Origin of the sequence: Chryseobacterium sp. Bi04 (genome assembly GCF_918698085.1) — a bacterium.
Lineage (GTDB): Bacteria > Bacteroidota > Bacteroidia > Flavobacteriales > Weeksellaceae > Chryseobacterium.
Genome location: NZ_CAKKLP010000002.1, coordinates 288,358 through 346,028 on the forward strand (window position 1 = coordinate 288,358; position 57,671 = coordinate 346,028).

50 protein-coding genes (2 of these 50 only partly in view) are annotated in these 57,671 nt (G+C 36.9%); 33 read left to right on the forward strand and 17 right to left on the reverse strand.

Annotated features, from left to right (window positions below):
- From LQV47_RS05560 to hemN, 3 genes are all read left to right on the forward strand, one after another.
- On the forward strand, positions 1 to 1,246 hold the 3' portion of the coding sequence (locus LQV47_RS05560) for an amino acid permease (protein WP_230034707.1). 272 nt of this gene lie to the left of the window's left edge; only the last 1,246 of its 1,518 coding nucleotides appear in the window; its start codon lies off the left edge, out of view; it ends in the stop codon at positions 1,244 to 1,246.
- Positions 1,247 to 1,290: 44 nt separating this feature from the next.
- Positions 1,291 to 2,301 carry a glycosyl hydrolase gene (locus tag LQV47_RS05565; RefSeq protein ID WP_230034709.1) on the forward strand — a complete coding sequence of 337 codons (1,011 nt, stop codon included), beginning with the start codon at positions 1,291 to 1,293 and terminating at the stop codon, positions 2,299 to 2,301.
- Between the two features lie 255 nt (positions 2,302 to 2,556).
- The gene (hemN, locus tag LQV47_RS05570) at positions 2,557 to 3,915 is read left to right on the forward strand and encodes an oxygen-independent coproporphyrinogen III oxidase (protein WP_230034711.1); all 1,359 of its coding nucleotides are present in this window, start codon (positions 2,557 to 2,559) and stop codon (positions 3,913 to 3,915) included.
- 153 nt (positions 3,916 to 4,068) lie between these two features.
- On the opposite strand, the gene LQV47_RS05575 is transcribed toward hemN, so the two are convergent.
- On the reverse strand, positions 4,069 to 5,433 hold the full coding sequence (locus LQV47_RS05575; protein WP_230034713.1) for a PQQ-dependent sugar dehydrogenase: 1,365 nt from the start codon (positions 5,431 to 5,433) through the stop codon (positions 4,069 to 4,071).
- Between the two features lie 216 nt (positions 5,434 to 5,649).
- Here LQV47_RS05575 and secD point away from each other — a divergent pair, with 216 nt between their 5' ends.
- From secD to LQV47_RS05615, 8 genes are all read left to right on the forward strand, one after another.
- Entirely contained in the window at positions 5,650 to 8,544 is a 2,895-nt protein-coding gene (gene secD / locus LQV47_RS05580) for a protein translocase subunit SecD (protein WP_230034715.1), read from the forward strand.
- Positions 8,545 to 9,169: 625 nt separating this feature from the next.
- Entirely contained in the window at positions 9,170 to 9,742 is a 573-nt protein-coding gene (locus LQV47_RS05585; RefSeq protein WP_230034717.1) for a hypothetical protein, read from the forward strand.
- A gap of 150 nt (positions 9,743 to 9,892) precedes the next feature.
- The gene (locus tag LQV47_RS05590; RefSeq protein ID WP_230034719.1) at positions 9,893 to 11,095 is read left to right on the forward strand and encodes a hypothetical protein; all 1,203 of its coding nucleotides are present in this window, start codon (positions 9,893 to 9,895) and stop codon (positions 11,093 to 11,095) included.
- A 211-nt stretch (positions 11,096 to 11,306) separates the two neighbouring features.
- Positions 11,307 to 12,527 (forward strand): TCR/Tet family MFS transporter, encoded by a 1,221-nt coding sequence (locus LQV47_RS05595; RefSeq protein WP_230034721.1) that lies wholly within the window; start codon positions 11,307 to 11,309, stop codon positions 12,525 to 12,527.
- Positions 12,528 to 12,580: 53 nt separating this feature from the next.
- Positions 12,581 to 13,483, forward strand: a complete 903-nt coding sequence (locus LQV47_RS05600; protein WP_230034723.1) for a helix-turn-helix transcriptional regulator — start codon at positions 12,581 to 12,583, stop codon at positions 13,481 to 13,483.
- 72 nt (positions 13,484 to 13,555) lie between these two features.
- The gene (locus tag LQV47_RS05605; protein ID WP_230034725.1) at positions 13,556 to 14,212 is read left to right on the forward strand and encodes a hypothetical protein; all 657 of its coding nucleotides are present in this window, start codon (positions 13,556 to 13,558) and stop codon (positions 14,210 to 14,212) included.
- Positions 14,213 to 14,253: 41 nt separating this feature from the next.
- Positions 14,254 to 14,718, forward strand: a complete 465-nt coding sequence (locus tag LQV47_RS05610; protein WP_230034727.1) for a DoxX family protein — start codon at positions 14,254 to 14,256, stop codon at positions 14,716 to 14,718.
- Positions 14,719 to 14,727: 9 nt separating this feature from the next.
- A complete protein-coding gene (locus LQV47_RS05615; protein WP_230034729.1) occupies positions 14,728 to 15,531 on the forward strand; it encodes an arylamine N-acetyltransferase in 804 nt (267 codons plus the stop codon).
- Between the two features lie 65 nt (positions 15,532 to 15,596).
- On the opposite strand, the gene LQV47_RS05620 is transcribed toward LQV47_RS05615, so the two are convergent.
- A complete protein-coding gene (locus LQV47_RS05620; RefSeq protein WP_230034731.1) occupies positions 15,597 to 16,541 on the reverse strand; it encodes a hypothetical protein in 945 nt (314 codons plus the stop codon).
- Between the two features lie 317 nt (positions 16,542 to 16,858).
- On the opposite strand from LQV47_RS05620, the gene LQV47_RS05625 reads away from it, so the two are divergent.
- The 4 genes from LQV47_RS05625 to LQV47_RS05640 all read left to right on the forward strand — a co-directional run bounded on the left by LQV47_RS05625 (position 16,859) and on the right by LQV47_RS05640 (position 19,381).
- The gene (locus LQV47_RS05625; RefSeq protein ID WP_047485241.1) at positions 16,859 to 17,194 is read left to right on the forward strand and encodes a twin-arginine translocase TatA/TatE family subunit; all 336 of its coding nucleotides are present in this window, start codon (positions 16,859 to 16,861) and stop codon (positions 17,192 to 17,194) included.
- Between the two features lie 2 nt (positions 17,195 to 17,196).
- Positions 17,197 to 17,763 (forward strand): phosphatase PAP2 family protein, encoded by a 567-nt coding sequence (locus LQV47_RS05630; RefSeq protein WP_230034733.1) that lies wholly within the window; start codon positions 17,197 to 17,199, stop codon positions 17,761 to 17,763.
- Positions 17,760 to 18,575 carry a tetratricopeptide repeat protein gene (locus tag LQV47_RS05635; protein ID WP_230034735.1) on the forward strand — a complete coding sequence of 272 codons (816 nt, stop codon included), beginning with the start codon at positions 17,760 to 17,762 and terminating at the stop codon, positions 18,573 to 18,575. The genes LQV47_RS05630 and LQV47_RS05635 overlap by 4 nt, the downstream gene beginning before the upstream one ends.
- A gap of 347 nt (positions 18,576 to 18,922) precedes the next feature.
- The gene (locus tag LQV47_RS05640; RefSeq protein ID WP_230034737.1) at positions 18,923 to 19,381 is read left to right on the forward strand and encodes a tRNA (cytidine(34)-2'-O)-methyltransferase; all 459 of its coding nucleotides are present in this window, start codon (positions 18,923 to 18,925) and stop codon (positions 19,379 to 19,381) included.
- A gap of 79 nt (positions 19,382 to 19,460) precedes the next feature.
- Here LQV47_RS05640 and LQV47_RS05645 read toward each other — a convergent pair whose 3' ends face one another.
- Together LQV47_RS05645 and LQV47_RS05650 are read right to left on the reverse strand one after the other, a co-directional pair.
- Complete coding sequence (locus tag LQV47_RS05645) at positions 19,461 to 19,934, reverse strand: 23S rRNA (pseudouridine(1915)-N(3))-methyltransferase RlmH (protein WP_047485233.1); 474 nt, start codon at positions 19,932 to 19,934, stop codon at positions 19,461 to 19,463.
- Between the two features lie 166 nt (positions 19,935 to 20,100).
- Entirely contained in the window at positions 20,101 to 21,087 is a 987-nt protein-coding gene (locus LQV47_RS05650) for a helix-turn-helix domain-containing protein (protein WP_230034739.1), read from the reverse strand.
- Positions 21,088 to 21,206: 119 nt separating this feature from the next.
- On the opposite strand from LQV47_RS05650, the gene LQV47_RS05655 reads away from it, so the two are divergent.
- Positions 21,207 to 21,656, forward strand: a complete 450-nt coding sequence (locus tag LQV47_RS05655) for a DUF1569 domain-containing protein (protein ID WP_230034741.1) — start codon at positions 21,207 to 21,209, stop codon at positions 21,654 to 21,656.
- A gap of 253 nt (positions 21,657 to 21,909) precedes the next feature.
- Positions 21,910 to 22,923 (forward strand): YihY/virulence factor BrkB family protein, encoded by a 1,014-nt coding sequence (locus tag LQV47_RS05660; RefSeq protein WP_230034744.1) that lies wholly within the window; start codon positions 21,910 to 21,912, stop codon positions 22,921 to 22,923.
- Here the strand turns inward: LQV47_RS05660 and nhaA are convergent.
- The 12 genes from nhaA to LQV47_RS05720 form a co-directional block, all read right to left on the reverse strand.
- The gene (gene nhaA / locus LQV47_RS05665; RefSeq protein ID WP_230034746.1) at positions 22,920 to 24,098 is read right to left on the reverse strand and encodes a Na+/H+ antiporter NhaA; all 1,179 of its coding nucleotides are present in this window, start codon (positions 24,096 to 24,098) and stop codon (positions 22,920 to 22,922) included. The two genes, LQV47_RS05660 and nhaA, sit on opposite strands and share 4 nt — an antisense overlap.
- Positions 24,099 to 24,100: 2 nt before the next feature.
- Entirely contained in the window at positions 24,101 to 26,311 is a 2,211-nt protein-coding gene (locus LQV47_RS05670) for a RelA/SpoT family protein (RefSeq protein ID WP_230034749.1), read from the reverse strand.
- A 110-nt stretch (positions 26,312 to 26,421) separates the two neighbouring features.
- On the reverse strand, positions 26,422 to 26,787 hold the full coding sequence (locus LQV47_RS05675) for a hypothetical protein (protein ID WP_230034751.1): 366 nt from the start codon (positions 26,785 to 26,787) through the stop codon (positions 26,422 to 26,424).
- Positions 26,788 to 27,234: 447 nt separating this feature from the next.
- Positions 27,235 to 29,142, reverse strand: a complete 1,908-nt coding sequence (gene acs, locus LQV47_RS05680; protein WP_230034753.1) for an acetate--CoA ligase — start codon at positions 29,140 to 29,142, stop codon at positions 27,235 to 27,237.
- A gap of 57 nt (positions 29,143 to 29,199) precedes the next feature.
- Complete coding sequence (locus tag LQV47_RS05685) at positions 29,200 to 31,083, reverse strand: AMP-binding protein (RefSeq protein WP_230034755.1); 1,884 nt, start codon at positions 31,081 to 31,083, stop codon at positions 29,200 to 29,202.
- 165 nt (positions 31,084 to 31,248) lie between these two features.
- Positions 31,249 to 31,611, reverse strand: a complete 363-nt coding sequence (locus LQV47_RS05690; RefSeq protein WP_230034757.1) for a response regulator — start codon at positions 31,609 to 31,611, stop codon at positions 31,249 to 31,251.
- A 9-nt stretch (positions 31,612 to 31,620) separates the two neighbouring features.
- Positions 31,621 to 34,323 carry an ATP-binding protein gene (locus LQV47_RS05695; protein WP_230034945.1) on the reverse strand — a complete coding sequence of 901 codons (2,703 nt, stop codon included), beginning with the start codon at positions 34,321 to 34,323 and terminating at the stop codon, positions 31,621 to 31,623.
- A complete protein-coding gene (locus LQV47_RS05700) occupies positions 34,316 to 34,510 on the reverse strand; it encodes a hypothetical protein (protein ID WP_230034759.1) in 195 nt (64 codons plus the stop codon). The genes LQV47_RS05695 and LQV47_RS05700 overlap by 8 nt, the downstream gene beginning before the upstream one ends.
- A 62-nt stretch (positions 34,511 to 34,572) precedes the next feature.
- Positions 34,573 to 34,800: a DUF6814 family protein gene (locus LQV47_RS05705; protein ID WP_047485203.1), complete on the reverse strand. Its 228-nt coding sequence runs from the start codon at positions 34,798 to 34,800 to the stop codon at positions 34,573 to 34,575.
- A 43-nt stretch (positions 34,801 to 34,843) separates the two neighbouring features.
- Positions 34,844 to 36,424, reverse strand: coding sequence for an MFS transporter (locus LQV47_RS05710; protein ID WP_230034761.1), 1,581 nt, complete (start codon positions 36,422 to 36,424; stop codon positions 34,844 to 34,846).
- Between the two features lie 106 nt (positions 36,425 to 36,530).
- Positions 36,531 to 37,910 carry a porin gene (locus LQV47_RS05715; RefSeq protein WP_230034763.1) on the reverse strand — a complete coding sequence of 460 codons (1,380 nt, stop codon included), beginning with the start codon at positions 37,908 to 37,910 and terminating at the stop codon, positions 36,531 to 36,533.
- A 310-nt stretch (positions 37,911 to 38,220) separates the two neighbouring features.
- Positions 38,221 to 38,637 carry a helix-turn-helix domain-containing protein gene (locus LQV47_RS05720; protein WP_047485199.1) on the reverse strand — a complete coding sequence of 139 codons (417 nt, stop codon included), beginning with the start codon at positions 38,635 to 38,637 and terminating at the stop codon, positions 38,221 to 38,223.
- A gap of 160 nt (positions 38,638 to 38,797) precedes the next feature.
- Between LQV47_RS05720 and LQV47_RS05725 the strand changes: the two genes are divergently transcribed.
- The 8 genes from LQV47_RS05725 to argH all read left to right on the forward strand — a co-directional run bounded on the left by LQV47_RS05725 (position 38,798) and on the right by argH (position 47,731).
- Positions 38,798 to 39,484 carry a GNAT family N-acetyltransferase gene (locus LQV47_RS05725; RefSeq protein ID WP_230034765.1) on the forward strand — a complete coding sequence of 229 codons (687 nt, stop codon included), beginning with the start codon at positions 38,798 to 38,800 and terminating at the stop codon, positions 39,482 to 39,484.
- Positions 39,456 to 40,652: an argininosuccinate synthase domain-containing protein gene (locus tag LQV47_RS05730; protein WP_230034767.1), complete on the forward strand. Its 1,197-nt coding sequence runs from the start codon at positions 39,456 to 39,458 to the stop codon at positions 40,650 to 40,652. The genes LQV47_RS05725 and LQV47_RS05730 overlap by 29 nt, the downstream gene beginning before the upstream one ends.
- Before the next feature lie 52 nt (positions 40,653 to 40,704).
- Positions 40,705 to 41,670: an N-acetyl-gamma-glutamyl-phosphate reductase gene (gene argC / locus LQV47_RS05735; protein ID WP_230034769.1), complete on the forward strand. Its 966-nt coding sequence runs from the start codon at positions 40,705 to 40,707 to the stop codon at positions 41,668 to 41,670.
- Positions 41,671 to 41,810: 140 nt separating this feature from the next.
- A complete protein-coding gene (locus LQV47_RS05740; RefSeq protein ID WP_230034771.1) occupies positions 41,811 to 42,950 on the forward strand; it encodes an aspartate aminotransferase family protein in 1,140 nt (379 codons plus the stop codon).
- Between the two features lie 353 nt (positions 42,951 to 43,303).
- The gene (locus LQV47_RS05745; protein WP_230034773.1) at positions 43,304 to 44,263 is read left to right on the forward strand and encodes an N-acetylornithine carbamoyltransferase; all 960 of its coding nucleotides are present in this window, start codon (positions 43,304 to 43,306) and stop codon (positions 44,261 to 44,263) included.
- Positions 44,260 to 45,123 carry an acetylglutamate kinase gene (gene argB, locus LQV47_RS05750; RefSeq protein ID WP_230034775.1) on the forward strand — a complete coding sequence of 288 codons (864 nt, stop codon included), beginning with the start codon at positions 44,260 to 44,262 and terminating at the stop codon, positions 45,121 to 45,123. Before LQV47_RS05745 ends, argB begins: the two co-directional genes overlap by 4 nt.
- Complete coding sequence (locus LQV47_RS05755) at positions 45,098 to 46,180, forward strand: M20 family metallo-hydrolase (RefSeq protein WP_230034777.1); 1,083 nt, start codon at positions 45,098 to 45,100, stop codon at positions 46,178 to 46,180. The genes argB and LQV47_RS05755 overlap by 26 nt, the downstream gene beginning before the upstream one ends.
- A 246-nt stretch (positions 46,181 to 46,426) precedes the next feature.
- Positions 46,427 to 47,731 carry an argininosuccinate lyase gene (gene argH / locus LQV47_RS05760; RefSeq protein WP_230034779.1) on the forward strand — a complete coding sequence of 435 codons (1,305 nt, stop codon included), beginning with the start codon at positions 46,427 to 46,429 and terminating at the stop codon, positions 47,729 to 47,731.
- 318 nt (positions 47,732 to 48,049) lie between these two features.
- Here the strand turns inward: argH and LQV47_RS05765 are convergent, their stop codons facing one another.
- Entirely contained in the window at positions 48,050 to 48,511 is a 462-nt protein-coding gene (locus tag LQV47_RS05765; protein WP_047485178.1) for an Lrp/AsnC family transcriptional regulator, read from the reverse strand.
- A gap of 240 nt (positions 48,512 to 48,751) precedes the next feature.
- Between LQV47_RS05765 and LQV47_RS05770 the strand changes: the two genes are divergently transcribed.
- The 8 genes from LQV47_RS05770 to LQV47_RS05805 all read left to right on the forward strand — a co-directional run.
- Entirely contained in the window at positions 48,752 to 49,642 is an 891-nt protein-coding gene (locus tag LQV47_RS05770) for an aspartate carbamoyltransferase catalytic subunit (protein ID WP_230034781.1), read from the forward strand.
- 156 nt (positions 49,643 to 49,798) lie between these two features.
- Positions 49,799 to 50,881 (forward strand): carbamoyl phosphate synthase small subunit, encoded by a 1,083-nt coding sequence (locus LQV47_RS05775; RefSeq protein ID WP_230034783.1) that lies wholly within the window; start codon positions 49,799 to 49,801, stop codon positions 50,879 to 50,881.
- 11 nt (positions 50,882 to 50,892) lie between these two features.
- The gene (locus tag LQV47_RS05780) at positions 50,893 to 51,255 is read left to right on the forward strand and encodes a four helix bundle protein (RefSeq protein WP_230034785.1); all 363 of its coding nucleotides are present in this window, start codon (positions 50,893 to 50,895) and stop codon (positions 51,253 to 51,255) included.
- A 47-nt stretch (positions 51,256 to 51,302) separates the two neighbouring features.
- The gene (gene carB / locus LQV47_RS05785) at positions 51,303 to 54,482 is read left to right on the forward strand and encodes a carbamoyl-phosphate synthase large subunit (protein WP_230034793.1); all 3,180 of its coding nucleotides are present in this window, start codon (positions 51,303 to 51,305) and stop codon (positions 54,480 to 54,482) included.
- A 514-nt stretch (positions 54,483 to 54,996) separates the two neighbouring features.
- Complete coding sequence (locus LQV47_RS05790) at positions 54,997 to 55,326, forward strand: hypothetical protein (protein ID WP_230034795.1); 330 nt, start codon at positions 54,997 to 54,999, stop codon at positions 55,324 to 55,326.
- A gap of 145 nt (positions 55,327 to 55,471) precedes the next feature.
- Positions 55,472 to 56,311, forward strand: coding sequence for a prolyl oligopeptidase family serine peptidase (locus LQV47_RS05795; protein ID WP_230034797.1), 840 nt, complete (start codon positions 55,472 to 55,474; stop codon positions 56,309 to 56,311).
- A gap of 276 nt (positions 56,312 to 56,587) precedes the next feature.
- Positions 56,588 to 57,085 (forward strand): hypothetical protein, encoded by a 498-nt coding sequence (locus LQV47_RS05800; RefSeq protein ID WP_230034799.1) that lies wholly within the window; start codon positions 56,588 to 56,590, stop codon positions 57,083 to 57,085.
- Positions 57,086 to 57,321: 236 nt separating this feature from the next.
- Positions 57,322 to 57,671: the start of a TonB-dependent receptor gene (locus tag LQV47_RS05805; protein ID WP_230034801.1), read on the forward strand. The gene runs 1,819 nt beyond the window's last position; the window shows 350 of its 2,169 coding nt (coding positions 1–350); it begins with the start codon at positions 57,322 to 57,324; the stop codon falls past the right edge of the window.

The following is a 57,671-nucleotide window of genomic DNA, read 5'->3' on the forward strand; positions in this document are numbered from 1 at the left end:
TTATGCATATGCGTATGGAACGGTAGGGGAAATTTTTGCCTGGGCAATGGGGTGGTGTCTCATTCTGGAGTATGCCATGGCGAGTATGGCGGTTTCCGTGAGTTGGTCCGGGTACTTTACCAAATTTTTAAAAATATTTGGCGTTCATTTGCCAACATATCTTACTTCAGATCCTGCCAGCTATACAGGAGATGGTTTTTCAATGAATCTTCCTGCTTTTATCCTTGTATTACTGATTACCGCATTGCTGGTAAAAGGGACTAAGGAAGCTGCCGGCGCAAATAACCTGATCGTATTAATGAAAACTTCTGCCGTTATTTTCGTAATCATTGCAGGTGTTTATATTATCTTCTCTAATACAAATCTTTACAATGCTGTAGATGGAGTGAAAAACTGGAATCCTTTTATCCCAGATCCGATAAAAATTAAAAATTCTGAAGGAGATCTGGTCTCTGCATATGGTATAAAAGGAATTATTTCCGGAGCAGCAGCTATCTTCTTTGCGTATATAGGTTTCGATGCTGTCTCTACACAGGCAGGGGAAGCTATTAACCCTAAAAAAGATGTGCCTTTCGCCATTATTGCTTCATTATTGGTTTGTACTGCATTATATATTTGTGTATCTCTTGTATTGACAGGGATGATGCACTATACAGACTTTAACCCTGAAGGAAAATATCCTGATGCAATTAAAGCACCGGTAGCGTATGCTTTTGAAATTGCCGGAAAACACTGGGCAAGTAATGTGGTAACGATTGCTGCTACAGTAGGTTTGATTTCTGTAGTAATGGTAATGATGATGGGACAGTCCAGAATCTTTATCGGAATGGCAAAAGACGGTTTGATTCCTAAATTTTTCGGAGAACTTCACCCAAAAACAAAAACTCCTTACAAAGGAATTATCCTGCTAGGAATAATAGTAGCGCTTATCGCTGCATTTACCCCAATTTCAACATTGGCAGATATGACCAGTTTCGGAACTCTGTTTGCGTTTACATTGGTTTGTATTGCGGTTTGGGTGATGAGAAAGAAAGAACCGAATTTAATCAGACCTTTCAAGGTTCCTGCGTATAAAATCGTTGTGGGATTAGGAGTATTTATCAATATATATTTAATATTTAACTTAAGTGCTCATGCATTGGAACTTTCTGCTGTATGGCTTTTCTTGGGAGGGTTAGTATATTTCCTTTATGGAAAATCAAACAGTAAACTTAATAATCCGGAAAAATATAAAGACGTAGATTAATTTAATATAAAACCGCTTCGGCGGTTTTTTTGTTTGTATAGCTTATGAAAAAGATTTTCTCTATTCTATTCCTTTGTGTAGGAATTTGTGCATTTTCCCAGCAGGTGGAAAGCATTGAAAACATTTTTAATGATAAAATAAGTATCAGAGCTCTTGAGCTGTATGATAACAAAGTCTGGTATAGTGGTACAGACTCCAAATTTGGGTTTGTGGATGTAAAAGATCCGAAGAATCAAAAACAGATCAGATTATCAGAAGACAAGCTTCAGTTTCGAACACTGGCACAGGATCAACATTCTTTTTATGCCATTAATATTGAAAGCCCTGCTCACTTCTTTAGAATTGATAAGAAAGATTTAAAAGCTCAGGTTGTTTTTACAGATACTACGAAAACTGCATTCTATGATGCGCTGCATTTTGTAAATGATAAACTGGCTTATACTTTCAGTGATGCAGATAAAGATCATGCCCTGAAGTTAGCGGTGTACAAAGAAGGGAAGTGGAGTATGCTTAAAAATACCATAATTTTGAATGAAGGAGAAGCGGCTTTTGCAGCCAGTAACACCAATATCTCTTCCACCAAAAACTTTGTATGGATGGCAACAGGAGGTAAGGCTTCAAGAATTATAAGACTAAATTTAAAGAATGAAAAATTTGAAGTGTTCAATACCCCATTTATACAGGGGGAATCTTCGCAGGGAATGTACTCCATAGATTTCAATGATGACCGTTTCGGAATTGCAGTGGGAGGAGATTATACAAAGCAGGATGCCAATATCAATACTATTGCTACTACAAATGATGGAGGTGAAACCTGGCAGATTCAGGCATCAGGACAGAATGCAGGATATACTACCTGTGTTAAAATTAAACCCGGCTCAAAAGGAAAAGACATCATTGCAGCAGGAGATCAGCACATCAGTTATTCCTCGGATTTTGGGAAAACATGGAAGAAGATTTCTGATGAAAAAGGCTTTTTTGTCTGCCAGTGGATAGATCGTAACACTGTTGTCTTTGCAGGAAAAGACAGAATTGCGGTGATGAAATTGAAATAGTAAAGGATTTAATAAAAATAATAAAATACTAAACGTAAGAAGGATCTTCTTGAGAAATGGATACATCTAAAAAATAAATAGTATATATAGAATTTATCATTATTAACGAAAGGCCTTACAGACGATATTTAGACTCATTATAAAATAAAACCTAATATATTTCATAGGTCAAAATTCATAACTTATAGTTAATTTTGTACAATGAAGTTATAAGATTCTTAAATTTCATGACCTTATAAAATTTTAATTTTCGAAATGAATTCTTTAATAGATAAGTATAATATTCCCGGACCACGCTACACCTCTTATCCTACAGTTCCATATTGGGATGAAAGTACATTCTCACCGGAAAAGTGGAAAGAAAGCGTAATCAGGTCCTTTCACGAAACCAATGCAGAGGAGGGGATTTCTATTTATATCCATTTGCCTTTTTGCGAGGCATTATGTACATTCTGTGCGTGCCATAAACGTATTACAAAACAGCATAGTGTTGAAGTTCCATACCTGGAAAGTGTTTTAAAAGAATGGAACCTTTACCTTGATCTTTTCAATGAAAGACCCAAACTGAAAGAATTACACCTGGGAGGAGGAACCCCTACGTTTTTTTCGCCTGAAAATCTGAAAACACTTCTGGAAGGGATCTTTGAAACCGTAGATATTGCTGAACATCCTGAATTTTCTTTTGAAGGACACCCGAATAATACAACGAAGGAACACCTTCAGACATTGTATAATCTGGGCTTTAGAAGAGTAAGTTTTGGTGTTCAGGATTACGATCCTAAGGTACAGAAAGCGATCAATAGAATTCAGCCTTTTGAAAACGTGAAAAATGTTACCGAATGGGCTAAAGAAATTGGTTATAGAGGAATCAGCCATGACTTGGTTTTCGGGCTTCCGCATCAGAACTGGGAAGCGATGGAAAATACCATCAGAAAGACTATGGAGCTAAAACCGGACAGGCTTGCCTTTTACTCATATGCACACGTTCCATGGGTGAAAGGAGTGGGACAGAGAGGATTTGATGAAAATGACCTGCCTAGTGGAGAAGAAAAACGAAGATTATACGAAGATGGTAAAAAACTGCTTCAGGATTTAGGCTATATTGAAGTGGGAATGGATCATTTTTCCCTTGAACATGATGATCTCTACCAGTCTTTGATTCATAAAAAGCTTCACAGGAACTTTATGGGCTATACTTCAAGCAATACTCAGCTAATGATAGGACTTGGAATGTCTGCTATTTCAGATTCTTGGTACGCTTTTGGGCAGAATGTAAAAACGGTGGAAGACTATCAAAGATCTGTAGAAGAAGGGGAAATTCCTGTGGTGAAAGGCCATGTCCTGGATGAAGAGGATTTGAAGGTAAGAAGACATATCCTTAACCTGATGTGTCAGCTTGAAACCACTTTCCATACTCATAACTCTTTCCCGGGACTTGAAAACGCGTTGGAAATGCTGAAGGAAATGGAAAAAGACGGATTGGTTGAAATTAATGGTCATGAAGTTAAAATTACGGAAGCCGGAAGAGCATTCACAAGAAATGTTGCCATGGTTTTTGACCTTAGGATGATGAGAAATAAACCCGAAACGAGAATTTTCTCGATGACGATATAAAATAAAAAAGCGGTTCAGTTTTGAACCGCTTTTTTATGTATTTAAAATTTTAGTTGAAATACTTTTTATGAAATTTTTATTCAGTTTGTATGAATCTTTTGCGGCATATTGCGTTAAAAGTATAGCTGATAGAGTATGTTAATATAATATTCCTTATTTAATAATTAATTTCTGACTGTACGATTTCAGGTTTCCTGATTTTATATTGATGAAATAAACTCCGGCAGGCAGGGTGGAAATATCAATACTTTTATCATTGATCACTTCATCAGTTTCCCAGATTTTTCGTCCTTCTGCACTCATAATTTCTGCACTTACTTTTTTATCCTTAACACCAGTAATGAAAATCTCTTTGGATGCGGGATTAGGGTAGATGTTTATTTTACCTAAAGAATTTTCTTCCTGTACACCTAAAGTTCCCGTTGAGATTTTAAAAATTTTTCCACTGCTTACTGCTGCTACATACAGTTCCTTTTGAGAATCCTGCCCGAAGGTAGAGAAATTATTTCCACTGTAAGCAGACGACCATGTGATAGCATTGTTGGTATCCAGCATACCGATTTGTGTAGAGCAGTAATCAGCAAAGAAATATTTGCCCTGAAGAGACGGATATTGGGATCCCCTGTAAACATATCCTCCTGTGATGGAACATTTCCCCCCGGAATGATCATACACCGCAATGGGGAATGTCATAGTTCCGGTACCTGGGCATCCTGCAGTATTATAAGCTGTATTTCCTTCATAGCAACGCCATCCGTAATTAAGCCCGGCCTGGGTGATGGGCATTCGATTGATCTCCTCGACTGCTCCCTGGCCTACATCAGCAATTAAAGCATTCCCATTGGTTAGGTCAAAAGAAAATTTCCACGCATTTCGGAGTCCATATGCCCATATCTCATCAGCACCGTCAATACCCACAAAAGGATTGTCTGCAGGAATATTGTAAGGACCGGTAGCGTCTACATCAATCCTCAGCATTTTTCCCAGCAGTGAATTTTTATTTTGTGCATTATTATTGGGGTCTCCGGCACTTCCTCCGTCTCCGGTAATGATCCAGAGCTTTCCGTCGGGTGCAAAATGAATGCTTCCTCCGTTATGGTTCGCAAAAGGTTTAGGAATATTCAATAGGATTTTTTCGGAGTTCGGATCGGCGATGTTCGGATCCGTTGCACTTACACTGTATCTTGCTACAATAATATTTCCTGCAGGGTTATTATAATAAACAAAAAAATACCCGTTGGTAGAGTATTGAGGATGAAATGCAAGTCCCAAAAGACCTCTTTCTCCGCCAAAAATAATTTTTGAAGTGATATTCAGAAAAGGAGTGGTATTAATAACTCCCGTTGGCTGGATAATTTTAATAATACCATTCTGCTGTACTACGAAAAGACGGCTGTCATTAGCGTTTGTAATCTCTACCGGGCTGGTAAGTCCGGTCACAAATTCTTCCAAATTAATACTTTGAGAATTAACGAATAAGGAAGAAAGGATACTCATAGTAAAAAGTAACTTTTTCATAATATTGTGATAGTTAGTGTGTTGGTGAATGAATGAAAATTTTATACCAATTAAAATTTGAAAACTTCACTAAGATACCATGAAATAATTGTTAAATCTTAAATAGAAGTCGAAATACCAATATATCTGAAAATAAACCATTTCTGTTGTTAAAAATTCATAAAATACCAGAAAATCATTATATTTGCCGACTTAATTTAACGTAGTTATAACAAAATGCAAGGAAAAGGACTTATTACAATTGTTGCTATTGTCCTGGGGTTGATTTGCTTAAACGAGCTATTACCAACCTGGTACGCCAGCAAAATTGAATCGCAGATAGAAGCTGCGAAAGGAAACGAGAAAGAGATCAAACGCATCAAGGAAGATACTCTTAATCTTGGGTATACAAAGCTTTATTATTCAAAAGCTAAAGACAAGGAGATGAAGCTTGGTCTTGACTTAAAAGGAGGGATCAACGTTCTTTTGGAAATTAACCAAAGAGATCTGGTAAATGATTTAACTAATTATTCTACCAATCCTATCCTTATTGAGGCTTTAAACAAGACTGATGAAGTTCAGAAAAGCTCAATAAAATCTTACATCGACAACTTTTTTGAGCAGTTCGATGCCATCAACAAAGCGAAAGGTACAAACCTGAAGCTTGCAGATCCGGATCTTTTCGGAAATACAAATTTATCTGAAATCAAGTATAACACTACTGATGAGCAGGTAAGAAGTATTGTAAAAAGAAGAATTGATCTTTCTGTAGGTACAGCTTTCGAAGTAATCAGAACAAGAATAGATAAGCTTGGAGCTATCCAGCCAAATGTTCAGAGAGTACCTGGTACTGCTAGAATTTCTGTAGAAATGCCTGGTATGAAGGATATTGACAAGGTTAAGAAAATGCTTCAGACTTCTGCAAAACTTCAGTTCTGGGAAGTACAGCAGGTTCCTGAAATTGCGCCTTATTTCCAGACTTTGACAACTATGATCGGTGCAAAAGGAGATTCTATGGGAGTGGCAAAAAATGTCAACTTCATGAAGCTTATTCAGCTTGACAAATTAAGAAGTAATGGTGTTGCTAATGTGAAGTTATCTGATACTGCGGTTGTTAATAAAATTTTAAACAGCAAAGTAGGTCAGGCTTTACGTCCTGCAAACATTAAATATACACAGTTCATGTGGGGTTACAAACCTGAAGCTACAAGTCCGGACGATTTGGTATTGTATGCAATCAGAAGTAACATCAATCAAAAAGCTCCGGTAGACGGTGCTGTAGAAACGGCAAGCATCAGCTATGACGAACTTGGAAGAGTAGTGGTAGACATGCAGATGGATTCTAAAGGAGCTAAAGAATGGAAAACTCTGACAGAGAAAAACGTTGGAAAGCCGGTTGCGGTAACTCTTGACGGCAGAGTATATACTGCTCCTAATGTGGTAAATGCTATTCCTAACGGTAGAACTCAAATCTCTGGTAACTTCTCTCAGGAAGAAGCTAAAGAACTAGTTGACGTTTTAGGAGCAGGTAAATTGCCTGCTGGTGCTAAAGTAGTTCAGGCTACGCAGGTAGGTCCGTCTTTAGGACAGGAATCTATCAACGCGGGTATGATTTCATTTGCTATTGCATTTTTAATTATCATTGTTTATATCATTTTCTATTATGGTGGTGCGGGAGTATACGCTGTAATTGCAATGGTTATTAACCTTTTCTATATTTTCGGAATTATGGATTCCGGAGACTTTACGCTTACCCTTCCTGGTATTGCCGGTATCGTATTGACGATGGCCATGGCAGTGGATACAAACGTAATTATTTATGAAAGAACAAAAGAAGAATTATTTGCCGGTAAGAATATCTTAGAAGCTTATAGAGACGGTTTCAAACACGCATTAAGTGCGATTATTGATGGTCACTCAACTACGTTACTGACCGCTGTTGTGTTATTCTTCTTCGGTACAGGACCTATCAAAGGATTTGCTTTGACATTGATGATCGGTATTATCATGACATTATTTACTTCGGTATTACTTTCAAGAGTAATGATCTTCAGTAGATTAAATAAAGGAAAACACCTTTCAGTATGGACGCCTCCAACGAAAAACCTATTCAGAAATACATGGATTGATTTTATCGGAAAGAGAAAATATGCTTACATTATCTCTGCAGTTTTAACAGTGATCTGTCTTGGTTCTATGTTTACCAACGGATTCAAATATGGTATTGATTTTACAGGAGGTAGAAACTATATCGTAAGATTTGATAAAGATGTTAATGCTAATGATGTTGAAGAAAAATTAGTAAAGATTTTCAAAACTGAAGATGGTAAAAACTCTTCTGTAGAGGCTAAAACTTTTGGAAATGCAAATCAGCTGAAAATTTCTACAGATTACCTTATTGAAGATGAGTCTTTAAAAGCTGACCAGACTATTGAGCAGAAATTATTTGAAGGGTTAAAAGGAGATCTTCCGGCTACTCTTACACTTCAGGATTTTAAATCTGCGGATAAAGACCATGCAGGGATTATTTCATCTGAAAAAGTAGGTCCTACAGTAGCTGATGATATTCAGACACATGGTATTCTTGCCGTTGTTGCTGCTCTTGCAGGTATCTTCATCTATATCTTGTTCAGATTTAGAAAATGGCAGTTCTCTTTAGGTGCTGTAGCAGCGTTATTCCATGATGCGGTTATCATTTTAGGAATGTATTCATTACTTCACAAATACATGCCGTTCAATATGGAAATCAACCAGGATTTCATTGCTGCAATCCTTACAGTATTAGGATACTCTATTAATGACACGGTAATTATCTTCGACAGAATCAGAGAATATCTGAGAGAGAAGAAAGCGTTAACATTGGCAGGATTATTCGATGATTCTATTTCAAGTACTTTAGGTAGAACATTTAACACTTCATTTACTACGATTTTGGTGATCCTTGCGATTTTCATTTTCGGTGGTGATAACTTGAGAGGATTTATGTTTGCGATGTTAATCGGTATTGGATTCGGTACTTATTCATCCATCTTTATTGCATCTGCAATTGCTTATGATTTCCTGAAAAAAGGAAAAGAAGAAGAGGTACACGGAAAAAGTACTTCTGAAAAAGAAGTGCTTGCTTCAAAGTAATACAAACTACAATAAATAAGTAAAAAGCCTTTCGGAAGAAAGGCTTTTTTGTTTTTTGGCAATGGCCCGGCAAACGAATTTTAAAGTTGGGGATAATATAACTTACACCAATACAGATTTTGATGAAGCTCACTCTTTATATCGCTTGTTCAGCGGCAAAGTGGCCATTCTTTGTTTTCTTAAAATAGAACATCCGAATGATTATTCCTTTTGCGTTAAAGTAAAAAGTTATTTTCATCCATTTCTCAAGTCAAATAAAATCACATATTTTATTTTAATGCATCAGATTTCTGAATGTCATCCAAACAAGAGGCTTTATATTTAATTCAATTTGCTTAGCCCGAATTTATAACCTGATCCATTTAATTAAATAACTCAGAAAGTCTTTTTATAAAATGGGTACCCAGCTTTTTGTTTATTATTAAACTTTTTGGATGGCTAGTTTCATATTTAAAGTATTTTTTTTAATAACTGGGATTGCAGTGTTAAAAATTTTCATATTATGAGGGGTAAAAATATATTTTTTATAGGTTTTTCACGTGTTTTTGTATTTTAATGAAAAAAAAGTAAAGTAATATGTAAATGTGCATTAAATTATTATATATTTGCAAAAAACAAAGCAAATATGAAATTTAAAAAATTATTCATTGCTGCGGCATTAATTGCCAGCAGCATTACCTTTGCGCAGGTAGGTATTGGTATTGCTAATCCTGATAAAAGCGCAATGTTAGATGTCACTGGTTCTAATAAAGGAGTATTAATCCCCCGCATTTCTGATCTTACCACAATACCCACTCCCGCGAATGGTTTATTGGTCTATGATCTTAAAAGACAGGCTTTAGCTCAGAATATTGGAACACCTGCCAGCCCAAACTGGGTTCCGATCAGCGGAAATATAGTGAAGTTCTTCTATATGCCATCCATCAGTATTGATACTGCAACTACTGGAACAGGCAGAACGCTGGATTTATACCAATTGTATAAAACACAGTTTTCAACCCCGAAAGTTGTAAGTGCGGGAGCCCCCGCTGCAATTCCTTTTTTCTTGAATGCTTCGGATCTGTATTATTATGTAACAGATTTTGATGCCACTGTTTTAAGGAATGTGAGTATTGATGCCAATGGAATATTACGCTATGATGTCATTGGGACAGCTACAGCATGTTCTTTTGTTAATATTGTATTTGTAATCAAATAATTTTAAGTGACATAACGTCACGCTATCATCCTTACACAAGGGTGAGTATTCTTCCGTGTATAATTTAATTGCTTAAAATTATTAATGATGAAAACAAATTCGATATTACGCTATATTTTTATAGCAATATGCTTTTTTGTGTCTGGCAAAATGGCATCTCAGGAGATGGTTTCCCTTCCGAATGGCGGTTGTGGCAGGCTGCTGGATACTAATACTTCCAGTGCCAACAATGGTGGACTGCTATGCTTCCGGCTGGGAAAAGAAGCAGCTAATCCTGCTAATATGACAGATATTGATGTAAACTCTTTTGCGTCTTTAAAACCGGGTACAGGAGCAGGTCTTTTTTGTAGTATGCATGTGGGCGTAGGAACAACAGGAGCCGATTTTCCGGCCAATAAACCTATTTATATAGATTTTGCTTCAGATGGATTCAACTTTAATCCCAGTTTTAACGGTGGTGAGTTTGTTTTTTACAGCAATGGTCAGGAGATCTATCGTACAGGTGTTAACGGACATTTTTTCTTTGATTTCGGAGACAACCAGGAGCGGCGGATCATCAAAGTAATTCCTCCTGTAGCATGGGATGAAGTGCGGTTAACGTTTGCAGAGGTGATAGGTATCGGGTTTTCATTTAGCCAAATGAGAGTTTATAATATACTTTCAGAGTATTATATAGATCCTATGACCTATTTGTCTCAGCCTTCTGATAAAACTGTGGCAGTGGGTGGATCTACCACCATGACTGCGGTTATTAACAATACTCCTACAGATGAGACCCCTGAAAATGTTACTTACCAATGGCAGGTCCTGAATGGTAGCACGTGGACAGATCTTGCAAATGGTCCTAACTATAGTAATGTGACGTCTTCAACGCTTACTATCAACAATGTTCCGATAGGTTTTAACAATAATCAGTACAGGGTGGTTGCAAAATCAAGTTTTTATACCTGTTCATTCCAGGCCATTTCTACTATAGGAAGGCTTTTTGTAAATTCGGTAAATAATCCCGGAACTATTGCTGCAGATCAGACATTATGTAGGGATATCAACAATGATCCGGCAGCATTTACGCAGGTTTCAGCTGCCCAGGTGACCGGAACTGCCGAATACCAATGGCAGAGTTCCACAGATAATATAACATTTGTAAATGTGGCCAATGCAACTTCTGCAACGTATGATGCTCCACCAGTTACGCAGACCACTTATTACCGTCGCGGTGTGAGGTCTGTTCTCAATGGAAATGTAACGGCCTATCAGTTTACCAATGTAGTTAAGATTACAGTTAAGCAGAGCTGTTTAATTAAATGTATTATAACCAACAGGATGATTTATACAAAGCTTAACAGCAACTAATACAGTATTCACAACTTTTATAATAACCTATTTCATACGGATGTTGAAATAGGTTTTTTTATCATCTGTTGCTGGAAATATTTATTCTTTTTCTGCTAATCATTAAGATAAAAGCTTTTTTAGGTACTCATCTATTGTTCAGGAGTATATTTATTTAATATAATGAAATTTAGAATCATTATTTTTAAGATTTGATTAATTTTGCAGAATCATGGAAAAATCAAAAAAAAATACAGCGATAAGCTTTATATTTATTACGTTACTTATTGATATTACAGGCTGGGGAATTATTATTCCCGTAGTTCCAAAGCTAATAGAGGAGCTTATTCATGCTGATATCAGTGAGGCTGCAAAATATGGAGGATGGCTGGGATTTGCCTATGCATTTACACAATTTATATTTTCTCCGATTGTAGGAAATCTGAGTGATAAATATGGACGCAGGCCTATTATTTTGATTTCTCTTTTTGGGTTTGCGGTGGATTATATCTTTCTGGCATTAGCCCCAAGTATTTGGTGGCTGTTTTTAGGAAGAATCATTGCAGGGGTTACAGGAGCCAGTATTACAACTGCCAGTGCCTATATTGCAGATATTTCAACAGATGAAAACAGAGCTAAAAACTTTGGAATGATAGGAGCTGCATTCGGGCTCGGATTTATTATTGGTCCTGTTCTGGGAGGTGTATTAGGACACTACGGAGCCAGAGTTCCTTTTTATGCGGCGGCGGGTTTATGTCTGCTTAATTTCCTTTATGGCTATTTTATTCTTCCTGAAAGTTTGAGCAAAGATAAAAGAAGGGAATTTGACTGGAAGCGTGCAAATCCTGTAGGCTCATTCAAGTTCCTGGGAAAGCATGCTGAAATTTCAGGATTGGTATTTGCACTGATTCTAATTTATATTGCAGGCCATGCTGTACAGAGCAACTGGAGTTTTTTCACCATGTATAAATTTGACTGGACAGAAAGAATGGTAGGGATTTCCCTGGGAGTAGTAGGTCTATTGGTAGGGTTGGTACAGGGAGGTTTAATCAGATGGACTACTCCAAGGCTGGGAGAGGAGAAAAGTATTTACTATGGATTGGCTTTTTATGCTGTGGGAATGCTTTTATTTGCTTTCGCATCTGAAGGGTGGATGATGTTTGTATTTTTGATTCCATATTGTTTGGGAGGAATCTGTGGACCCGCTCTGCAATCAGTTATCACAAAGAGTGTTCCAGCTAACGAACAGGGCGAGCTTCAGGGAGCATTAACGAGTCTGATGAGTGCCACTTCAATTATAGGACCTCCGATGATGACCAACCTGTTCTATTTTTTCACCCATGATGAAGCTCCGTTCAAATTTTCCGGAGCACCATTTTTCTTAGCATTTATCTTGATGGCTATCAGTGTAATTGTTACTTATTCTGTTTTTCATAAAAAAAAGAAAATCTAAAACTTTGCATTTTTAAGAGAAGGCCGGAAGGAATAAATCATTACTTTTAAGATATGAAGCGTATTCCTCAATATAAGCCGGATGAATTTAAACCGATCCTTAATCTGGACTGGGCAGGGAAGGCTATGTTGAAAAAAGGGCTGAACGAATTCTTTATAGAGCCACTTCAGGTTCTCAGCGAAGCAAAAACTCCTTCCCAGCCACATCGTAAAACGGTAAACGATTTTGTGTTTATAAAAAAAGGATTTCTTGAAAAAATGGTTTGTTCAGATACGTTTTCTGTACAGGAAAATATGATGATCCTTCTTCCTCCGTACAAGATCCGTACATTTCTTAAAAATACACCGGATATTGAAGGGTTCTACTGTCATTTTTCCGATGATTTTATTGCAGAAGGTCCCGGGTTGAAATATCTGCAGGATATTCTGAGTTATACAGAGGTTAAAAACAATCCTACACTGTATCTGGATGAACAACATCAGGAAAGGATTTACCTGATTTTGCAGCAGATGGAAAGCCTTTATTCGGCCAATGATACTGTGGAATTGCTTAGATTGTATCTTTTTACCTTACTGGGAGAGATCCGGCATTTTATAGAAAAGCTTCCGAAGCAGAATCTCTCGGTTAATGAAACCATTGCATTAAAATTCAGAAGGTTGATAACCAGTCAGATTCAGAATTTACACGCTGTAAAAGAATATGCAGATCTGCTTAATGTTTCCCCCAATCATTTGAATAAAACAATAAAGAAAGCAACCGGAAAAACGGCTTCTGAGATTATCACTGAAGCTCTTTTGATGGAAGCAAAGGCTTTACTCTCCTTACCGCAATATACTGTTTCTGAAGTCGCTATGGCCTTAGGAATAGAAGATATTTCTTATTTTTCCCGTCTATTTAAAAAGCATACCGGTATCAGTCCTTCAGAGTATAGAAAAGGGATTGATTTATCCTACTAATGGATGCATCTGTTCTAACCTTATCTTATTGTATTTAAGAATTTTGTAAGTACAATTATGATGGTTTAGAAAATGAAACAAATATTACTTTTCAGTATTGGAATAGTGCCCATATTATTTTTTTCTCAAAATAATAAACAAGCTCCCAATCCTCCTGTTGTCTTTGAAGCTTTAGCCGGCAATAAGGGAATTGCTAGCCAGATGACAATCAATAAAGGTTTTCAGGAGGTCAGAGGGTTGGGGTTTTTCAGTGCTGCCAATATTTCTTCAAAATGGAATGAAGACCGTTCCAATGATGCGATGATTCAGGTGAATATAACTTATGAGGTGATAAGAAATATCCGGGTGCTGGGTGGAATGCATTACACGCCTACTACCGGGCTTAGACCCACCGCAGGATTATTATACTCATTAAGCACTCCCGAATTTTTACTGATTGTCAATCCCCGATTCATTGGGTTTTCCGAAAAGAGTATTGCAGAAGGGATGATATTATTGGAATATAAGCCCGCAATCAACAAAAACTGGAAAGGATATTCGCGGGTTCAGGCCCTTTATTCGGAAACTATAAAAGATGGAGCACATGCCCGCAGCTATCTGATGCTTCGGCTTGGTGTAAGTTATAAACCCCTCACTTTTGGACTTGGCGCCAATTGGGATCGCTATGGACCCTTTAAGGAAAGTAAACAGAACTTTGGGGTATTTGCCGCCATCAGGCTATTTAACTAAAATATATACATTTTTACTCTAATTATTTTATTCTTATTACTATGAAACATTTAATTTTTCAAACGAATAATACCTGGACCGGGACTTTGCTGAGATGGACAATAGGTATTGTATTTATACCTCACGGGCTGCAAAAAACTTTGGGTTTATTTGGAGGAATGGGATGGAGCAAAACAATGGATTTTTTTACAGAAAGCTTACATCTTCCATATTTTGTAGCGTTTACGGTAATTTTGGTGGAATTTTTGGGCTCAGTATCACTGTTACTGGGTTGGGGAACCAGATTCTGGGCTTTATCATTTATAGGTTTATTGACCGGAATTATGTTTACTTCTCATTGGGATAACGGATTTTTTATGAACTGGTTTGGTACCCAAAAAGGTGAAGGATGTCAGTTTGATATTCTTGCGATTGGAATAGTTGTAGCTTTGCTTATTGAAGGAGGAGGAAAATTATCCGTAGACCGTTGGATTTCTTCTAAAAATATCCTGAAAAAAGAATCATAAATGAAAGTCATGAATCAGTTAAAATTAGAAAAATATCTGGAAAGAATCCATTTTTCCGGAATCCCGGAAATGAATATGGAAACACTGAAAAGAATCCATCAGCTTCACCCTCAGTACATTCCTTTTGAGAATATTGATCCTTATACCGGAAATGTTCCGTCTCTGAATCCGGACGATATTTTCAACAAATTGGTGAGTGAATCAAGAGGAGGCTACTGCTATGAGCAGAATTTACTTTTAAAGGAAGTTTTAACTTTTCTGGGATTTACGGTTGAGCTGCAGCTAGGAAGAGTGTTATGGAAGAGAGAGGAAAATGCTAAGTCTGCCAAAACACATGCATTGCTGACTGCTGAAATTGACAATCAAAAATATCTTGTAGACTGTGGTTTCGGAATAGTAACACTTACAGCTCCCTTGCTTCTAAATAATAAAGAACCCCAGGAAACCCCGAATGGTTTGTTTAAGGTTTCTCAGAAAGATGGATCTTATATGCTTTGGATATGGAAAGAAAAATGGCTTCCGATCTATCGTTTTGCTCTGGAAAACGTAGAACCTTTAGATTGGGAGATTGCCAACTGGTATCTCTCTACTTATCCCGAATCTATGTTTAAGAAAAACCTTGTACTCTCAAAAGTGGATGAAGAGGCAAGATATACTTTTAGCGATCACACATTGAATATACGGAGAGAAACAGAAGAAAAAGAATCAGTAGCCATAGAAAGTGATGAACAGTTATTTCAGATATTGAAAGACATTTTCGGATTACAAGAAAATGCAGTGAAGCTTTTAAAACAAAAAATAACTAGTGAATAATTTACAGAGCAAAAGGAAGTCCATGGACTTCCTTTTACCTTTTAAAAATTGAATTCTTATGAAAATTAAGGGTAGAGTGATTTTGTACCATTGCTTACAATATTGCTTCCCAATCCTGAAAAGGATACTGAGAAATTGCTTGTATTAAAACTTAAAGATCCGGTAGGAGTACAAAGACCTAAAGCATACCGACATTGCCCGTATGCCCCGGTTCTTTTAATAACTTTACTTTCGCTTTTTGCTTTTCCTAAACTGATATTCCCCCAGTCGCTTACATCAACATTTGAAACAGTGGAACCTGAATAATAGATGGTAATCTGATATCCGATTTCTCCTCTTTTAGAGCCCCAAAGCCAATTGGCAGTCCACCATTGTTTATACCATTTGGAAACCACTCTTGCCGTTGAGCTGTTTGATACCTCAGAATTTCCTCTTGTATCCATCAGGACCAATCCACCAAAGACATTATCCCAGACAATACCCGAGTCATTATAAAAACAGAGTGTAGTAAATTTTCCATTTTTACCATCCCATGACACTTCCATGACATTAATACCTGCTTTTATCTCATCGGTAGCCATTTCTTTTAATCCTTTCTGAGCAGTGATCAGGGGATCTCCTGAATATAAGTCTCCAATTTTACCAATTTTTACAGAAGAAGGATCCGCAATATTTCCCAACCCAATAAACTGATCCTTATCAGAAATCAGGTTTTGAGAGATTTCAATACCTTTTTGGGTGGAAATTTTTCCCAGAACACTAATTCCTGTGATCTGAAGGTCATTGTTTAAATGTTTTGCAAGATTTTTTTTGGATTCATCAAGCTGTATCTGCACCGTTTGGGGAACAGCCTGTACACCGGGAATAATTTCTTTCTTAAGATCAGTTACAGAGATTTTAGCCTGAGCTGTTTCCTGTTGTGAAACTTCATTGCTTTCATTCTGGCAGCTGCTTAGTGCCAAGACTGACAAAACAGCAAAAAATTTAAAGGGAGTTAGTAATTTTTTCATATAAAAAGTATTTAGATTGTGTAGGGTAAATATACTAAAACAGACATTAAATCTCGTTATTTTGAATTAATTATTTGTTAATATGTTGTTCTCAGGGCGAAATAATTCAGGAATCGGAAATTGAATATGGGGGAGGAAACAAGAGGTAAGAGACCAGGAGACGTAGAGAGTGGAGATGAGAGATGAGAGGGTGGGTGTAGCTGATACCTATAAATTTCAAACTTTAAATGGTGAACGTTAGGATATGAAATCTTAAAATTTGTTTAAAATTTTAAATTACATTAAAGAGATGTTATAATCTTTCGTAATTTTACAGCATGGAATTAAGCATTGGAGAAATGGCACTCATTGCCATTGCAATCGTTGTATTATTCGGACCGGATAAACTTCCTCAGATTGCACGTGATTTAGGATCAGGTGTAAGAAAAATGCGTGGAGCAGTGGAAGATATCAAAACTGAGATTATGAAAGAAACGGATAATCCTGTTTCCGAGATCAAACGTGAAATTGAAAAGGTAAAAGATGCTGCCAAAGATTTCAACCCGGTTAATGATATCAAAAAAGATATTTTAACAGAACCTCTTGCATCTAATGAGCCTCCAAAACTAAAACCTTCTGAAGATGAAACTTATGAAGGACCTGTAAGCAGATAAGTATGGAGGAAATTATTCAGGAAGATAAAACGGTATTTCTGTACCTTAATAATTTGGGAGACCCTTCTTTTGATCAGCTCTGGATGTTGATTTCCAGTACCTGGATCTGGGTACCTCTTTATATTATATTCCTTTATTTTTTATACAAAAACTATAAGCTTAGATCTTTAGTTTTTATTCTGATATTTTTGGCATTGGGAGCAACGGTTTCTGACCAGCTGGCCAATGTTTTCAAATTTGGGGTTGCCAGGCTGAGACCTTGTCATGATCCTACGCTGGAACATTCTATGAGGATTGTGAAATGTGGAGGGCAGTATGGATTTTATTCTGCACATGCTTCCAATACCTTCTTTCTAGCGGCTTATCTGGGAATTTTATTAAAAAAGAAAATTAAATGGTTCCCATATGCTATATTTGTATGGGCTATAGTGGTTTCCTACAGCCGAATTTATTTAGGAGTGCATTTTCCGATAGATATTTTGGTGGGGGCGTTTGCTGGTTCTTTATTGGGAGTGATATTTGGTGCACTCGCCAAAAAAGTGATCAACAAACAAAATATAACACCATGAAAAAACCTTTATTACTTTTAGCTTCTATTTGTTTCTCCCTCAATTTCTATGCCCAGGATAAAAAAATAGCTGAGGAATGCTTTAAAAAAGCGGATTATAAATGTGCTGAGGAACAGTATTCAAAATTAGCTGAAAAGGAACAGATCCAGAAATTTCAATCCGAATATTACAATAGCCTTGGAACAGCGCAAAGAAGGCTGGGAAAGGCTACAATGGCTTTTAAATCCTATGAATCTGCGCTGATTGCCAACCCCATGTCTGCTCCTGTCTATGTCAACCTGGCGTCATTACACAGCCAGAAAGGAAATAAAGCAAAAGCACTGGAATATGTGGAAAAAGGTCTTCAGGTAGATCCCGAAAATACGGATCTGTATCTGACACGTTCCAAAATCTACGACAGCCAGGGAAAAAAGGATCTGGCTATTAAAGATCTTAATCAAATTCTGACCTTTGCACCGGATAATATTTTTGCGAAAACGGGATTGGCAAATCTGAAGAAGAGCAGTGGCGATCTTGACGGGGCTTTAAAAGATTATAACCAGCTTATTGCTGAAAAGCCGGAATCACTTTTATACAATGGACGCGCAGATGTGTATCTTAAAATGAAAAAGTACAAAGAATCCCTTACAGATGCCAATAAAGCAATTTCCATTGATCCCAAATTTGCCCAATCTTATGTAACCAAAGCATTGGTCTTATTTGATACTGCCAAACCTAAAGAAGCTTGTGAGAATCTTGATAAAGCAGTAACCTTTGGGTATGAAAAAGCTGTACTGGCAGATTATTACGCTAAATGCATCAGGAAATCATAATCATTTCAATATATATTTCATTTCCCGATCATGCATTATGATCGGGTTTGATTAATAATTCATTTAGCCTGTTTAATTAATTAAAATTGAGTCACAAATGTTGAGTGAAATGCTATAAACACTTTAGCTTATTTTAAGTTTAAGCTGATTGAAAATAAAGAGTACACTTAAGCAAAAAATCTTTGATTTTTTTTAAACTTACGTGAGCTTTAGTAAGCTTATTTTCACAGCTTTATTAAACTTAAGTGTTCATGACTACGTCGAATCTTCGATTTGTGGTTAAAATAAAATTCATCAATAATAAAGTGTACTTCTGAAAAGTGAATGAAGTAGATAAAGAAAAATAAATGTTAAATATTGTTTTAGTAGAACCCGAAATACCCAATAATACGGGTAACATAGGAAGATTATGTGTAGGAACGCAAAGTAAATTACATTTGGTTCACCCTTTTGGATTTGTGATTAATGATAAAAACCTGAAACGTTCAGGATTGGATTATTGGGTGCATCTTGATGTTTCCGAATATGCAGATGTAGAAGAATGGATAAAAAATATCCCGGATCTTTCACGGGTCTTCCTGATGAGCTCGCATGCCGAAAAATCATATCTGGAAACTGATTTTCAGGATGGGGACTGGCTGGTTTTCGGAAAAGAAAGTAAAGGCCTAAGTAAAGAAGTTCTGGACCGTTTTGAAAATCATTTAACGATTCCCATGTCAAAATTAATCAGGAGTTTTAATATTGCCAATTCTGTTGCCTTTGTAGTAGGTGAGGCTAAAAGGCAGATTAATTCAAAAGCCCAATAAATTTATATCCGGTAAAGAATGTCAAATAAAACTGTTGGTTGCGGGAAAAACTAAAACAGATTTCTACAGTAGAAAACTCTTAGTCATTATGATAGGGCTTTCCCTGCAGGATCTGATCAGCCCTGTAAAGCTGTTCAACAATAAATAACCGGATCATCTGATGGGTAAATGTCATTTTAGATAATGACATTTTTTCATTGGCCCTGCTGTACATTTCTTCTGAAAAACCGTAAGCACCACCAATCAGGATATGTACTTTTTTCACAGAGGAATTCATCCAGTTATCAATTTTCTGAGAAAATTCACGGCTGGTAAACTGTTTTCCTTTTTCATCAAGGATGACAACAAGGTCGTTTTTGTCGATATGGTTGAAGAATAGCTTAGCCTCTTCTTTTTTTAGAAGATCTGCAGATAAGTTTTTTGCATTTTTAACATCCGGGATTTCTGTAATTTCAAAATTCCAATGCTTGGGCAGGCGATTGAGATAGTAATTGATCAGGGAAGTAATTTCTTTATCGTCCGTCTTGCCGATACAAAGTAAACTGATTCGCATTATAAGAAGTTTGAGGCCGCAAAGATAAGTCTTTTTAATTTATCCGGGATTCTGATGCTATCTCTTACGCTGTAAACTCCTGCTAACAACCCATTACTTTCACACCTCCAGTCCCATATCTTCAGTCTCCAATCTCAAGGTCTCCTGTCTTTACTCTCATTCCACATCAATCCATAACACGGCTTTTATATCTGTTCCTGTAATCTGCGGGGGTTAATCCTGTAACTTTTTTAAACAGGGTTCTGAATGTTTTCAAATCATTATAACCGATACTGTAGGTGACATCAGCAATATTACCTTCGCCGGACTCCAATGCCTTTTTTGCTGCCTCTACTTTTATCCGTTGAATGTATTCTATGGGATTCAATGTAGTAGCGGTTTTAAACCTTCGGATGAAGTTCCGTTTGCTCATATTCACCTGGCGGGCAACATGTTCAACAGAAATATCTGTTTTGAATTTTTTTTCGATATAGGTTTGCGCCTGATGAATTTCATGATCATTATGAAGACGCTGCCCCGAAAAAATAGTAAAAATGCTTTGAGAAGTCCGTCCGTAATCCAAAGCATAATACTTACTGAGTTCTATAGCAATTTCTTTGCTGCAATTTTTTTCGATGAAATATAACAGGGCATTTAATGAGGAAAAGCCTCCGCCCCCGGTAATAATTGCTTTGGAGTGAGTAACTACATGATCGGGTTTAAAATCTATCTGTGGATACCGCTTTTGTAAATCTTCCATAGCTCCCCAATGTGAAGTAGCCGGCATGCCGTTGAGCAAACCGCATTCAGCCAAAAAGTAAGCACCGGTACATAAGCTGATAATCTCGGCTTTTTCCTGATATTTTTTTTCTATCCAACCGATCAGTGAATGGTTTTGCGCAAGCAATACATCTATTTGCTGAAGGTCCATACTTGTTGGCGGAATAATAATGACATCAGTATCAAAATCATCTGATATTGTTTTTGAACACTGAAATTGTATGGGAAGATTGGATTGTACTGTTTTCTGATGAACTCCAATTAACTCTATAAGAAAAGGAGCAGGCATACCTCTTTCTACCGCAGCTTCGTTTGCACTGGACAATAATGCTGCTGTAGTGGATACGGCAGTAGACATGATATGATCATACACTATGATTGAAATATGTTTCATGATAGGATGAATAGATATCTTAAAAATAAGCAAATTTTGGCACAAAATACACTACAGAATGTCATTTTAACGTAGGGACAGTCTTTAAGAGGTGTTGTAATTTTACAAAAAGATATATTATGAAAACTATATTTAATAAACCGGAAAGGGAAGAGCTGATGGAAAGAATCAATACACTGAATTCCCAAAATACGGCCCAATGGGGTAAGATGAACCTGTATCAGATGATGAAACACTGTACCCGGTGGAATGACTGGGTATTGGGAAACGAAGCGTATTCTTACAAACAGGAGTTTTTGGGGAAGCTATTTGGAAAAGTGGTTTTAAAAGGGATGGTAAAAGATGATAAGCCAATGAAAAAGAATTCGCCTGCCGGTATCTTTACAATTAAAGAACAAAGTGGAGATATACAGCATCAGAAAAAGATATGGCTTGAGCAGATGGCTGCTTATGAAAACTTTTCAAATCCGGAATTTATCCATGATTTTTTTGGCAAAATGAAAACAGAGGATATCGGTATTTTTGTCTACAAGCACATGGATCATCATTTAAGACAGTTTAACGCCTGAGGCTAAAAACGTCATTTGTATTATTTCAAATCCTTTTCACCTGGATTAAAAAGTATTGTATCAATAACGATGAATATTTTATGATTTTAATACTTCTTGTTTATCAACCTCAGTTCTATACAATTCAGTGTTGGAAGCAGGAGGCAGAAAATGTTTATATTTGTAATGAGATATGGATGAAATTTATGAGATACTTATTAAAATGAGTGTTTCAGTTTTTTATTGCTTTCTTAATTACCAAATTATAACATAGATGAGTATAAAGGTTCCCAAATTTATCCTGAAAGTTCAAGAGTTTTTTGATGACATTCATATTCCTGTTTTGGGAATATCGCTGTGGCAGATGTTTCAGATCTATATCTCAGGAATTTTTAAAGGTAAAATAGGAAGAAAAGCAGCTGCTATTTCCTGGAGCTTTACCATCAGTTTATTTCCATTCCTTCTGTTTTTGCTTTCGGTTTTACCTTATATGCCACATTATGATAAGCTTCAGTTTTATATTTTTGAAGTATTGATGCATAATGTTTTTCCTTCCAATATGGAAGGGGATGTCAGGGGATATATAGAAACCAACATTATTCCCAATATGAAGGGGATCAGTAATCTTACCATTGTACTGGCGTTGGTTTTTGCTACCAACGGTACATTTTCCCTTATCAATGGATTTAATGAAAATACGGATGAAAAGCTCAGTGATGTTAAAGAATTTATTCTTTCATTTTTTATCACCATTGGCTTTATTACCATCGTATTTCTGGCTCTGTTTGGAGTTTATTATGTGGAAGTGGTGATGAAGCTTTTTACACCTGCCTATGATGTTACGTGGCTGGTGGATAACCTTTCCAGTATTATTGGATTTGTGTCCTTTCCTCTGTTTTATTTTATTCTACTGACCTTATTTTACTGGCTGGGAACAGTGAAAATTACCCGTTTCAGACAGGCGGTTCCCGGAGCGGTTCTTACAACGATATTATTTGTCCTTACGACTTATATTTTCGCTATTTATGTCAAAGATATAGCCCGTTACAATGTGCTTTACGGCTCGATTGGAAGTATGATCCTGCTGATGGTTTGGGTGAATGTGAATGTCTATCTTCTCCTGTTCGGAAACGAACTCAATATGGCTATCAGAAAGCTTAGAATAGAGAAGCTGTTGTCTGATGAAATTCAAAAAGAGACCACTCATTATCACAGCCAGATTACAGAACCTGATTTTGAGAATAATAAGGAACACCAATGGAAAATGGAAAACCGGAAGAAAGATTAATTTTCTTCCAGTTCCGGATGTTCTTTAGAGCTCATGCTTAATATGGTATATCCTAACACTGCAGCTAAGAATGAAGCGATCAGAATAGCAAATTTAGCTTCATCCTGGATCGGAATTTCGTTTTTAAAGGACAGCAATGCTATAAAAATAGACATGGTAAATCCGATTCCGGCCAGTAAACCTACACCAATCATTTGAGTCCAGTTGCTGTTCTGAGGTAAGGAACTCAATTTCATTTTGATCGCAATGAAGGAAAATAAGTTTATTCCAATCAGCTTTCCTAAGATCAGCCCGCAGATAATTCCCAATCCCAACGTACTTGTAATGCCGGCAACCATTTCGCTGGAGAAAGTAATATTGGTATTGGTTAATGCAAAAATAGGCATGATCAGAAAACTTACAGGGACATGGAGCTGGTGCTCAAGCTTTTCCAGAGGTGAAATATCTACATTGGAAGCATTCGTAGGAATTGAAAATGCGAGTAAAACTCCCGCTATCGTTGCATGGATACCCGAATGATGGAGGAAATACCATAAAAATAATCCCGGAATAATGTAAAATATAATGCGGGTAACTTTTAAAAAGTTTAGCAGGAAAAGGAGAGCCGTTACTCCCAGTGATAATAGAAGATAGCTCCAATGGATTTGCTCTGTATAAAAGATGGCGATGACAAGGATGGCTCCAAGATCATCTACAATAGCTAATGCCGCAAGAAATATCTTAATTGAATTGGGAATTCTCTTTCCCAACATTGAAATAATAGCCAGTGAGAACGCAATGTCTGTAGCCATAGGAATACCCCAGCCGCTGCCATATTCCGTTCCGGAATTGAATAGACTGTAAATAGCTGCGGGAACCAGCATTCCGCCTACCGCAGCAAAAATAGGCAGTGAAGCATTCTTAAAAGAGGATAGCTCGCCTTCTACAAGCTCTCTTTTTATTTCAAGACCTACCAAAAGAAAAAATACAGCCATCAGACCATCATTGATCCAGATGCTGACAGGATATTCCAGTCCAAATAGGTGAGTTCCCACTTCCTTGTCTAAAAAGTGCTGAAAAGCTTCTGCAGTTGATGAGTTAGCAATTAATAGTGAAATAAGCACACAGAAAATAAGAATAATTCCTGAAGCTTGGCTGTTGTTGAAAAATTTTTTAAAATAAAGAGATAAATTCATATTTATGATTGAAGGCGTCTTACAATGGAAACGCCGTTAATACTTTTAAGTTTTTTGAAAGTTTCTTCCAGCTGACCCTTGTTTTTTACTTCAAGGTTTATATTTCCTGTAAAAACTCCGTTGTTCGATTCAATAGACATGCTTTTCATATCCATTCCCATACTTCCACTGATGACCGCAGTAATATCATTAATCATTCCCATCCTGTCTAGCCCTTCAATTTCGATCTTTACTCTGTCTTTGAAGCTTTCTGCATTCACCCATTTGGCAGGGATCACACGGTAGTCGTATTGGGCTCTGAGGTTGATGGCATTTGGACAGTTGTCACTGTGCACTTTGATTCCGTCAGAAATGGTAATAAATCCGAAAATTTTGTCACCGGGAATTACCGTACAGCATTTTGCGTAGCTGTAGTTCAGTTTTTCTTCATCCTTACCAAAAACAATCATATCCAGGTTTTGCTCTTTCGGCTCTTCGAAATGTAGATTTTTTGTCGGAGATTTTCTGAATCTTGAAAGTAAATTATTGAATACATTTTTACTTTCAATATATTTTCTTAAGCTGCTTACATCCAGTTCATTACTTTGGAATTTAAGGAAAAGCTCCTGTGATGATTTTAAATTAAAGAACTTTTGAAGTTTATTGATTTCTTCATCATTAAAGTTGATCTTCGCATGACGCAGTTTTCTTTGTAAAATTTCTTTTCCGTCTTCTACCAGCTGATTCTTCTGGGAATTCAGGTAACTTTTAATCTTGGATTTGGCCTTGGAAGTCACTACAAATTCCAGCCAGTCAGATTTTGGTTTCTGATTTTGTGAAGAAAGGATATCTACCTGATCACCGTTTTGAAGAGTGTAAGAAATCGGAACCAGTTTCCCATTAATCTTAGCTCCCAGACATTTCATCCCTAAATCCGAGTGAACGGAAAAAGCAAAATCCAAAGCGGTCGCATTAGTCGGAAGAATCTTGATTTCTCCTTTCGGTGTAAATACAAATACTTCTTTAGAATATAAATTTAGCTTAATATTATCCAAAAGTTCAGAAGTAGAAAGGTTCTGCTGCTGTTCCAGCACATCGCGGATCTCCGTTACCCATTTTTCAAAATTCCTGTCATCGGAGCTTTGTTTATAGCCCTCTTTGTATTTGTAGTGGGCAGCAACTCCTTTTTCAGCAATTTCATCCATCCTTTCTGAACGGATCTGCACTTCGATCCATTTTTTATCAGGCCCCAGAACAGTCAAATGTAAACTTTCATAGCCTGTGGAACGCGGTTGTGTAATCCAGTCCCGCATTCTTGACGGATTACTGTGGTATACATCGGTAACGATAGAATAAATCTTCCAGGCCAGGAATTTTTCGTTTTTGGCATCAGATTTATAAATAATTCTGATCGCATAGTTATCAAAAACCTCTTCAAAAGAAACCCCCTGCTTCAGCATTTTCCTGTAAATAGAGGAGATTGCTTTCGCACGGCCTTTGATAGTGAAATTTAGACCTTCTTCCTTGAGTCTTTCTGAAACCTCGGTCTTGAATTCTTCAATATATCTTTCACGGTTTTCCTTAGCCAGTTCCAGCTTTTCTGTAATTTCGTTATATACCTCCGGATTGTTGTACTTTAATGAAAGATCTTCCAGCTCAGATTTAATGTTATATAAACCTAAACGGTGGGCCATTGGAGCATAAATATAAACTGTTTCTGAAGCTATTTTTTTCTGCTTATCCGGAGCCATGCTTTCCAGGGTCCGCATATTGTGAAGGCGGTCCGCAATTTTAATCAGAATTACCCTGAAATCTTCAGACAGTGTCAGTAAAAGTTTTCTGTAATTTTCAGACTGTACAGAGATGTTCTGATGGTTCATGATGGATATTTTGGTCAATCCATTCACGATACCTGCGATTTTTTCTCCAAAGATTTTCTTCAGATCTTCATAGGTATAATCGGAATCTTCAATAACGTCATGAAGAAGAGCACAGGCAATGGAGGTAGCTCCCAGGCCTATTTCAGTCGCTACAATTTTAGCAACGGCAATAGGGTGGTAGATATAAGGTTCTCCGGATTTTCTCCTTTGATCTTTATGGGCATCCAATGCAATGTCGAAGGCTTTTCGAATGAGTTTGTTGTTTTCCTCATCCAAAGTCCTGTAGGTGTTAGAAATCAGATCTTTATATCTCGCAAGGATTTCTTTATTCTCTTGTTCTAAGTCGTAACTCATTTGTGTAAATACCTATATTTAGACGAAAATACGAAAAATTTTACGTTTTTCAAGCATAAAAAATCCGTAGAATATTTCTACGGATTCCCGGTTACTAGGTTTTATGTTGATTAGAACTTCACTTCAGAATTCATACCGTCACTTGACATTTTGAACTTAATGTCAGGACTGTTATGAATTTCAGCCCTGTTTCTTGCATCTATATATTTTTTTATAGTATCGTAATGGGCCTGATCGATGCTCATATTTTCAAACAAATACGTCTTTAAGACAATGTGCTGGTCGAAAATATTCCGGGCACTGTCTGTCTGGCTGCTATCTTTCACCGCCACACTTGCCAGATATTGTGCGTGATTATTTTCATTGTTAAGGTATATGATATAATCCGAATTTTCGAATCCTGAGTTTTCCAGATCATTTTCCAGTTTTTTGTAATCGCTGTTGTGCTCAAATAGCCCAGCTAATATATTTGACATAATTAATGGGTTTTAAAGTTGTTATTAAAGTTAGTAATAATTTTCCGATTTATTTGAATAAAAATCAATAAAATTTATCTATTATTATTTTATCTATAAAACATTGTTAAAATATTTGAGGATATCTATTGAACGCGTGTTTAATATTGTGATTGAAATAATGAAATAGCTCAGGGTAATTAAAAAAAACGCAAGGCTCGCCAAGTTCACCCCTTGGTATGTTTTTTATTTTCGATCGCAAAGGCTTCGTTCAGCAATGTGATGCATTCTTAGCTAAATGTCATGGCTCTGCGATCTTTTTTACAGTAATTTTTTTGTAAAACTCTTAGCGTTTCTCTGCGTGTAGAAATAAAATACAAATAACCTGAAAAGTTTAAGGTAAGCAATATAAATAGAGAGACCGTTTCAGCCATTGAAACGGTCTCTCTATTTATGTTCTGAAAGTAATTAAATTCTTTCATTCTTAATTTCCTCTACAATCTCCGGGTTCAGTAAAGTACTGATGTCTCCGAAATTGCTGAAGTCACCTTCTGCAATTTTTCTCAGTATTCTACGCATAATTTTTCCGGAACGGGTTTTAGGAAGTCCTGAAACGAATTGTATCTTATCGAGCTTGGCAATAGGCCCGATCTGATCTGAAATCAATTGGTTGATTTCTTTCTTAAGGTTTTCCTTATCACGGCCTTCTCCTGTTTCTTTAAGGGTTACATACCCATAAAGTGCATTTCCTTTGATATCATGCGGATACCCTACTATTGCTGATTCTGCAACGGCAGGATGCTGGTTGATACTGTCTTCAATCGGTGCTGTTCCCAAATTATGGCCGGAAACAATGATGACATCATCCACACGGCCTGTAATTCTGTAATATCCCACCTCATCTCTCAAAGCGCCGTCTCCGGTAAAATATTTTCCGGGGAAAGCTGTAAAATAAGTTTCTTTATACCTTTGGTGGTCTCCCCAGATCGTTCTTGCGATTCCCGGCCATGGAAAGCGGATGCAGAGGTTTCCTGTCACCTGATTTCCTGTAATTTCGTTGCGTTTGTCGTCCATTAAAACCGGCTGTATTCCAGGTAAAGGAAGAGTAGCATACGTAGGTTTTGTAGGAGTTACAAATGGAAGAGGCGAAATCATAATTCCTCCTGTTTCAGTTTGCCACCAGGTATCCACAATCGGACATTTTTTCTTTCCAACATGATCATTGAACCAGTGCCATGCTTCATCATTAATAGGTTCACCTACAGAGCCTATTACTTTTAAAGAGCTTAAATCATGCTTGTCTACCCATTCTGCACTTTCTTTGGCTAAAGAACGGATAGCTGTAGGGGCGGTATAGAACTGGGTGATCTTATGTTTTTCAATCACCTCCCAGAAACGGTCCGGTTCAGGGTAGGTGGGAACTCCTTCAAAGATAACGGTAGTGGCTCCGTTTAATAACGGTCCGTAAAGAATATAAGAATGTCCCGTGATCCATCCGATATCTGCTGTACACCAGTAAATATCATTTTCTTTATAGTTGAATACATTTTTAAAAGTATAGGCGGTGTATACCATATAACCGGCGCAGGTATGAAGCATTCCTTTTGGCTTTCCTGTAGACCCGGAAGTATAAAGAATGAAAAGAGGATCTTCGGAATCCATAATGACAGTCACAAAATCAGGAGATGCTTTTTCGTACAGGTCGGCCAGCCAATGATCTCTGCCGTCCTTCATTTTAATCTCGTTATGGGTTCTCTTTACTACCAGTACATTCTCTACAGTCGGAGTTTTTTCCAATGCTTCATCTACAATGCTTTTTAAATCCAAAACTTTATTCCCCCTGTAGCTTCCATCCGAAGTAATAACCATTTTAGCGCCACAGTCATTCACCCTTGAGGCCACAGCAGAAGCAGAGAATCCAGCGAAAATAACAGAATGAACAGCTCCTAATTTGGCGCAGGCCAGCATGGTAACCGCTAATTCAGGAATCATAGGAAGGTAAATACAGACTCTGTCTCCTTTTTCAATTCCCATATCTCGTAAAACATTGGCTGTTCTATTGACTTTGGTGTAGAGTTCATTATAAGATATATGTTGTGCTTCTTCTTTAGGATCATTAGGTTCCCAGATTATAGCTGTTTTGTCTCCTCTTACGGCAAGATGTCTGTCTATGCAGTTTTTAGTGATATTGAGTTTGGCATTTTTGAACCATGTGATCTTAGCTTCATTCATATCGTACTTAACAACCTTGCTCCATCGCTGATACCACACGAAGTTTTGATCAGCTACCTTGTCCCAGAATTTTTTAGGATTTTTGATAGACTTTTTATAATCTTCAAAATATTGTGGTAAATCTTCTATTAAGTAATTTCTCATATCCCTTTCGTTTTTTTGAAATTTTATTATACTTTAAATTTATGTTTAAATTATCGTTTAAGCTTTATAAGCCTCGATTTTTTCCTGAATTTCTTCAATAGTTTTCTCATCGTCAATGGTAGATGGAATCTGAAAATCTTTCCCGTCAAGTAATGTTCTGATAAGCTTTCTTAAAATCTTTCCGGATCGTGTTTTGGGTAAGCGATTGACCACCATGGCGTTCTTTAAAAAGGCAACCGCACCAATCTTTTCACGAACCATTCGGATGATCTCTTTTTCTATTTCTTCTTCTGATACCGCTGTTCCGTTTTTTAAAACCACTGTTGCAAAAGGAATCTGTCCCTTTAAATCATCGTCAATGCCCACGACGGCACATTCTGCTACATCGGGATGGGAGGAAACAATTTCTTCCATTTCCGAAGTGGAAAGCCTGTGTCCGGCAACATTGATTACATCATCCACTCTTCCGGTAATAAAAATGTAACCGTCTTCATCCTGGATAGCGCCGTCTCCCGAAAAATAATAACCGTTGTATTGGGATAAATAACTGTCCTCAAAGCGTTCATGATCTTTCCATATTCCGAGTAAAGCACCCGGAGGAAGGGGAAGCTTGATTACAAGGTAGCCTTCATGATGTGGGCCAAGTTCCAATCCGTTTTCATCAAAAATTTTAATATCATATCCCGGAATAGGTTTTCCTGCAGAAGCTCTTTTGATGGTGTACTGATCTGAGGTCAGTAATCCCAGCATGGGCCATCCTGATTCTGTTTGCCACCAATGATCAATGGCCGGAACTCCTATATGCTCTGCAAACCAGTCCAGTGTTGCTACATCACAGCGCTCACCTGCTAAAAACTGTTTTTTAAAATGGAAAAGATCATATTTTTTGACTAATTCCCCATTGGGGTCTTCTTTCTTGATAGCTCTGATAGCGGTAGGAGCCGTAAACATAGCGGAAACCTTATATTCTGAAATAATCCTCCAGAAAGTTCCTGCATCAGGCGTCATGATGGGTTTTCCTTCAAAAATAATAGTCGTATTTCTATTGATTAGCGGCCCATACACAGAGAAACTATGCCCAACGGCCCATCCGAAATCCGAGGCTGCCCAGTAGGTTTCTCCCGGTTCAACTCCATACACATATTTCATAGAGAATTGTAGGGCTGTAGCATAGCCCCCGGTATCACGAACGATCCCTTTAGGTTTTCCTGTGGTTCCAGAGGTATAAAGAAGGTAAAGAGGGTGGGTGGATTCCACTGAAATACAATCAGCCGGTGCTGACTTCTGTACAAGCTCTTCATAATCAGTCAATCCGTCAAACATTTCATGCTGATTATCCACTAGTTTTCTATTGTAAACGATAATATGTTCCACTTTATCCTGTGCCAGTTCAATTGCTTTTTCTACCAGAGGAAGATAAGGGATTCTTTTAGCGATTTCTATGCCTGCTGTTGCGGTGATTAGCACTTTAGGTTTGCAGTCGTCAATTCTTACCACCAATTCATGAGGGGCAAAACCCCCGAAAACCACATTATGAATGACCCCAATTCTTGCACAAGCCAGCATGGCAAAAAGAGTTTGTGGAATCATGGGCATGTAGATTACTGCAGTGTCTCTTTTTTTTAATCCTAAAGAAGATAATCCTCCTGCAAGCTTTGAAATTTCTTCCTTGGCCTGGTTGAAAGTATAGGTTTTCTTTACACCTGTTACGGGTGAATCATAAACAATGGCATCCTGATCCCCAAAACCATCTTCAATATGCCTGTCAATGCATAAATAACACATATTGAGTTTTCCGTCAGAAAACCATTGAGGATAGCCGTTACTATCTTTTGAAAGGATCTTTTGCGGGAACTCAAACCATTGTATTTCTGCGGCCTGGTCTTTCCAGAAGCTTTCTTTATCTTCTATGCTTTGTTTAAATAACGTATCTGTCTTCATAAGAATAGTCGTGTGTTTGGTTTAATACGCTTGTCAAGGTTTTAAACCTTGACAAGCGTAAGTAGTCGTTTTAGTGTGATCTAAAGGTGAAACAGTCCCTTCTTTTCATCTCATGTCTCAGATCTCATATCTCGTGTCTCTTATCTGAAATCCGGCATCTCACCTCTATCCAAACATTTCCTCAATCTGCTGCATCAGTTTCTTAATCGAATAAGGCTTCGTCACATAGGCGTCAGCTCCCATTTCAAGACCTTTTTCAATGTCTCTCGGGTTATTTTTGGCGCTGAGAAAGATGACTTTTGTGTCTTTCATTTTGTCATCCTGTTTGATGAGATCCAGCGTGCTGTATCCATCAAGATTAGGCATCATGATATCGAGGAGGATTACATCGGGAACCATTGTTTTTAAGAACTCCAGAACTTCTGTTCCATCGCGTGCAATATAGACGTCATATCCGTTTTTCTTAAAGCTGTATTCCAGCGACATTAATATTTTGTGTTCGTCATCTGCAATGATTATCTTTTTCATAGGTGCTTTTTAAGAATGTTCAACTTCATTTTTAATCTCTTTTATTATTATCTCGGGAATGCTGATGGTGAAAGTGACACCAAGTCCGCTGTTTTCAGCTTTGATACTTCCGCCGTGAGCCTGTACAATTTTTTTAGAAATAGCAAGCCCGAGTCCGCTTCCTGTAGGTTTTAAAATATTCTGGTTTTTAGATTGATAAAACTTGTCAAAGATCATTTCCAGGTCTTCCTCAGGAATATGTTTTCCTGTGTTGAAAATAGAAATGATTAACTGGTTTTCCTTTTCAAAAAGTTTGGTTTGTATAGTACCTTGTTCATCAGTGAATTTCAATGCATTTCCCCAAATATTCTGAAAAAGCTGGATCATCCTTGCTTCATCATATTCAAATATAAACTGATTCAGAAGATTCACTTCACTTAAATGAATATTTTTCTGCTGGATCAGGTGGAGGAGAGGGTTCAATGCTCTTTTATAAGTCTCGATGATGTTATTTTCCTGAATACTTAGCAGGATTTCTCCATGTTGTAGCTTATCAAGATAAAGAATATCGTTGATGATTTCACTTAATCTGTCAGATTCTGTGATGATATTATTTAAAAACTCCTGTTTGATATCAAAAGGGATATCGTCGTCATCCGCTAAAATCTCTCCGGCGGAACGGATAGCTGTAATCGGAGTTCTCAGTTCATGGGCAACAGAATCCAGAAAATCGTCTTTCTGGCGGTCTTTGACAATCAGGCTTTCGTTGGCGGTACGCAGATCATCAGAAAGTTTCTGGAGTTCTTCAGACTGCTCTGTCAATTTTTTATTTAAGCTGATATTTTCCTGTGATTCCTCAAGGATATTCAATACCTCTTTTAAAGATATTTTATCCTCTTTGGTTACTCCTTCAATCAATATTTTTGCAGAGGCGGTACCAATTCTTCCTGCTAAAAGGTTTTCCGAGAATTTAATAAACCTTGAGTCTGCCGTTTCTGTATTAGAATCGATATTATATTTCAAGTTGAAAATCCTTAGAGCCTGCTCTGTTTTACTTTTACCTAAAAACCTTTCGAGGATATTCTGAATGTCGGAAATATAGGCTGTTCCCCGCCATATAAAAGCGTTTTCATGATTTTGAATATATTTGTCGATATCTACATACAGTTCCGCAAAGTTCCTTTCCCTGTAATTTCCTTTGGTGCTGACGGAAATAATGGTAAATAAGCCTGTATTTACCAAAATTGACCAGAAAAAGATCTGTGGAATTCTTCCTAAATAAGGAATGGTGAAAAAACCGAAAGCATCGTACATTTCTCTCAATACTCCTTTGAACTCCTGGTTGTACGAAAAATAGTACTGAGGAATAATCAATCCGAAATAACAGATTGCCAATCCGGCGATAAGCCCAATGACAGCACCTTTATAGCTCCCTCTTCTCCAGAATAGAGCACCAAAAAATGAAGGTGCCAGCTGGCCGATCACTACAAATGAAATTAAGCCTACAGAATCAAGAGAGGTCTTCAGTATAAAATATTTATAGAAGGCAAAAGCCATGATAATCAGTGCGAAAATGCTGAATTTCCTGATGTTGGTAATATTTCTTGTATTCTGCTCTTCACTTTCGGATTTGAACTTTCCAAGCAAGCCATAAGGAATGATCAGGTTATTGGATAACATGATGGATAAAGTAATAGCTGAGATAATGATCATTGAAATGCAGGAGCTTAACCCGCCAAGGAAAACCAAGACCGTAATCAATGTGTTGTCAAAATGTTGTGGAATTAAAATAGAGTAGAACTCCGGATTTACTTTCTGTCCATCAAAAATCAACCTTCCGCCCCAGGCGATTGGAAAGATAAATACAGTGAAAATCAACAGGTAAAGAGGGAAAAACCAAATAGCCGTTTTAATGTGTTTTTCCTGTCTGTTTTCTACAATAGCAGTATGGAATTGTCTGGGCAAAATACAGATGGCTGTAGCGGAAATCATGCACAGAAGCATCCAGTTCATAGCGCCCTCAGTTCCGTTGAATGTATTTTTTTCTTTAAAATCTTTAAACTGGCTTGCCTTCTGATAGATATCTGAAAAACCATCAAATACATAATAAATGACAAAAAATCCAAGAATGATAATGAAGAATAATTTTAAAAAACTTTCCAGGGCAATGGCTGAAATAATTCCCAGCCTTTTTTCTGAGGCATCTACGTATCTTGTTCCGTAATATGAGGCAAATAAAGCAATTAAAACAACCACAAAAGTAGCGTTGTCTGTAAGGATGTCTTTTGACATCGGTGTTTCTGTAACCAAATGGAAGGTCTCGGAAATCGCTTTGATCTGCAGTCCGATATAAGGAACAATACCAAGAAGGCACACTATTGTAATAATAGCACTGAAGCTTCTGCTGTTTCCATATCGCAATGAAATAAAATCTGCAAGACTGCTGATTTTATTGACTCTTGAAATCCTTACAATCCGTGTATTGATATAAATCCACGCAGGAATAATCATGATGGGACCGATGTAGATCGGTAAATAGTTTAATCCGCTTGTAGCCGCTACACCAATACTTCCATAGTAAGTCCATGCCGTACAGTATACAGCAAGAGACAAAGCATAAATGTAAGGATTGTTGATCCAGATCTTGCTTTTCTTCTTCTCTGCCAGATAGGCAACTAAGAACAAAAGGGCCAGATAAAACAAGACTACAAAAAATAAAGCGAAACTACTCATCATACTTTTTTACGATTACAAAAGATATCACGATGGAAATCATCCAGACCGCAAACAGGTAGATCAGAATCATAGGGTAGCCCAAAACACTTTTCTCACTGTTGAAAATCAATGAAATGGGAATGCTGAAAGCAATCATCAGCCCGATGCTTAAGATAATAAGTTTCTGTTCGTGTCTTTTTTTCATAAATGATGATTGATAAAAGATAATTGATGAATGCTGCATCCATCAATTATCCATATTATTTTTTAAATTTTGTCGTCCGAATATTCTCCCGTTAACGCATAATAACCGAAAACGGCCATTCCACCCGAGACAATGGGCATCAGTACAAACAAAATGATGATGCCGAAAACCAGGTCTTCCTGTTTTCCGGAAGTGATTTTGGGAATTCCCATTACCGTGGTTCCGAAATATCCTACGATCACAGCAATTGCGATCCAGAGAATGCCTAATATTTTTTTTAGTCCGTTCATTTTAATAGTTTTAAAATTAATAAAAATTTGATTGATTCCATGCCTAATCGTGAAGATTATTGTTCTTATTTTTAAGATAAATTAATCCGATGAACAGACAGACTGCTGCCACTCCGATGGGATACCATAGTCCTTCAAGATACCATGTTGCATGTCCAGCTTCTTTTCCTGTAGTCACCAGATACGTGGCAACTGCCGGAAGAAGGCCTCCAAATACCCCATTTCCAATATGATACGGCAGAGACATGGAAGTATAGCGGATTCTTACAGGGAACATTTCCACTAGGAATGCGGCAATAGGCCCATAAACCATGGTTACAAATATCACCTGGATAAACACCAGGAAGACCAGGTACCATTTCGTGTCATCACTTAATTTTACGGTTTGGGATACTTTTGCTTCTTCAGCTTTTCCGTCTTTCATAACCGGACCGGTCGGTGACCAGTGGACAATACTGTCTTTTTTAACTAAGGTTCCGTCTGTAAAAAGGGTCTCTTTATGAATGGTAACCAAGCTGTCTGTAGCAATGTCATTATGGATTTTGGCTGTTCTTTTTTCTGTAATTCCATTGGCTGCTACGGTTTTATTTTCAAGATTTACGCTTTTAAACATGCTGTCGTATATTGGTCTGTATGCTAAAATAGCGACAAGCATTCCGGTCATCATGACTGCTTTTCGGCCTATTTTATCAGAGAGCCAACCGAAAAACACAAAGAAAGGAGTTCCTAAAAGCAAGGCTGTTGCCATCAGTAAATCTACTTGGGAAGATTCCACATTCATTACCTTTTGTAAAAAGCTCATAGCATAGAACTGCCCGGTGTACCAGATGACCCCTTGTCCCATTGCAGCTCCAAATAAGGCAAGCAGAACAAATTTGAAGTTAAACTTATTGCCAAAGCTTTCTTTTAAAGGATTTTTGGACGTTTTTCCCTCGCTCTTGGCCTTGGCAAAAAGCGGAGATTCTTTCATATTTTTTCTGATGATATAAGAAACACCTACCATGAGAATAGAAATCCAGAAAGGAACCCTCCATCCCCAAGTGTCGAAATCTTCAGGAGAAAGAGTTTTTCTTGTGATCAAAATAACAATTAAAGAAATGAAAAGTCCGGCAGTAGCTGTAGTTTGGATCCATGAAGTCCAGTAACCTCTTCGATGAGGCTGTGCATATTCTGCGACATACGTTGCTGCACCTCCATATTCACCTCCAAGCGCTAAACCCTGTAGTAGTCTTAAGATTAAAACTAAAACCGGAGCCATAAATCCAATGGTTTCATAACTTGGGATACATCCGATAAGGAAAGTGGAAAACCCCATAATCAGTAAGGTGACCAGGAAGGTGTATTTTCTTCCGATAAGATCTCCCAGTCTTCCAAAGAATAAAGCACCGAAAGGCCTTACTACAAATCCGGCAGCAAATGTTGCCAATGTAGATAAAAAGGCAGCGGTGGGATTATCTGCAGGGAAAAATTTTGTTGCTAAAACGATGGCTAAACTTCCGAAAATGTAAAAGTCATACCATTCTATCAGGGTTCCAAGGGATGAGGCTGTAATAACGCTCCATATGGTGCGGTTTTTCTGCCTGTCGGTCATATTTTCGTAGCTTTCGTAGTGCTTTTCGCTCATATTGATTAGTTTTTGATATTAGTAGAAAATGATAATAATTCAGTGAAATTTTTTATCAGGTTATATTGTTTTCATTGCCTTAATGTTGTACTGTGTTGGCGGTGGATTATAGATAAATCTGAAACTGTACAATGAACTCACCTTTTGAAGAAGGGCTTTCCGTGGGGCTTGTATAGACCGGTCGTGTTGAATACTGTGTGGTGATTTTTGCATGATGACCATCGATAAACCAGTTGGCTCCAACATCAAACTGGGAGGAAGACTTGTCAAATGCTTCAAAACTTTTGTGTGTGTAAGCTGCAAAAGGCTGTATTCTGATTTTTGGTTTCTCAGCCTGGCTGGGTAAAAGTAAACCAGCCTGAGCGTAGATAATATTACCTGTTCCAATAGTAGGCTGTAAATTTCCCGGTCCTGCAATGGCTTTGTTACCTATAAAATTGGGGTCTGTGGCGGCAATGTTCATTGTTCCCAGATTTCTTATATAATTGGGTCCGAAATTGTAGTTGTAATATCCGGCATACGCAGAAACGGCCATTTTATTTTTGGCTTCTCCCAATGGAATATCTGCAAAAGCATCTACAGCGAAAAGAGTGATATCGTGTTTCTCAATATTGGAATTAATGGAAGTTCTTGTTCCGTCTGCCTGATGATAAAACCCAGCCCCTACATTGAAAACTTTCTTTGTTCCCAGATAAGAACCTACTTTGAAAGGTAGTGTATTGGACTCTTCATCAAGGAATTGATATTCAAGATAACCTGCCTTTGAAAAACTTGGATTTCCATTATTATCTACCGCTACAGCTCTCGCAGGATCAGTGACATTCACTGGTGTCAGATCTGTTGCAAAAGGTTTATTTAAGCTGAGGCGATATTCCAGTTTTCCATATTTTCCCTTGGCAAACATTCCAAGCTGTCTGGCAAACTGGTCTGAATTGTCAATCAGAGGCCATGAAAAAACAGGGGAGTCTACAGTCAGGAAATTAAGGGTAGAAGCCATCGTCATTCGGGAAAGTCCCATATAGTAATGGAGCCCTGCCCCTAAAGATAAACTGAATTTTCCCGCTTCTCCAGGTAAAATAACTGCATATTCATTCCAGGCATCATGGAAAAACAGCTGGGTTTTCTTTCCGTTTCCGTAACCTCCTGTTCCTGAAGTTCCTGTTGCACCTCCGTTGATGAAGGTCTGATTGTTAATTCCGAAATGAAGGAGGATCATATATCTTTTGGAGATCTGAGCATACGTTAAAGCCCGTAATCTTCTGTTTCCTATGCTCCAGGAATTGTTTGTAGGTTCACTTCCCACCATACTCCCGGGGTTCATAGAGGTGTTTCTTAACCAGAGCTGGTCCCATAAAATAAATCTGATGAACTTGTCTCCGTCCGGGTTGAGGTTGACTTTTAATCCGCTGCCGTAATCAGGAGAACCTTGCGAGTATAAAGAACTGCTGATTAAGGCTACTCCAATGAATGTAAGTAATTTCTTCATAAATTATCAATTTTTGGCGTTGTTTTTTGTGAATGCCAAATTGGAATTAATAATTTATTTATAAAAATTTAATATATATTAGTGGTAATGATATAGTTTTTTTAGTTGACGGTTAATAGTTGACGGTTATGAGTTAAGAGTTAAGGGTTAAGAGTTATTAGTTAGGGGGTAGGTGTTTATTGAAATGCAATAATTTGTAAATCAATAAATTTAAGGTCTCAAGTCTCCTGTTTAATACCTGATGTCTTTATTCTTGGCTCTTGGTTCTTGGTTCTTTGTTCTTTGTTCTCTTCTCCCTTCTCCCTTCTCTCTACTTCTTAAATCTCTCCCATTTGATCAGCATGTACTTATCGGCAAACTGGGTGATAATAATTCCGGAGTTTTTAATGTTTTCTTCCTGGGCAATATATTCAATTAATTCATTCTGTTTTAATATTTTATAAACAGGATGGAATTCAGAATGGGGAGGTCTGGTAATATTGTATTTTTTGATCCATGAGCTGATCGTAACATGGGAAACCCCGATAATTCTTTCTATTTCACGGTAGCTTAAACCTTCCAGGTAGAGCTGCAAAGCTTTGGTTACATAGTAGTCGTCAATCTGCTTTCCCAGTTTTTTGACCGTGAAATAATACTTGCAGTTCTTGCAGTGGAACCGTTGTTTTTCATTGATGATCCCGCTTTTAACTACTTTATTACTACCGCATTTAGGACATGTATTTTCCATAGCTATACTTTTTTAGCAAATATATAATAAATTAGCAAATATATAATTTCTCGTAAAGATAATTTTACCTGTATAATTTTTTAAAACAAAAAAAATATCTTTTTTATTTGGTTTTTATAGAAATTATATTTTAAATTTGCCAAAAAAATTAGATAAATAAATGGAAATAGAAATTTCCTCATGCGAACATCTAATGTATGTGAGTGAAATACAGCAGGAAATGTATGATTCTGCACAGCGCAGAGGAACGGGTATCGCAAAACGTTCCATCGAATATTTAAGTAAAAAGATTTCAGAGGGCAATGCTGTGGTAGCTACTGAAAACGGCGAGTGGGTGGGTTTCTGCTATATAGAGACCTGGTCGCATGGGAAGTTTGTTGCCAACTCAGGATTAATTGTATCTCCGAAATTCAGGAATGGAGGAGTAGCGACGCAGATCAAACATAGAGTGTTCCAGTTATCTAGAGAAAAGTATCCGGAAGCTAAAGTATTTGGGCTGACTACAGGGTTGGCTGTAATGAAAATAAATAGTGATTTAGGATACAAACCGGTTATCTATTCTGAGCTGACTCAGGATGAAGAATTTTGGAGCGGTTGTAAAAATTGTGTCAATTACGAAATTTTAATGAAAAAGGAACGTAAAAACTGCCTGTGTACGGCAATGTTGTTTGTTCCGGAAAATATAACAAAAAATGAAGCTGTGAATGATCAGCCTAACAATAAATATGATGAAATAAGCCAAACAGGATTGGGGTATTCTGCTCAAAGTTCTCCTGGTGAATTTCATCTGGCCATTAACAAAAATAAAAAGAATTCAGATGAAAAAGAAGGTCATCTTAGCGTTTAGCGGAGGTTTAGATACTTCCTACTGTGCGAAATATCTTAGTGAAACACTGGGGTATGATGTATATGCAGTAACTGTAAACACCGGAGGTTTTTCTAAAGAAGAAGAAAAGGAACTGGAGAAAAAAGCCCTTAATCTAGGAGTGAAAACATACAGGTGCGTAGATGCTCAGGAAGATTATTATAATTCTTGTGTGAAGTATTTGATTTTTGGGAATGTATTGAAAAATAATACCTATCCTCTTTCTGTAAGTGCTGAGCGCACTATTCAGGCACAGGAGATTGCAAAATATGCAATTGAAGTTGAGGCAGATGCTATTGCTCATGGAAGTACAGGGGCCGGAAATGATCAGGTTCGTTTTGATTTGATATTTCAGGTAATGTGTCCAGATGTGGAGATCATTACCCCGATCCGGGATATGGCTTTATCCCGTGAAGAGGAGATTGAGTTTTTGAAAAGCCATGGCTATGAAATGGAATTCCATAAAGTGCAATATTCAGTGAATAAAGGGCTTTGGGGGACTTCTGTAGGAGGAAAGGAGACTTTGACATCAAGAAATTACCTGCCGGAAGAAGCGTTTCCTTCTCAAATTCAGGAAACTCAGGCTTCAGAGCTGGAGATCGAATTTAAAAACGGAGAAGTGGTTGCTGTGAATGGGGAGAGTTTTGAACATTCCGTATATGCTATTCAGAAAATAGAAAAATTAGCTTCTGTGTATGGTATCGGCCGGGATATCCATGTGGGGGATACTATTGTAGGGATAAAAGGAAGAGTGGGTTTTGAAGCAGCAGCAGCTTCAGTAATTATTAAAGCACACCATTTATTGGAAAAGCATACCCTTTCAAAATACCAGCAGATGATGAAATCTCAATTGTCCGATTGGTATGGAAACTGGCTTCATGAAGCATTGTTTTTAGACCCTGTGATGAGAAATATTGAATCTTTCTTAGTAGATTCTCAAAAAACAGTAAGTGGAAAGGTATTTGTAACCCTTCATCCTTACAGATTTGTTTTAAATGGAATTGAATCTGTTCACGATTTAATGTCTGATCAATTTGGAAGCTATGGAGAAGCGAACAGAGCTTGGACAGGGGAAGATGTAAAAGGGTATACAAAAATTGTAAGCAACTCTTTAAATATATACCACCAAATTAACCAAAATATCAACTAGTTCCGAAGGAACGATTTAACCCAAGATAGGATGTAGTCCTATTAGTTTGAATATGAAGAAAACAGTAGGAATTGTAGGAGCCAACGGCTATACAGGAAGTGAGTTGATACGCTTACTGGCTTTTCATCCCCATGTGACATTGAGTTTTTTATATAGTCGTTCGAATTCGGGAACAAGAATATCGGATTTGTACCCGGATTTGACGACGGTTTGCGAACATGTTTTAACAGATCAGCCTGAAGAGGTGGATATTCTTTTTCTGTGTCTTCCCCATAAGGAAAGCCAGAATTGGTTAACCAAAAATCCTGTGAAAGAGGAGACTTTGGTGATTGATCTGGGAAATGACTTCCGTTTGCAAGGAGATTTCGGAAACAGAGATTTTATCTACGGATTGCCTGAAATCAATAAAAAACAACTGTCAGGGTCAAAGAGTATTGCCAATCCGGGATGCTTTGCAACCGCGATTCAGTTAGCTCTTTTACCATTAGCTGAAAAAGAATTGCTGGATGAGGTTTTTACAACAGGAATTACAGGATCTACAGGAGCAGGGCAGTCTTTACAGGCGACTACGCATTTTACCTGGAGAAACGATAATGTCTCTGCGTATAAAACGTTATTTCATCAGCATGTGGATGAAATTTTACAACAAATAGTTTTGTTTAATCATAAAGAGGTCAGCCTGAATTTTGTACCATGGAGAGGGGATTTTGCAAGAGGAATTTTTACAAGTTCTACGTTAAAAACAGATTGGGGACTTTCTGACCTATATCAGTTGTATCAGGATTTTTATGCAGGAGCGCCTTTTGTAAAGGTAAGTGAAAAAGCAATTGATTTAAAACAAGTTGTCAATACCAATCGCTGTGTGATTCAGATCGAAAAATGTGGAAATGTAGTAGTGATCCACTCAGCGATTGACAATTTGTTGAAAGGCGCTTCAGGACAGGCAGTACAGAATATGAATATTGCCATGGGCTGGGAAGAAAATGAAGGACTGAATCTGAAGCCGATAGCTTTTTAATGTACAATGCATAAAGTACAAAGTAAAATGTATATAAGGTTGGTAGATGATAGATCATAAGTGGCATCAGACTACTATTTTCGATAACAGGTCCTGTTAACTCTCAACCATTAACCATCAACTAACAACTAGTAACAAAAATGAATTTATTCAACGTATATCCATTATTCAACATAAACCCGGTTAAAGCTCAGGGATCTTTCCTTTGGGATGATAAGGGAGAACAATATCTTGACTTTTACGGAGGTCATGCGGTAATTTCCATTGGACATAATCATCCTCATTATCAGACAAAGCTAAAAGAGCAGTTAGAGAAAATTTCTTTTTATTCTAATTCTGTTCAGAATGAATTGCAGACTGAGCTGGCAGAGAAACTTGGGAGGCTTTCAGGCTATGAAGATTACAGTCTTTTTTTATGTAATTCCGGAGCTGAGGCGAATGAGAATGCCTTAAAACTAGCTTCTTTTCACAATGGAAAAAGCAAAGTGCTTTACTTCTCCGGATCATTTCACGGAAGAACTTCTGCAGCGGTTTCTGTAACCGATAATCCCAAAATTGTGGCACCGGTTAACTTTTCAGAACGATTTATCAAATCGGAATGGAATGATATCGAACAGCTTGAAAAGACTTTTGAAGTATCTGGAAATGAAATCTCTTCTGTAATTATCGAAGGAATTCAGGGTGTGGGAGGAATTATGATTCCAACGGCGGAGTTTCTATCTAAGATTAAAGAATTGTGTGATCAGTATGACAGTGTTTTGGTTTTAGATGAGGTACAATCCGGATACGGAAGAAGCGGATATTTCTTTGCGCATCAGGAATTCGGAATACAACCGGATATGATTACCACAGCAAAAGGAATGGGGAACGGTTTTCCGGTGGGAGGTGTTTTAATTCATCCTAAATTTCAGGCAAGCTATGGTTTGTTGGGAACAACATTTGGCGGAAATCACCTGGCTTGTGCAGCGTCTATTGCAGTTCTGGATGTTATGAAGGAGGAAAACCTTATCGAAAATGCTCAGCAAATGGGCGAATATATTGAAAATGAAATTAAGGATTTACCACATATTAAATCAATCCGAAGGAAAGGACTGATGATCGGAATAGAACTCGACAGGGATTGTTCGGAAGTAAGGAAAAGCCTGCTGTATGATCATCATATTTTTACAGGAAACTCAAATGATAAAAGTGTTTTAAGGATTCTTCCGGCACTTACTATCAAAGAAGAGGAAACCGACCTTTTCATCAATGCTTTGAAAATAGTATTGGAAAAAATTTAAACCAAAACTGCAGAGAGCAAAATTGCAAAAAGCCTAAGATCCAAATTATAATGCAAGTTTGTCATTCCGTAGGAATCTAGGCGAAATAGTCAAAACCTGAATTGAAAATATGTTAACCACAAAAGTCACAAAAGACTTAACACTTTAGTGATTTTAAGTAACAACTAAGCGTTAATAAGAACACTTAAGTTCTTTGAAAATCTTTTTTCATCTTATGTAAACTTTATGTTTTCAAGGTGTTAAGTTTTTAAAAATTAAGTTCTCTTAAGTGTTTAAATAAAAAACTTTTGTGTCTTTTGTGGTTTAAGTTATCACAATTAATAGGTCAATCAATTTTTAAAAACATTCATTCAATGAAGAATTTTACCGCCGTAAGTGATGTTGAAAACTTACAGGAAATCATAAAAAAAGCTTTAGAGATAAAAGCAAACCCGCTTTCAGAAACAGAAAAAGGAAAGGGGAAAACTATAGGACTTGTATTTTTAAACTCAAGTTTAAGAACCCGTTTGAGCAGCCAGATTGCAGCGCAAAATTTAGGGTTAAATGTTTTGACACTGAATGCAGCACAGGAAGCATGGAATCTTGAATTTGCTGATGGAGCGGTAATGAGCGGAGATACAGTGGAGCATATTAAAGATGCTATTGAGGTATTAAATCAATATTGCGATATTATTGCTGTGCGTTGTTTTGCAGGAATGAAAAGCAAAGAAGATGACGTCAATGAAAGTATTTTAAGCCAGTTTCAGCAGCATGCCAAAGTTCCTGTTATCTCTTTGGAATCAGCAACCCGTCATCCGTTGCAAAGTTTGGCAGACTGTATTACCATCACCGAAAACTGGAAAAAAGATCATAAACCAAAAGTAGTGCTTACATGGGCTCCGCATATCAAACCCATTGCTCAGGCTGTAGGAAACTCTTTTGCAGAATGGATGCAGGAAATGGATGTTGAATTGGTGATTGCAAATCCTGAAGGCTATGATCTGGATAAAAATTTCACAAAAGATGTAAAAGTAATCCATGATCAGAATGAAGCATTAAAGGATGCTGATTTTATCTATGTGAAAAACTGGTCTTCTTTCGATGATTATGCAGCCATGCCGGAAGTACAGGAAGATTGGATGCTGACGAATGAAAAACTGACCAATACCAATCAGGCAAAAGTAATGCACTGTCTCCCTGTTCGCCGTAACGTAGAGCTGAGTGATGAAGTAATGGACGGAGCGCATTCTATTATTTACCAACAGGCAAAGAACCGTATTTTCTCGGCACAGGCAGTGTTCAGTGAAATTTTAGGTGAATTAAAAGCCAAATGATCCTTGCCAAGGTTTTAAACCTTGACGAGGATAAAAAAGAACAGGTATCTCAAAACGTTTACAAAATGAAGGAAAAGTTATACATCATAAAAATTGGAGGAGCTTTAATTGATGATGAGGAATTATTAACTCAATTCTTAGAACAATTTTCTGAAATCCAGGAAAAGAAAATCCTTGTTCACGGCGGTGGTAAATTGGCAACAACTTTGGCTGATAAACTGGGTATTGAGCAGAAGATGATTAATGGAAGGCGGATTACGGATAAAGATACATTGGATATTGTAACGATGGTATATGCGGGAGGGATCAATAAGAATATTGTTGAAAAACTGCAACAAAAAAACTGTAATGCAATAGGCTTTTCCGGTGCGGATGGCAATTTAATTAAAGCTAAAAAAAGAGAACATCCGGATATTGATTTTGGTTTTGTAGGGGATATTAATAAAAAAAGTGTGAATAAGAAATTGGTTTCAAAATTCATGAAGCTCGATCTTATTCCTGTATTTTCAGCGATTACCCACGACAAAAAAGGAAATCTTTTCAATACCAATGCAGATACCATTGCATCAGTGATGGCACAGGCTTTATCATCGAAATTTGAGGTCGAGCTCTTGTATTGTTTTGATAAAGAAGGTGTCCTGGAAAATGTAAATGATCCGGAATCATTGATCAAAAGTATGAACGGTGAAGACTTTGATGTGTTGAAAAAAGAAGGAAAGCTGCATAAAGGGATTTTACCCAAACTTGAAAATGCTCTTGGAGCGATAAAAAATAACGTAAATAAGGTGTTTCTGATTAAAGAAACCCAATTGAAAAATCATATAGAGAATCATCATGCAGGAACTGAAATCTGTTTATAATAAAGAAGAATTGCTGAAAAATGCAGTTGAATTGCTGAAAAATCTGATTGAAATTCCTTCATTCAGTAAAGATGAATTCAATACATCGGTGGAGATTGAAAATTTCTTCAAAAAACATCAGATTCCGACCAAGCGTTTTAAAAATAATATTTGGGCAGTCAATAAAAATTTTGATGCAGGTAAACCCTCTGTTTTACTGAATACCCATCATGATACGGTAAAACCTAATAAGGCTTATACTTTGGATCCGTTTGTGCCGATCGAAAAAGACGGGAAACTTTACGGACTGGGAAGTAATGATGCCGGAGCTTCTCTGGTTTCTATGGCACAGGTTTTCCAGCATTTTTATGATAAAGAAGATTTAAAATATAATCTGGTAATTGCTTTAACTGCAGAGGAGGAGATTTCAGGATTTGATGGAATAGAAGCTTTATTTCCACAGTTACCGAACATAGAATTTGCTATTGTAGGAGAACCCACACAGATGAATTTGGCGATTGCCGAAAAAGGACTGCTTGTGATTGATGGGGAAATGAAGGGAACTCCTTCCCATGCTGCTCATCCTAATCATGATAACTCGATTATAAAATGTATGCAGGATCTGCAGCATATTTTAGAATTTAAATTCCCAAAAGTTTCAGAATATCTGGGAGAGGTGAAAGTGACTTTATCAGGTATTAATGCCGGAGTACAGCATAATGTGGTACCTGAATCCTGTCATTTTACACTGGATGTAAGGGTGACAGATGAATACTCCAATAAAGAAGCTTTTGAAATGATTCAGTCTCAAATGAAATCAACACTTACAGCGAGATCTTTCAGACTCAATTCTTCGAAAATCGAAATGGATCACCCGTTTGTACAGGCAGGTCTTGAAATTGGCAGGACAACATATGGTTCTCCCACCTCTTCGGATCAGGCCATTATTCCATGTACATCAGTGAAAATAGGCCCCGGAGACAGTAGGCGCTCTCACACTGCGGATGAATTCATCTATATTCATGAAATAGAAGAAGGGATTGCGATCTACATCCAAATTCTGGAAAAAGTGTTATAAAGATATCAGATACTAAATCTCAGATCTCAGATACAAATCAAAGAGTCTGACATTTGAATATCTAAAAATATATGTTTTGACAACGCTCAGCAGGTAGAAAGTTTAAGTTTTTAATAAGGATTTATGCAAAAAAGAAAATTAAAAACGGAAACTTTTATTGAGGAAATGTTTTTTTATAGTTAATAGTAATTTTAAGGAATGCCTGCTGGGCATGTCAAAACCAATTAATATTTTAAATAGTTACATATGAAAAAGATATGGCAGAAGGATAACCTTGCCACCAATATATTAGTCAATCAGTTCACCGTAGGAAAAGATCTTGACTTTGATGAGCGTTTGGCAAAATACGATGTAAAAGGCTCTATGGCCCATTGTAAAATGCTTGCAGAAACAGGGATTATTTCCGATGAAGAATCAGAGCAGATGTTATTTGTTTTGAATGAAATTTTAGAAAAAATTGAAAAAGGTAGTTTTGAAATTGATAAAGAAGCTGAGGATATCCATTCTCAGGTAGAGGCTATTCTCATTGAAGAATTAGGGGATACAGGAAAGAAAATCCATACCGCAAGATCAAGAAATGATCAGGTGTTGCTGGATATCAAACTCTATTTACTGGATGAGATCCGTGAGATAACAGCGCTTACAGATGAGTTTTTTCAGATTTTAATCAAACTGGCGGATCAGCATAAGAATGTTTTGCTACCCGGATATACCCATCTTCAGATTGCTATGCCTTCGTCTTTCGGGCTTTGGTTTGGAGCTTATGCAGAAGCCCTTTTAGATGATGTTGAAATGCTGTTTTCAGTGAAAAATATCATCAATAAAAACCCTTTGGGATCTGCGGCAGGCTATGGCTCGTCTTTCCCGATTAACCGTGAGAGTACGACGTATAATCTAGGCTTTCAGTCGATGAACTATAACTCGGTGTATGCACAGATGACCCGTGGGAAATCTGAGAAATTACTGGCAATGTCAATGGCAACTTTGGCAGGAACACTGGGGAAGTTTGCTTATGATGTTTGTCTGTATTTGAATCAGAATTTTGATTTTATAAGTTTTCCAAAAGAATTTACAACGGGCAGCAGTATTATGCCCCATAAAAAGAATCCGGATATCTTTGAATTGGTTCGTGCAAGATGCAACAGAATACAGTCTCTTCCGAATGAGCTTATCCTGCTAACGAATAATCTTCCGTCGGGATATCACAGAGATGTACAGCTGACTAAGGAAATTCTTTTCCCGGCGATTGACTCTCTAAAAGAATGTCTGGAGATTTTAAGCTATACCTTACCTAATATCCAGGTAAAAGACGGGATTCTGAAAGATGAAAAATATAAATATCTTTTCAGTGTCGAGAAGATCAATGAAGAAGTGAAAAACGGAAGTTCTTTCCGTGACGCCTATGTGAAAGTAGGACAGGAGATTGAAAATATTGCATTCGATTTTGAACCGGGAAATCTTGATCATACGCATCAGGGGAGTATAGGAAACCTCTGTCTGGATAAAATAGAATACCAGTTTAATAAGCTGAAAAATAAATTATTGGGTTAGAATCTAAGCCATTGAGGTCATCAAAAACTTAAGCAAAAAAATCAGTAGAATTTCTAAAATTATTTTAGCCTGCTGCCTTTTCGTTGTGAAAGCCTTAATCTTATAAATCTTATCTGCTTGAGTGATCTTAATGGTTAGATTTTATTCCGCTCTTTGAATTTGATGATTGATAAACTGAACCATTAAGGTAGATGAAGACTGTAAGGTAAAGTTAAGAAAATCTGCGTTTTTTTAGCTGTATAGTTTTAAAATTCGTTTGCGAATTCCTTAATTATCCTTCACCTCTTAAAAGTTCTTAATGGTTTAAATTAAAAGAATTTATTCCAGATCAATCTTGAATTTGGTGGATTTTTTTACCTCATGAAGAACAATGGAGCTATGGTATTGTCCGATATTGGGAAGGTTTGAGATGACATTGACTGCAAATTCATTATAAGAGTTAATGTCTTTCGCAATAATTTTTAGCATATAGTCATATTCTCCGGAAAGGCTGGTGATTTCCTGTACTTCATCATATTTTCCAATGTTTTTCTCAAAGGTTTCCAATACTTTCTTGGATTGCTCTTTAAGACGGACATTACAATAGACTATGATATTCAAACCCAGTTTTTCACGGTTTAAAAGACCTACATATTTTTCAATAATTCCGTGCTTCTCCAGCTGCTTGATCCGCTCATAGGTTGGAGTAAAGGTAAGGCCTATCTTTTCTGAAATTTCCTTAACAGATAGAGTAGAGTCTTCCTGAATAATGCTGAGAATCATTTTGTCTTTTAAATCCATAAACTAATTTGAGTGATAACAAAAATATTAATTTAAAATGAGAATAGGAAAATACTGAGGTTTTAAATTTTTTTAAAACTTTGTTTTTGTAGATTCGTAAAAATACTGTATCTTTGCACCTAATGAATAAAAAAGCATTTATATCATTAGATTTACCGGGCGAAAGCGCCCTTTACGATATTTATTGTTATTAAGCGAAGATCTTGTCTTCGCTTTTTTTATGCTCAAAAATTAAGAATTATGTTTACGATTACAGAACTAAGCACCGAGAGAATCAACAGTATACTGACAGAAGCAATGGCTTTTGCGAATGGAAAAACTGCTAAAATTGAAGGAGAAGTTTTTTGCTCAAACCTTTTCTTTGAAGACAGTACAAGAACAAAGACGAGCTTTGATATTGCAGAAAGAAAACTGGGACTTCAGGTTGTTCCTTTTGATGCTTCACACAGTTCGGTAAACAAAGGCGAGAGCCTTTATGATACGGTGAAGACCATTGAAAGTATAGGGGTAAACTTAGTCGTGATCCGCGATAAAAAGGACAGATACTTTGAGGAATTGAAAAATATTAAGATTCCTGTGATCAATGGAGGAGACGGAACAGGAAATCACCCTTCACAGTGTATGCTGGATCTGATGACGATCTATCAGGAATTCGGAAGGTTCGAAGGATTAAAAGTAGGGATTGTAGGGGATGTAAAACACAGCCGTGTTGCCAATTCAAACGCTGAAGCCCTAAGAAGATTAGGAGCTAAAGTATACTTCTCAGGACCGGAACAATGGTTTGATGAAGGAGCTTTGATTAACGGAACTTACCTTTCAGTAGATGAACTGATTGCTGATGTAGATGTTCTGATGCTCTTAAGAATACAACACGAAAGACATGATGACGCGATGAGCTTTACAGCTTCCGACTATCATAAAAGATATGGCCTCACCAAAGAAAGGGAGCGGGCGATGAAAAAAGAAGCAATTATTATGCATCCTGCACCTATCAACAGGGGGGTAGAAATAGATTCGGATCTTGTAGAATGTGAACGTTCAAGAGTTTTTAAACAAATGCAGAATGGCGTTTTCGCAAGAATGGCGATCCTGAAGGAAGCGCTGGAAGAAAAAGGATTTACGTTTAAGTAAATTGTAAAAAGTATAATGTACAAAGTAAAATGTACAAAATACAGATCGGAGAAAAGTACATTATACATTGTACACCCGACATTGTACAAAAAAAAATAATATAGAACAAGGAAGTCTGACTTCTAAGTTCTAAAATCTAATATCTAATTTTTAAAAATGAAGAAAAAATTAATACTGGAGTCCGGTGAAGTGTTTCATGGAGAAGGTTTCGGAGCAGAGTTGGAAACTGCAGGAGAAGTAGTTTTCAATACCGGAATGACAGGGTATCAGGAATTGATTTCTGACCCGTCGTACTGCGGTCAGATAGTTTGTATGACCTATCCGCTTATCGGAAATTATGGTATTAACCGTGATGATTATGAAAGTATCGAGCCTGCAATTAAAGGACTTATCGTAAAAGAACTTTGCGATCTTCCTTCTAATTTCCGTACTCAGATTACTTTAGATGAATTATTTAAAAAGAAAAACCTTTCAGGAATCTCAGGAATTGACACCAGAAGACTGACAAGAATTCTTCGTAACTATGGAGTAGTGAAAGGTAAAATTGTAAATGCTGATGCTGATGAAAGTGCAGTTGCTGCAGAACTAAAAACTACAAGTTTCCCTATCAACCAGGTGGAAACAGTTTCTACAAAAACACCTTATGCTAACCCTAACCGTGGGTTCAAAGTAGTCTTAGTAGATTTTGGAGCTAAACTGGGGATCATCAGAGAGCTGTCACAAAGAAATTGCGACATTATCGTTGTTTCTCAGGATACAACAGCAGAAGAGATCTTACTGATGAATCCTGATGGAATTATGCTGTCAAATGGTCCTGGAGATCCGGAAGATGTACCACACGCTTTGGATATGATCCGAGGTTTACTGGGGAAAGTTCCCATCTTTGGAATCTGTTTAGGACATCAGCTGATCGGATTAGCTTGCGGAGCAAAAACCTTCAAACTAAAATTCGGACACAGAGGAGGAAACCACCCGGTATTGGATCTGGAGAAAAACAAAGTGGCTATTACTTCTCAAAACCATGGGTATGCAGTAGATCAGGAAAGCTTAAAAGGAACAGATCTGATTGAAACCCACATCGCCTTAAACGACAGAACAAATGAAGGATTAAAGCACAAAATCCACCCTTGTTTCTCCGTTCAGTATCACCCTGAAGCGAGCCCAGGCCCGGAAGATGCAAACTACCTTTTTGATGAGTTCATTGATCTAATGTACCAATTTAAAAATGTACCAGTTTAACAATAATTAAAATGATCAATTTCGAAAACAATCCTTTAATTGAAAAAACTGTTAAGTTCTCATTAGATATTATAGAGTTCTGTGAATTATTGGAAAGTAAGAAGAAATTTGTTATTGCTAAACAATTATTGCGTTCAGGAACAAGTATTGGCGCAAATTCTTTTGAAGCACAAAATCCCTACAGTAAAAAAGATTTTGTGAATAAAATTAAAATTGCTGCTAAAGAACTTGAAGAAACAAAATATTGGCTATATCTGTGTAAACATTCTCAAAGTTATCCATTTGATCAAAAACTAGAAACACAGATTATAGAAATTGGAAAGATTATTTATAAAATTTTAAGCACAAGTTTATCAAAAGACAACGGTTTGTAAATATTGTTACACTGTTAAATTGATAGATTGTTACATTTTAAACCCCTATGAAAAGAAACGATATAAAAACAATTTTAGTAATTGGTTCAGGACCTATTATCATTGGTCAGGCAGCTGAATTTGATTACGCAGGAACGCAGGCTTGTCTGTCTTTGAGAGAAGAAGGCTACAAGGTAATTTTGATCAATTCAAACCCTGCAACAATTATGACGGATGTGGAGATCGCAGATAAAGTATATATTGAGCCGATTTCATTACAGTTTGTAAGCCACATCATCAGAAAAGAACGTCCGGATGCATTATTACCAACACTGGGAGGTCAGACAGGACTGAACATGGCGGTAGAACTGGAGAAATCGGGAATTCTTGAAGAATGTAAGGTGGAAGTATTGGGAACAACACTTTCTGCAATTAACAGAGCGGAAGACAGAGATCTTTTCCGTGAGTTGATGAGAGAGCTGAACGAACCGGTTCCAGAATCTGATATCGTGAATACAGTAGAAGGAGCAATTGCTTTTGCTGATAAAATCGGATATCCCGTAATAGTTCGCCCTGCCTTTACCATGGGAGGAACAGGAGGTGGTATCGCATCCACGGAAGCTGAATTGAAGGAGATTGCTGAACTGGGATTGAAATATAGCCCTGTAACACAGTGTCTTATTGAAAAATCAATTGCCGGATTTAAAGAAATTGAATATGAAGTAATGCGTGATGCAAACGACAATGCAATTGTGGTTTGTAACATGGAAAATATAGATCCGGTGGGAGTTCATACCGGAGATTCAATCGTAGTAGCACCTTCTCAGACCCTTTCAGACAGAGAGTATCAGTTATTGAGAAATGCTTCTTTAAAAATCATCAGAGCATTAGGAATTGAAGGAGGATGTAACGTACAATTAGCGTTGGATCCACATTCTTTCGAGTACTATATCATTGAGGTAAACCCAAGAGTTTCCCGCTCCTCAGCGCTTGCAAGTAAAGCAACAGGATATCCTATTGCAAAGATTGCGGCAAAAATTGCTGTAGGATTGACACTTGATGAAATTATGAATCCGGTGACAGGAAAGACATATGCATGTTTTGAGCCGGCCCTGGATTATGTAGTTACGAAATTCCCAAGATTCCCATTCGATAAGTTCGAAACTGCTGACAGAAGACTTTCTACTCAGATGAAAGCAACGGGTGAAGTAATGGCTATCGGAAGAAATTTTGAGGAGTCTTTACAGAAAGCAATCCGTTCATTAGAAACAGGAATCAAACACCTTGGATTAAAAACAAAACAAGCTGAGGCTCTTACAGCAGAAGAAATTGAAAGAAGAATCAGAGTTTGTGATGACGAAAGATTGTTCATCATCGGAGATGCTTTAAGAAGAGGATACGATTGGGAACAGATTGTAGAATGGAGCAAAATAGACAAGTTCTTCATCTGGAAACTAAAAAAATTAGTTGATTTTGAAAAAGTGATCGCTGATCATAAGTTTGATAAAGAAACTTTAATTCAGGCTAAGAAACTAGGTTTTGCAGATATCAATATTGCTGTTCTTTGGGATGTAACGGAACGTGAAATTTTCAATTTCAGAAAAGAAAACGGAGTGATGCCGGTTTACAAAATGGTAGACACCTGTGCCGCAGAATTTGAAAGTGAAACGCCTTATTTCTACGGAACCTATGAAGAAGAAAATGAAAGTGTTGTTTCCAATAAAGAAAAGATCATTGTGCTGGGATCAGGACCTATCAGAATCGGACAGGGGGTAGAATTTGATTATGCTACAGTTCACTCGGTTTGGGCAATCAAAGAAATGGGTTACGAAGCGATCATCATCAATAACAACCCTGAAACAGTTTCCACAGACTTCTCTATATCTGATAAATTATACTTCGAACCTCTTACGGAAGAAGATGTAATGAACATCATCGACCTTGAAAAACCTAAAGGAGTAGTGGTTCAATTCGGAGGGCAAACTGCGATCAACCTTGCAGATAAGTTAGCATCTCACGGAGTACAGATCTTGGGAACTTCCCTGGAAGATCTTGACAGAGCTGAAAACAGAGATAAATTTGAAAAAGCATTACAGGAGCTTGGAATTCCTCAGCCAAAAGGAAGAACTTCAACCTCAAAAGAAGAAGCAATAGAAATTGCCAACGAAATCGGTTATCCGGTATTGGTACGTCCAAGTTATGTTTTAGGGGGTAGAGCAATGGAAATTGTATACACAGAAGCAGAGCTTGCACACTATATGGAATTCGCGGTTGAAGCAAGCCCAGAACATCCCATTTTGGTTGACAAGTACATGGTAGGAAAGGAGATTGAAGTAGATGCAATCTGTGATGGTGAAACAGTAATAATTCCCGGAATTATGGAGCACATCGAAAGAGCAGGAGTTCACTCCGGAGACTCTATTGCAGTGTACCCGCCACAAAATATTTCACAAAGCGAAGTTGATACTTTAGTAGACTATACAAAAAGACTGGCAAAAGGACTGAAGGTTATCGGATTAATGAATATCCAGTATGTACTTTTCGAAGGAAATGTATATGTAATCGAAGTGAACCCGCGTTCTTCAAGAACAGTTCCTTTCTTATCTAAAATCACTGAGGTACCAATGGCTAACCTTGCTACAAAAGCAATATTAGGACAAAAGCTGACAGATCTTGGTTACAAAGACGGGCTGGTTCCTAATAAAGAAGGTGTATTTGTAAAAGTTCCTGTTTTCTCTTTCTCAAAACTAACGAAAGTGGATATCTCTTTAGGACCTGAAATGAAGTCTACAGGAGAGGTTATGGGTAAAGATACAACGCTTGAAAAAGCACTTTACAAAGGTCTTGTTGCAGCAGGAAGAAAAGTTCCTATGCATGGTTCCATCCTGTTTACAGTAGCAGATAAGCATAAAGGAGAAGCCGCAGCTTTAGCAGCAAGATTCCATGAAGTAGGATTCAGAATCTGGGCTACAGAAGGTACTGCGAAGTTCTTCGGAGAAAAAGGAATCCCTTGCAAAATTGGATACAAGATCGGAGAAGAAAGTGTCAACCTTATCGACCTGATCCAGAAAGGAAAAGTTCAGTATGTTGTGAATACCACTACAAAAGGTAAACAGGCAGAAAGAGACGGCTTCCAGATCAGAAGAATGAGTGTGGAGAACGGTGTTCCTTGTTTAACGTCAATGGATACGGTAGAAGCTATTCTGAAAGTAATTGAAAGCATGAGTTTCAAAATGGAAACGATGTAATTTTCAGAAAATATAACACTATAAACCTCATAGATTTTTGAAATCTATGAGGTTTTTTTATCTCAATCAATTATATATCAACGCTAGGTTTGCCAGAGCTCTACCTTACCTAATTTTTACTTTCTGTTATTGTGGCTAAATCTTCAATGAACAATACGTTTATCCAAATCAATTTGTTGATTTATTTCTTACATAGACTTCTGCAACAGAACTTTTTACTTTTAATTAAAACAATCTCCTGTAAACTATTAAAATTTGATTGTTGAAATACGTAAATTTGAGAACCATAAGTACACAACCTTGACCTGAAAGAGAGAGAGAACTGCACTTGAAAAATTGGGAAAATATAAAAATAAAGCTATTAAAATAGCCCTGATAAGGTGACGGCTGAACCTGGAAATAAAAAACACCAGTTAAACCATGCTTTTGAACTGCATTGAAAAGATTGTTTGCTTAATTTGTTGAAATTAAAGTATATATCTGATACTTTAAAAGCCATGTAAATTAAAATGATATGAATATAATGGGAAGATATAAGATTTTATTTGGAATTATTTTTCTCTTTGTACTATTCGGTTGTTCAATACAAACGGATTTTTACATCCAAAATTTTACCCAAACCAAAAAGACGGTAAAAATCAATTATAAAAAAGAAGTTTTAAAGAGATTATCCAGTGATTATTATGGTGTTTACAGTTTCAATTCTATAAATGATATTGTAAAACCTAAAGCTTTTAAAAAAAATAAAAATCTAAAATCAGTTGATAAATCGGTTGTGGACAGTTCCGGTATTATCTTGGAAATTGCTCCGCAATCAACAGTAAGAATTGAAAAAAACACATAATTCCCAATGGTATTGGGAAATTGATAATGTTGAGATAAATGGTGAAAAATTTAGCATTCAGGAATTAGAAAAAAAGTCTGATAAAATTAGAAATGATTACGTTTACAAAATCAAATAAAAATTAATGATAATTTTTAAAAACACCATGCAAAGACAAATTTTACAACCTATTTTGATTATTATTTCCCTGATTTTAACCACAAACTCTATAGTTGGTCAGAAGAAAGAATTCAGGGATACTCAGGTGGATAGCCTGACTTTTTTAAATAACCGGAAAGTTGTAAACAGTTTAAATACTGAAGTTTTCAGGAAAAAAATATTCTCAAAAGATAGTATGCAGATTCCTTACAGGCTTTTAACTCCAAAAAATACTGCTAAGGGTAAGAAATACCCGTTAATCATCACTTTCCACAATTCAACCAGAATTGGCAATGATAATGAAAACCAGCTTGAACCGTTTGCCAAAATGTGGTTAAGGGACGAGATTTACAGTAAATACCATTGTTATGTAATAGTACCACAGTTCAGTAAGCGCTCTTCAAATTATGAAAAGAACAATGATAGTATTCAAATTTCAAAACCTTCTCATGAAGTTTTTGCTTTATTGGACTTGATAAAAAATGTAGAAAAAGAATATCCGGATATTGATAAAGATAGGATTTATTTGATAGGGTACTCTATGGGGGCATCAACGGCACAAAACCTGATGAATATTCAGCCGGACAAATTTGCGGCCCTGGTATCGGTAGCTGCTGTTCCGGATTTTTCGAATCTTAGAAAGATAAATAAGAAAAATATCTGGTTGATTCACGGAGAAAAAGATACTGAAAATCCGTACATCGGAAGTGTAGAATTATTTAACAGGATGTCTTCAGATCCTAATCTAATTTTCACCACCTTCACTTATCTCAATCACAATACTATTGTTATTCCGTTTTTACTGACGGAAGAAATTCCAAAATGGTTGTTTAAAAAACATAAATAGAAAACTGTAGATAGATATAAAATATAGTAAATTCAATTCAAATAAATGCTGTTAATTTTCTTTCAGTCTTTCGATTTTAAGATAGTTGGCTTGCTGAAAGCATATTTAAATTTCTATTTTTTTGTGTTTCCATAAGAATATGTTTTCTGGTATATAAAACATCTTATATTTTTTTTGCTGATTTATGTAAGAGGTTGTAAATTAGGGGGTCATAAATACTTTGTTTTTAAATATATTTTAGAAATTAATAAAAACTCCACCAAATCAGAAATAACCATGGCAGAATATCTTGCAAAATCAAATAATTCTTTATCCTTTGAGGTGACACAGGGTGGCCAGTTGATAGGAAAACTTACCTACGGAAGCTGGTTTAATTTTAATGCGATAGCAGAAATTGCAAACGTAACCTATCAGATTGAGCCTAAGGGTTTTTGGGGGACCACTATTGAGCTGAAAGATAATGAAAAAGTACTCTTAAAGTTCAGAATGAACTGGAACGGAGAAATTGTAGTCCAGACTTATTTTAATGGGATAAAAAATGGACTTCTTTTTAAACACAGAGGTATTTTTAAAGAATCATTTGTATTGACTGATCAGGAGGGAATTGAGCTTTTAGTAATGAAGCCCAACCTCAAATGGAGTACCTTAAATTACGAATATGATATCACAACCTCTGATGCCTTTGAAACATTTCCTGATAAAGAAATTGTACTGATCAATGCCTTACACTGTGCCAATTATTATATGTCGATGATGATGTCTGCAATAATATAGCAACATAACTACAATAAATATACTGAAGATATTATTATACTTACTCCATTCATTATGGAACAAACAAGAAAATATAGAATTAAATATCATCAAACGATGACATAAAGGGTTTTTGAAATTTCAGAAACCCTTTATTTATGGCCTTTTTTATTCAGAAAATTTTATGATTTGTATCATATTTTTATTTAGAATTAATAAAAATAATATAGTTTTGCAATACTAAACTTAATTATACAATGAAAAGGACAATTATTTCTGCGGCTTTATTAGCCGTATCTATGCTGAGTGCTCAGGAAAAAGATACGGTTAAAATAGCTGAAATTCAGACAGTATCTCTGCAAGGGACTCACAATTACAGAACCAAGAAATCAGAATCAGTAGCAAGGCTTCCATTGGAAAATCTTGAAAACCCTACTGTTTATAACCTTGTTCCGAAAGAAATTATCAGTGAAATGAGTGCTGTGGATTTCAATACAGCAATGGCTTCAGCTCCGGGAGTGGTAGTGAATAACAGTGTGAACGATAGTGGAAATGATATTTTCCTGAGAGGGTTCAGTTCTTCTGCGAATTTTAGAAACGGGTTGAT

Bases quoted from the DNA above. Each gene is read 5' to 3' on its own strand.
- LQV47_RS05565 (WP_230034709.1), top strand. From the start codon at position 1,291: ATGAAAAAGATTTTCTCTATTCTATTCCTTTGTGTAGGAATTTGTGCA.
- hemN (WP_230034711.1), top strand. From the start codon at position 2,557: ATGAATTCTTTAATAGATAAGTATAATATTCCCGGACCACGCTACACC.
- LQV47_RS05575 (WP_230034713.1), bottom strand. From the start codon at position 5,433: ATGAAAAAGTTACTTTTTACTATGAGTATCCTTTCTTCCTTATTCGTT.
- secD (WP_230034715.1), top strand. From the start codon at position 5,650: ATGCAAGGAAAAGGACTTATTACAATTGTTGCTATTGTCCTGGGGTTG.
- LQV47_RS05585 (WP_230034717.1), top strand. From the start codon at position 9,170: ATGAAATTTAAAAAATTATTCATTGCTGCGGCATTAATTGCCAGCAGC.
- LQV47_RS05590 (WP_230034719.1), top strand. From the start codon at position 9,893: ATGGCATCTCAGGAGATGGTTTCCCTTCCGAATGGCGGTTGTGGCAGG.
- LQV47_RS05595 (WP_230034721.1), top strand. From the start codon at position 11,307: ATGGAAAAATCAAAAAAAAATACAGCGATAAGCTTTATATTTATTACG.
- LQV47_RS05600 (WP_230034723.1), top strand. From the start codon at position 12,581: ATGAAGCGTATTCCTCAATATAAGCCGGATGAATTTAAACCGATCCTT.
- LQV47_RS05605 (WP_230034725.1), top strand. From the start codon at position 13,556: ATGAAACAAATATTACTTTTCAGTATTGGAATAGTGCCCATATTATTT.
- LQV47_RS05610 (WP_230034727.1), top strand. From the start codon at position 14,254: ATGAAACATTTAATTTTTCAAACGAATAATACCTGGACCGGGACTTTG.
- LQV47_RS05615 (WP_230034729.1), top strand. From the start codon at position 14,728: ATGAATCAGTTAAAATTAGAAAAATATCTGGAAAGAATCCATTTTTCC.
- LQV47_RS05620 (WP_230034731.1), bottom strand. From the start codon at position 16,541: ATGAAAAAATTACTAACTCCCTTTAAATTTTTTGCTGTTTTGTCAGTC.
- LQV47_RS05625 (WP_047485241.1), top strand. From the start codon at position 16,859: ATGGAATTAAGCATTGGAGAAATGGCACTCATTGCCATTGCAATCGTT.
- LQV47_RS05630 (WP_230034733.1), top strand. From the start codon at position 17,197: ATGGAGGAAATTATTCAGGAAGATAAAACGGTATTTCTGTACCTTAAT.
- LQV47_RS05635 (WP_230034735.1), top strand. From the start codon at position 17,760: ATGAAAAAACCTTTATTACTTTTAGCTTCTATTTGTTTCTCCCTCAAT.
- LQV47_RS05640 (WP_230034737.1), top strand. From the start codon at position 18,923: ATGTTAAATATTGTTTTAGTAGAACCCGAAATACCCAATAATACGGGT.
- LQV47_RS05645 (WP_047485233.1), bottom strand. From the start codon at position 19,934: ATGCGAATCAGTTTACTTTGTATCGGCAAGACGGACGATAAAGAAATT.
- LQV47_RS05650 (WP_230034739.1), bottom strand. From the start codon at position 21,087: ATGAAACATATTTCAATCATAGTGTATGATCATATCATGTCTACTGCC.
- LQV47_RS05655 (WP_230034741.1), top strand. From the start codon at position 21,207: ATGAAAACTATATTTAATAAACCGGAAAGGGAAGAGCTGATGGAAAGA.
- LQV47_RS05660 (WP_230034744.1), top strand. From the start codon at position 21,910: ATGAGTATAAAGGTTCCCAAATTTATCCTGAAAGTTCAAGAGTTTTTT.
- nhaA (WP_230034746.1), bottom strand. From the start codon at position 24,098: ATGAATTTATCTCTTTATTTTAAAAAATTTTTCAACAACAGCCAAGCT.
- LQV47_RS05670 (WP_230034749.1), bottom strand. From the start codon at position 26,311: ATGAGTTACGACTTAGAACAAGAGAATAAAGAAATCCTTGCGAGATAT.
- LQV47_RS05675 (WP_230034751.1), bottom strand. From the start codon at position 26,787: ATGTCAAATATATTAGCTGGGCTATTTGAGCACAACAGCGATTACAAA.
- acs (WP_230034753.1), bottom strand. From the start codon at position 29,142: ATGAGAAATTACTTAATAGAAGATTTACCACAATATTTTGAAGATTAT.
- LQV47_RS05685 (WP_230034755.1), bottom strand. From the start codon at position 31,083: ATGAAGACAGATACGTTATTTAAACAAAGCATAGAAGATAAAGAAAGC.
- LQV47_RS05690 (WP_230034757.1), bottom strand. From the start codon at position 31,611: ATGAAAAAGATAATCATTGCAGATGACGAACACAAAATATTAATGTCG.
- LQV47_RS05695 (WP_230034945.1), bottom strand. From the start codon at position 34,323: ATGAGTAGTTTCGCTTTATTTTTTGTAGTCTTGTTTTATCTGGCCCTT.
- LQV47_RS05700 (WP_230034759.1), bottom strand. From the start codon at position 34,510: ATGAAAAAAAGACACGAACAGAAACTTATTATCTTAAGCATCGGGCTG.
- LQV47_RS05705 (WP_047485203.1), bottom strand. From the start codon at position 34,800: ATGAACGGACTAAAAAAAATATTAGGCATTCTCTGGATCGCAATTGCT.
- LQV47_RS05710 (WP_230034761.1), bottom strand. From the start codon at position 36,424: ATGAGCGAAAAGCACTACGAAAGCTACGAAAATATGACCGACAGGCAG.
- LQV47_RS05715 (WP_230034763.1), bottom strand. From the start codon at position 37,910: ATGAAGAAATTACTTACATTCATTGGAGTAGCCTTAATCAGCAGTTCT.
- LQV47_RS05720 (WP_047485199.1), bottom strand. From the start codon at position 38,637: ATGGAAAATACATGTCCTAAATGCGGTAGTAATAAAGTAGTTAAAAGC.
- LQV47_RS05725 (WP_230034765.1), top strand. From the start codon at position 38,798: ATGGAAATAGAAATTTCCTCATGCGAACATCTAATGTATGTGAGTGAA.
- LQV47_RS05730 (WP_230034767.1), top strand. From the start codon at position 39,456: ATGAAAAAGAAGGTCATCTTAGCGTTTAGCGGAGGTTTAGATACTTCC.
- argC (WP_230034769.1), top strand. From the start codon at position 40,705: ATGAAGAAAACAGTAGGAATTGTAGGAGCCAACGGCTATACAGGAAGT.
- LQV47_RS05740 (WP_230034771.1), top strand. From the start codon at position 41,811: ATGAATTTATTCAACGTATATCCATTATTCAACATAAACCCGGTTAAA.
- LQV47_RS05745 (WP_230034773.1), top strand. From the start codon at position 43,304: ATGAAGAATTTTACCGCCGTAAGTGATGTTGAAAACTTACAGGAAATC.
- argB (WP_230034775.1), top strand. From the start codon at position 44,260: ATGATCCTTGCCAAGGTTTTAAACCTTGACGAGGATAAAAAAGAACAG.
- LQV47_RS05755 (WP_230034777.1), top strand. From the start codon at position 45,098: ATGCAGGAACTGAAATCTGTTTATAATAAAGAAGAATTGCTGAAAAAT.
- argH (WP_230034779.1), top strand. From the start codon at position 46,427: ATGAAAAAGATATGGCAGAAGGATAACCTTGCCACCAATATATTAGTC.
- LQV47_RS05765 (WP_047485178.1), bottom strand. From the start codon at position 48,511: ATGGATTTAAAAGACAAAATGATTCTCAGCATTATTCAGGAAGACTCT.
- LQV47_RS05770 (WP_230034781.1), top strand. From the start codon at position 48,752: ATGTTTACGATTACAGAACTAAGCACCGAGAGAATCAACAGTATACTG.
- LQV47_RS05775 (WP_230034783.1), top strand. From the start codon at position 49,799: ATGAAGAAAAAATTAATACTGGAGTCCGGTGAAGTGTTTCATGGAGAA.
- LQV47_RS05780 (WP_230034785.1), top strand. From the start codon at position 50,893: ATGATCAATTTCGAAAACAATCCTTTAATTGAAAAAACTGTTAAGTTC.
- carB (WP_230034793.1), top strand. From the start codon at position 51,303: ATGAAAAGAAACGATATAAAAACAATTTTAGTAATTGGTTCAGGACCT.
- LQV47_RS05790 (WP_230034795.1), top strand. From the start codon at position 54,997: ATGAATATAATGGGAAGATATAAGATTTTATTTGGAATTATTTTTCTC.
- LQV47_RS05795 (WP_230034797.1), top strand. From the start codon at position 55,472: ATGCAAAGACAAATTTTACAACCTATTTTGATTATTATTTCCCTGATT.
- LQV47_RS05800 (WP_230034799.1), top strand. From the start codon at position 56,588: ATGGCAGAATATCTTGCAAAATCAAATAATTCTTTATCCTTTGAGGTG.